Annotated in this window: 54 protein-coding genes (2 of these 54 cut by a window edge); 24 read left to right on the forward strand and 30 right to left on the reverse strand. The window is 71.2% G+C overall.

Annotation, left to right across the window (positions count from 1 at the left end; genetic code table 11):
* The 4 genes from VFX14_06670 to VFX14_06685 all read right to left on the reverse strand — a co-directional run.
* Positions 1-434: the 5' portion of a CoA transferase gene (locus VFX14_06670; GenBank protein ID HEU5189354.1), read on the reverse strand. Its footprint begins 760 nt before the window's first position; only the first 434 of its 1,194 coding nucleotides appear in the window; its start codon is at positions 432-434; the stop codon falls past the left edge of the window.
* A gap of 43 nt (positions 435-477) precedes the next feature.
* A complete protein-coding gene (locus VFX14_06675; GenBank protein HEU5189355.1) occupies positions 478-948 on the reverse strand; it encodes a DUF6496 domain-containing protein in 471 nt (156 codons plus the stop codon).
* Between the two features lie 76 nt (positions 949-1,024).
* On the reverse strand, positions 1,025-2,086 hold the full coding sequence (locus VFX14_06680) for an LLM class flavin-dependent oxidoreductase (GenBank protein ID HEU5189356.1): 1,062 nt from the start codon (positions 2,084-2,086) through the stop codon (positions 1,025-1,027).
* Positions 2,068-3,717: an ABC transporter substrate-binding protein gene (locus VFX14_06685; protein HEU5189357.1), complete on the reverse strand. Its 1,650-nt coding sequence runs from the start codon at positions 3,715-3,717 to the stop codon at positions 2,068-2,070. Before VFX14_06685 ends, VFX14_06680 begins: the two co-directional genes overlap by 19 nt.
* 125 nt (positions 3,718-3,842) lie before the next feature.
* On the opposite strand from VFX14_06685, the gene VFX14_06690 reads away from it, so the two are divergent.
* The 4 genes from VFX14_06690 (at position 3,843) to VFX14_06705 (ending at position 7,586) form a co-directional block, all read left to right on the forward strand.
* A complete protein-coding gene (locus VFX14_06690; GenBank protein HEU5189358.1) occupies positions 3,843-5,384 on the forward strand; it encodes a glycosyl hydrolase family 28 protein in 1,542 nt (513 codons plus the stop codon).
* Between the two features lie 79 nt (positions 5,385-5,463).
* The gene (locus VFX14_06695) at positions 5,464-6,360 is read left to right on the forward strand and encodes a S1C family serine protease (protein HEU5189359.1); all 897 of its coding nucleotides are present in this window, start codon (positions 5,464-5,466) and stop codon (positions 6,358-6,360) included.
* Between the two features lie 15 nt (positions 6,361-6,375).
* Entirely contained in the window at positions 6,376-6,975 is a 600-nt protein-coding gene (locus VFX14_06700) for a trypsin-like peptidase domain-containing protein (GenBank protein ID HEU5189360.1), read from the forward strand.
* Complete coding sequence (locus VFX14_06705) at positions 6,960-7,586, forward strand: response regulator transcription factor (protein HEU5189361.1); 627 nt, start codon at positions 6,960-6,962, stop codon at positions 7,584-7,586. The genes VFX14_06700 and VFX14_06705 overlap by 16 nt, the downstream gene beginning before the upstream one ends.
* Here VFX14_06705 and VFX14_06710 read toward each other — a convergent pair.
* Together VFX14_06710 and VFX14_06715 are read right to left on the reverse strand one after the other, a co-directional pair.
* Positions 7,576-8,304: a DUF2071 domain-containing protein gene (locus VFX14_06710; GenBank protein ID HEU5189362.1), complete on the reverse strand. Its 729-nt coding sequence runs from the start codon at positions 8,302-8,304 to the stop codon at positions 7,576-7,578. The two genes, VFX14_06705 and VFX14_06710, sit on opposite strands and share 11 nt — an antisense overlap.
* A complete protein-coding gene (locus VFX14_06715; protein HEU5189363.1) occupies positions 8,301-8,681 on the reverse strand; it encodes a VOC family protein in 381 nt (126 codons plus the stop codon). Before VFX14_06715 ends, VFX14_06710 begins: the two co-directional genes overlap by 4 nt.
* 259 nt (positions 8,682-8,940) lie before the next feature.
* Here VFX14_06715 and VFX14_06720 point away from each other — a divergent pair, with 259 nt between their 5' ends.
* Both VFX14_06720 and VFX14_06725 read left to right on the forward strand, forming a co-directional pair.
* Complete coding sequence (locus VFX14_06720; protein ID HEU5189364.1) at positions 8,941-9,906, forward strand: sugar phosphate nucleotidyltransferase; 966 nt, start codon at positions 8,941-8,943, stop codon at positions 9,904-9,906.
* Between the two features lie 70 nt (positions 9,907-9,976).
* The gene (locus tag VFX14_06725) at positions 9,977-10,873 is read left to right on the forward strand and encodes a pyridoxamine 5'-phosphate oxidase family protein (protein HEU5189365.1); all 897 of its coding nucleotides are present in this window, start codon (positions 9,977-9,979) and stop codon (positions 10,871-10,873) included.
* Between the two features lie 18 nt (positions 10,874-10,891).
* Here the strand turns inward: VFX14_06725 and VFX14_06730 are convergent, their stop codons facing one another.
* Positions 10,892-11,389 carry a proteasome activator gene (locus VFX14_06730; protein ID HEU5189366.1) on the reverse strand — a complete coding sequence of 166 codons (498 nt, stop codon included), beginning with the start codon at positions 11,387-11,389 and terminating at the stop codon, positions 10,892-10,894.
* 539 nt (positions 11,390-11,928) lie between these two features.
* On the opposite strand from VFX14_06730, the gene VFX14_06735 reads away from it, so the two are divergent.
* The 6 genes from VFX14_06735 to VFX14_06760 are packed head-to-tail and all read left to right on the forward strand — an operon-like array spanning position 11,929 to position 19,152.
* The gene (locus tag VFX14_06735) at positions 11,929-12,432 is read left to right on the forward strand and encodes a cupin domain-containing protein (protein HEU5189367.1); all 504 of its coding nucleotides are present in this window, start codon (positions 11,929-11,931) and stop codon (positions 12,430-12,432) included.
* A gap of 19 nt (positions 12,433-12,451) precedes the next feature.
* Positions 12,452-14,752 carry a xanthine dehydrogenase family protein molybdopterin-binding subunit gene (locus VFX14_06740; GenBank protein ID HEU5189368.1) on the forward strand — a complete coding sequence of 767 codons (2,301 nt, stop codon included), beginning with the start codon at positions 12,452-12,454 and terminating at the stop codon, positions 14,750-14,752.
* Between the two features lie 13 nt (positions 14,753-14,765).
* Positions 14,766-16,370, forward strand: a complete 1,605-nt coding sequence (gene ggt / locus VFX14_06745) for a gamma-glutamyltransferase (GenBank protein HEU5189369.1) — start codon at positions 14,766-14,768, stop codon at positions 16,368-16,370.
* A gap of 6 nt (positions 16,371-16,376) precedes the next feature.
* Entirely contained in the window at positions 16,377-17,252 is an 876-nt protein-coding gene (locus VFX14_06750) for an SMP-30/gluconolactonase/LRE family protein (GenBank protein HEU5189370.1), read from the forward strand.
* 9 nt (positions 17,253-17,261) lie between these two features.
* Positions 17,262-17,720, forward strand: coding sequence for a cytochrome c nitrite reductase small subunit (nrfH, locus tag VFX14_06755; GenBank protein ID HEU5189371.1), 459 nt, complete (start codon positions 17,262-17,264; stop codon positions 17,718-17,720).
* A gap of 25 nt (positions 17,721-17,745) precedes the next feature.
* Positions 17,746-19,152 carry an ammonia-forming cytochrome c nitrite reductase subunit c552 gene (locus VFX14_06760; GenBank protein ID HEU5189372.1) on the forward strand — a complete coding sequence of 469 codons (1,407 nt, stop codon included), beginning with the start codon at positions 17,746-17,748 and terminating at the stop codon, positions 19,150-19,152.
* Between the two features lie 27 nt (positions 19,153-19,179).
* Here the strand turns inward: VFX14_06760 and VFX14_06765 are convergent, their stop codons facing one another.
* Positions 19,180-21,207, reverse strand: a complete 2,028-nt coding sequence (locus VFX14_06765; protein HEU5189373.1) for an alkaline phosphatase family protein — start codon at positions 21,205-21,207, stop codon at positions 19,180-19,182.
* A 136-nt stretch (positions 21,208-21,343) separates the two neighbouring features.
* Between VFX14_06765 and VFX14_06770 the strand changes: the two genes are divergently transcribed.
* Positions 21,344-22,267, forward strand: coding sequence for a LysR family transcriptional regulator (locus tag VFX14_06770; GenBank protein HEU5189374.1), 924 nt, complete (start codon positions 21,344-21,346; stop codon positions 22,265-22,267).
* A 13-nt stretch (positions 22,268-22,280) separates the two neighbouring features.
* Here the strand turns inward: VFX14_06770 and VFX14_06775 are convergent, their stop codons facing one another.
* The 5 genes from VFX14_06775 to VFX14_06795 all read right to left on the reverse strand — a co-directional run bounded on the left by VFX14_06775 (position 22,281) and on the right by VFX14_06795 (position 28,319).
* Positions 22,281-23,531: a HAMP domain-containing sensor histidine kinase gene (locus tag VFX14_06775; GenBank protein ID HEU5189375.1), complete on the reverse strand. Its 1,251-nt coding sequence runs from the start codon at positions 23,529-23,531 to the stop codon at positions 22,281-22,283.
* Complete coding sequence (locus VFX14_06780; protein HEU5189376.1) at positions 23,531-24,217, reverse strand: response regulator transcription factor; 687 nt, start codon at positions 24,215-24,217, stop codon at positions 23,531-23,533. The genes VFX14_06775 and VFX14_06780 overlap by 1 nt, the downstream gene beginning before the upstream one ends.
* 10 nt (positions 24,218-24,227) lie before the next feature.
* Positions 24,228-24,773 carry a Spy/CpxP family protein refolding chaperone gene (locus VFX14_06785; protein ID HEU5189377.1) on the reverse strand — a complete coding sequence of 182 codons (546 nt, stop codon included), beginning with the start codon at positions 24,771-24,773 and terminating at the stop codon, positions 24,228-24,230.
* A gap of 100 nt (positions 24,774-24,873) precedes the next feature.
* Positions 24,874-27,252 carry a xanthine dehydrogenase family protein molybdopterin-binding subunit gene (locus VFX14_06790; protein ID HEU5189378.1) on the reverse strand — a complete coding sequence of 793 codons (2,379 nt, stop codon included), beginning with the start codon at positions 27,250-27,252 and terminating at the stop codon, positions 24,874-24,876.
* Positions 27,253-27,266: 14 nt separating this feature from the next.
* Positions 27,267-28,319, reverse strand: coding sequence for an AraC family transcriptional regulator (locus VFX14_06795; GenBank protein HEU5189379.1), 1,053 nt, complete (start codon positions 28,317-28,319; stop codon positions 27,267-27,269).
* A gap of 150 nt (positions 28,320-28,469) precedes the next feature.
* On the opposite strand from VFX14_06795, the gene VFX14_06800 reads away from it, so the two are divergent.
* Positions 28,470-29,282: a methyltransferase domain-containing protein gene (locus VFX14_06800; GenBank protein ID HEU5189380.1), complete on the forward strand. Its 813-nt coding sequence runs from the start codon at positions 28,470-28,472 to the stop codon at positions 29,280-29,282.
* 18 nt (positions 29,283-29,300) lie between these two features.
* Here VFX14_06800 and VFX14_06805 read toward each other — a convergent pair whose 3' ends face one another.
* Both VFX14_06805 and VFX14_06810 read right to left on the reverse strand, forming a co-directional pair.
* Positions 29,301-30,437, reverse strand: a complete 1,137-nt coding sequence (locus VFX14_06805) for a cobalamin-independent methionine synthase II family protein (protein HEU5189381.1) — start codon at positions 30,435-30,437, stop codon at positions 29,301-29,303.
* Positions 30,434-31,210: an aldolase/citrate lyase family protein gene (locus VFX14_06810; protein ID HEU5189382.1), complete on the reverse strand. Its 777-nt coding sequence runs from the start codon at positions 31,208-31,210 to the stop codon at positions 30,434-30,436. Before VFX14_06810 ends, VFX14_06805 begins: the two co-directional genes overlap by 4 nt.
* An 88-nt stretch (positions 31,211-31,298) precedes the next feature.
* On the opposite strand from VFX14_06810, the gene VFX14_06815 reads away from it, so the two are divergent.
* On the forward strand, positions 31,299-32,138 hold the full coding sequence (locus VFX14_06815) for an LLM class F420-dependent oxidoreductase (GenBank protein HEU5189383.1): 840 nt from the start codon (positions 31,299-31,301) through the stop codon (positions 32,136-32,138).
* A 52-nt stretch (positions 32,139-32,190) separates the two neighbouring features.
* Positions 32,191-32,976, forward strand: coding sequence for a hypothetical protein (locus VFX14_06820; GenBank protein HEU5189384.1), 786 nt, complete (start codon positions 32,191-32,193; stop codon positions 32,974-32,976).
* Positions 32,977-32,980: 4 nt separating this feature from the next.
* On the opposite strand, the gene VFX14_06825 is transcribed toward VFX14_06820, so the two are convergent.
* Genes VFX14_06825 through VFX14_06835 form a run of 3 tightly spaced genes read right to left on the reverse strand, consistent with a single transcriptional unit; the run spans position 32,981 to position 35,033 of the window.
* Positions 32,981-33,826, reverse strand: coding sequence for a lytic transglycosylase domain-containing protein (locus VFX14_06825; protein HEU5189385.1), 846 nt, complete (start codon positions 33,824-33,826; stop codon positions 32,981-32,983).
* 37 nt (positions 33,827-33,863) lie between these two features.
* On the reverse strand, positions 33,864-34,517 hold the full coding sequence (locus tag VFX14_06830; protein HEU5189386.1) for a peroxiredoxin-like family protein: 654 nt from the start codon (positions 34,515-34,517) through the stop codon (positions 33,864-33,866).
* A gap of 12 nt (positions 34,518-34,529) precedes the next feature.
* Positions 34,530-35,033: a VOC family protein gene (locus tag VFX14_06835; protein HEU5189387.1), complete on the reverse strand. Its 504-nt coding sequence runs from the start codon at positions 35,031-35,033 to the stop codon at positions 34,530-34,532.
* Positions 35,034-35,081: 48 nt separating this feature from the next.
* On the opposite strand from VFX14_06835, the gene VFX14_06840 reads away from it, so the two are divergent.
* Positions 35,082-36,290, forward strand: coding sequence for a CoA transferase (locus tag VFX14_06840; protein HEU5189388.1), 1,209 nt, complete (start codon positions 35,082-35,084; stop codon positions 36,288-36,290).
* Between the two features lie 24 nt (positions 36,291-36,314).
* Here VFX14_06840 and VFX14_06845 read toward each other — a convergent pair whose 3' ends face one another.
* From VFX14_06845 to VFX14_06860, 4 genes are read right to left on the reverse strand one after another with little or no spacing between them, the layout of a single operon-like run.
* Positions 36,315-38,018: an amidohydrolase gene (locus VFX14_06845; GenBank protein HEU5189389.1), complete on the reverse strand. Its 1,704-nt coding sequence runs from the start codon at positions 38,016-38,018 to the stop codon at positions 36,315-36,317.
* Positions 38,015-40,261, reverse strand: a complete 2,247-nt coding sequence (locus VFX14_06850) for a molybdopterin cofactor-binding domain-containing protein (protein HEU5189390.1) — start codon at positions 40,259-40,261, stop codon at positions 38,015-38,017. The genes VFX14_06845 and VFX14_06850 overlap by 4 nt, the downstream gene beginning before the upstream one ends.
* 1 nt (position 40,262) lies before the next feature.
* Entirely contained in the window at positions 40,263-40,736 is a 474-nt protein-coding gene (locus VFX14_06855) for a (2Fe-2S)-binding protein (protein ID HEU5189391.1), read from the reverse strand.
* A gap of 49 nt (positions 40,737-40,785) precedes the next feature.
* Positions 40,786-41,397: a VOC family protein gene (locus VFX14_06860; GenBank protein ID HEU5189392.1), complete on the reverse strand. Its 612-nt coding sequence runs from the start codon at positions 41,395-41,397 to the stop codon at positions 40,786-40,788.
* Positions 41,398-41,506: 109 nt separating this feature from the next.
* On the opposite strand from VFX14_06860, the gene VFX14_06865 reads away from it, so the two are divergent.
* The 3 genes from VFX14_06865 to VFX14_06875 all read left to right on the forward strand — a co-directional run bounded on the left by VFX14_06865 (position 41,507) and on the right by VFX14_06875 (position 43,461).
* On the forward strand, positions 41,507-42,265 hold the full coding sequence (locus VFX14_06865; protein HEU5189393.1) for a transporter: 759 nt from the start codon (positions 41,507-41,509) through the stop codon (positions 42,263-42,265).
* A 606-nt stretch (positions 42,266-42,871) separates the two neighbouring features.
* Positions 42,872-43,237, forward strand: coding sequence for an RNA-binding protein (locus tag VFX14_06870; GenBank protein ID HEU5189394.1), 366 nt, complete (start codon positions 42,872-42,874; stop codon positions 43,235-43,237).
* A gap of 8 nt (positions 43,238-43,245) precedes the next feature.
* The gene (locus VFX14_06875) at positions 43,246-43,461 is read left to right on the forward strand and encodes a hypothetical protein (GenBank protein ID HEU5189395.1); all 216 of its coding nucleotides are present in this window, start codon (positions 43,246-43,248) and stop codon (positions 43,459-43,461) included.
* Positions 43,462-43,482: 21 nt separating this feature from the next.
* On the opposite strand, the gene VFX14_06880 is transcribed toward VFX14_06875, so the two are convergent.
* From VFX14_06880 to VFX14_06895, 4 genes are read right to left on the reverse strand one after another with little or no spacing between them, the layout of a single operon-like run.
* The gene (locus VFX14_06880; protein HEU5189396.1) at positions 43,483-44,787 is read right to left on the reverse strand and encodes a 2-oxo acid dehydrogenase subunit E2; all 1,305 of its coding nucleotides are present in this window, start codon (positions 44,785-44,787) and stop codon (positions 43,483-43,485) included.
* Entirely contained in the window at positions 44,787-45,767 is a 981-nt protein-coding gene (locus VFX14_06885; GenBank protein HEU5189397.1) for an alpha-ketoacid dehydrogenase subunit beta, read from the reverse strand. The genes VFX14_06880 and VFX14_06885 overlap by 1 nt, the downstream gene beginning before the upstream one ends.
* Before the next feature lie 2 nt (positions 45,768-45,769).
* Positions 45,770-47,275 carry a 4-hydroxyphenylacetate 3-hydroxylase N-terminal domain-containing protein gene (locus VFX14_06890; protein HEU5189398.1) on the reverse strand — a complete coding sequence of 502 codons (1,506 nt, stop codon included), beginning with the start codon at positions 47,273-47,275 and terminating at the stop codon, positions 45,770-45,772.
* A 13-nt stretch (positions 47,276-47,288) separates the two neighbouring features.
* Positions 47,289-47,705, reverse strand: a complete 417-nt coding sequence (locus tag VFX14_06895; protein HEU5189399.1) for a nuclear transport factor 2 family protein — start codon at positions 47,703-47,705, stop codon at positions 47,289-47,291.
* 102 nt (positions 47,706-47,807) lie between these two features.
* On the opposite strand from VFX14_06895, the gene VFX14_06900 reads away from it, so the two are divergent.
* The gene (locus tag VFX14_06900; protein HEU5189400.1) at positions 47,808-49,412 is read left to right on the forward strand and encodes a DHA2 family efflux MFS transporter permease subunit; all 1,605 of its coding nucleotides are present in this window, start codon (positions 47,808-47,810) and stop codon (positions 49,410-49,412) included.
* Positions 49,413-49,425: 13 nt separating this feature from the next.
* Positions 49,426-50,217, forward strand: coding sequence for an SDR family oxidoreductase (locus VFX14_06905; protein HEU5189401.1), 792 nt, complete (start codon positions 49,426-49,428; stop codon positions 50,215-50,217).
* Between the two features lie 30 nt (positions 50,218-50,247).
* Here the strand turns inward: VFX14_06905 and VFX14_06910 are convergent, their stop codons facing one another.
* Positions 50,248-51,294 carry an LLM class flavin-dependent oxidoreductase gene (locus VFX14_06910; GenBank protein HEU5189402.1) on the reverse strand — a complete coding sequence of 349 codons (1,047 nt, stop codon included), beginning with the start codon at positions 51,292-51,294 and terminating at the stop codon, positions 50,248-50,250.
* Between the two features lie 46 nt (positions 51,295-51,340).
* Between VFX14_06910 and VFX14_06915 the strand changes: the two genes are divergently transcribed.
* Entirely contained in the window at positions 51,341-52,540 is a 1,200-nt protein-coding gene (locus tag VFX14_06915; protein HEU5189403.1) for a formyl-CoA transferase, read from the forward strand.
* A 26-nt stretch (positions 52,541-52,566) separates the two neighbouring features.
* On the opposite strand, the gene VFX14_06920 is transcribed toward VFX14_06915, so the two are convergent.
* Together VFX14_06920 and VFX14_06925 are read right to left on the reverse strand one after the other, a co-directional pair.
* Entirely contained in the window at positions 52,567-53,346 is a 780-nt protein-coding gene (locus VFX14_06920) for an N-acyl homoserine lactonase family protein (protein HEU5189404.1), read from the reverse strand.
* The gene (locus VFX14_06925; GenBank protein HEU5189405.1) at positions 53,339-54,322 is read right to left on the reverse strand and encodes a thiamine pyrophosphate-dependent dehydrogenase E1 component subunit alpha; all 984 of its coding nucleotides are present in this window, start codon (positions 54,320-54,322) and stop codon (positions 53,339-53,341) included. Before VFX14_06925 ends, VFX14_06920 begins: the two co-directional genes overlap by 8 nt.
* An 86-nt stretch (positions 54,323-54,408) precedes the next feature.
* On the opposite strand from VFX14_06925, the gene VFX14_06930 reads away from it, so the two are divergent.
* Positions 54,409-55,320 carry a transporter gene (locus tag VFX14_06930; GenBank protein HEU5189406.1) on the forward strand — a complete coding sequence of 304 codons (912 nt, stop codon included), beginning with the start codon at positions 54,409-54,411 and terminating at the stop codon, positions 55,318-55,320.
* A 24-nt stretch (positions 55,321-55,344) separates the two neighbouring features.
* On the opposite strand, the gene VFX14_06935 is transcribed toward VFX14_06930, so the two are convergent.
* Positions 55,345-55,722, reverse strand: the 3' end of a protein-coding gene (locus VFX14_06935) for an amidohydrolase family protein (GenBank protein HEU5189407.1). It continues 462 nt past the right edge of the window; only the last 378 of its 840 coding nucleotides appear in the window; the start codon falls outside the window, past its right edge — the gene reads right to left on this strand; its stop codon occupies positions 55,345-55,347.

The raw sequence follows: 55,722 nt of genomic DNA on the forward strand, positions 1-55,722 counted from the left end.
GCCGCCTGGATGATGTCGTCGTACACCGGCTTCTCGCCGTAGGGGCCCGCGGCACGGAAGCCGTAGGTCGCGCAGTAAACGATGCCGGGGTTGACCGCCCGCACCCGCTCGTACTCGACCTTCAGCCGCGCCGCCGCCTGCGGCCGGAAGTTGTGGACGAAGACGTCGGCGCCCTTGACGAGCCGCATCAGCGCGGCGTGCCCGGCGCTCTTCTTGAGATCCAGCACCACGCTGCGCTTGTTGCGATTGCACGCCAGGTAAAAAGCCGCCATGTCCGGGTTGCGTGTCGGCCCGAGCTTGCGGGTGGTGTCGCCCTCCGGCGGCTCGACCTTGACGACGTCGGCGCCTAGGTCGCCCAGCATCTGGGTGGCGAGGGGGCCGAGCACCACGGTAGTAGCGTCGACGATGCGCACGCCCTGGAGCGGGCCGGGCATGCGCCCGACGCTACGTCGGCGCGGCGCACGCTGTCAAGGCTGACTAGGCCGTCTTGCGCTTCCGCTTGCGCGTGGCTGCGCCGCGTCGCGCCGCGGCCTTCGGGGAGCGATCGGTGCCGCGCCGCTCCCGCGCCGAGCGCTTGGCCTGCTTCGCGAGCGCGGGGCGGGAGGCGGCGCTGCGGCCCTCCCGCTGGAGGGCGCGTGACGTGGCGCGGCTACGCTTCCGGGACGGCTTCCGCCTCCCACCGTCCTCCTGGCCGGCCTCGTACGCGTGCTCGGCGGCCTCGCGCGTCTTCTCGGACGTCTCGCCTTCCTCCGGGGGCTCCAGGGGCACGCCCGCCCGGCGCGCCTTCGAGAGACCGATGGCGATCGCCTGCTTGGTGGACCGGGCGCCGTGCTTGCCCTCGCGGATGTGGTGCATCTCCTCCTTGACGAACTCCCCTGCGGCGGTCGATGGCTTCTTGCCCTCGCGCAGGTCTTCCTCCGCTCGCTCCACGGTCTTCTTGTCAGGCATGGTGGCACCTCCTGTTCTCTCGGAACGCAAGAGGTGTGCCGAGTGGGACGATCCCGATGCGAGGGAACGATGCGGGCTAGACGCCCGGCTTCCGGAACTCGGGCGCCACCTTCTGCATGAAGAGGCGGAGGCTTCCCTCCGCGACCTCGGCGGTCATAGGGCCCAGGCGGAACACGAGGATGAGCCCGCCGACGCCGATGGCGTCGATCTCCGCGACGGCCTCCGCGACGGTGGCCGGCGAGCCGCAGAGCAGCGCGTGCCGCGGGTCGCTGCGGGCGGCCGGTGTCAGCTCCGGCCTGAGGAGCACGCCCTGCTCCTCGTAGATGCGCCGGCGCATGGCCTGCCGGAACGCGGCCTGGGCCTCGAAGGCGGGGAGGGCTAGGCGCTCCGCCTCGGCATCCGTCTCCGCCACGAAGACGTTACGCCACACCCAGGTGTCGGCCAGGTTCCTGGCGACGGCCGCCTCGTCGAACCCGCCTTCGCGCATCGTCCGGCGGTAGAGCTCGACGCGGTGGCGCGTGACGTCGTTGCTCTGCACGTTCATGAGGAACGGCCGCCCGGCGCGCGCCATCTCCAGCGTCGCCTCCTCGCTGGCGCAGGCGCGGATGATCGGTGGGTGGGGCTTGGTGTAGGGGCGGGGGCGGAGCCGGGGGAGCTGGAGCTGCCAGAACCGGCCGCGATGCTCGTAGGGCTCCGTGGTCCAGGCTTTGAGCATGATCTCCTCGGCTTCGAGCAGGCGCGCGTGCGCCTCCGCGGGGTCGATGCCGTAGCCCTGATAGTCGTAGATGTTGTACGCAGTGCCGCGCCCGAGCCCCACGAGCAGCCGCCCGCGGCTGATGTTGTCGATCAGGGCCATCTGCTCGGCCATGCGGATCGGGTGGTGGAGCGACATCTGCGCCACCGCGAAGCCGATGCGGATGCGCTCGGTGCTGGCGGCCAGCGCGGCGGCGAAGGTGACGGGATCGACGTAGGCGCAGATGCCGTCGAAGTGATGCTCGGCCAGCCAGAGCATCTCCATGCCGAGCTCGTCGCAGAGACGGCCCTCGCGGAGGGTCTCGTCGATGATCCGGCCGTCCTGATCTGGATCCGTGGACGCGGGGAAGAGGAAGTTGCTGAACTTCACGCGCGGTCCAGCCACGCGGCCATCAGCCGGCCGCCGTAGTCGTTGCCGAGGTTCGGGCCGAAGTTGCGCACATAAGACTCCCAGGCCGCCACCACGCGACCGGACGGGCCATAGAGATAGTAGACCTGCTCCGCGAGATGGCGCTGGATGTCCCACAGGATGTCCCGCCGCCGCCGCGCGTCGAGCGTGCGCCGCTGGAGACGGATCATCTCGGTGAGCTTGGGGTCGTCGACGCCGGACGAGTTGGTGCGCTGACCGGGCAGGTGCATCCCGGCCAGGTAGACATCGGGATAGAGCTGGCCGCCGCGCTGGCCCAGCATGAGCCGCTCGTAGCGGCCCAGCATGGCGCTCGACACGAAAGCGCCGGTCTCCTTGATCTTGAGCTCGGCGTCGATGCCCGCGCCCTTCCAGCTCCGGAGATAGATCTGCACGGCGTCGAGCCACTCGGGGCCGAAGGAGGCCGTCTCGAACGGCACCTTGAGCCCGCCGCCGTAGCCAGCCTCGGCAAGCAGACGCGCGGCGGCCGCGGCGTCGTGGCGATAGAGCCGCTGGCCCTCGGGCGTGAGCTGGTCGATCGGGATGGCCCAGTCCACCAGAGCCGGCGGCACCGCCGGCGTCGCGACGCCCTGGCCCTGAGCGAGCGGGCTCGCATCGAGGATGTCCTTGAGGCTCGTGGCGAGCGCGAGCGCGCGGCGCACGCGCACGTCGTTGAGGGGCGGCTGATCCAGCTTCATGGCCGCGAAGGAGCTCACCATCCACGTGAACTCCGCCGTCTGGAGCCCCGGCTTGCGCTTTCGGACGGCGTCCAGGTCGACGCGACGGACCGTCATGCCGAGGAGCGGCGCGAAGTCGAGCTGCCCGCCAAGCCAGTGGGCGAGCCGCGCCGCGCCGTCGCCCACCATCGAAGCCTCGACGCCGTCCGCGTAGGGCAGCCCCGACACGAAGTAGTCCGGATTACGCACGTACGAGAGGCGCACGTTGGGGTCGTAGCGCTCGAGCATCCACGGCCCGGTTCCGATGCAGGCTTCCGGACGCCGGACGTCGCCGAACTGCTCCACCGCCTCGCGGGGCAGGATCCACGTGGTGGTCGAGGCCACCGAGTCGAGGAACCACGCGAACGGCGCCTTGAGCGTGATGCGCACGGTGTAGCGATCGAGGGCCTCGACCCGGTCGATCTCCTCGAGCACGGCGCGGTTCGGATTGTGGACGGGACCGAGGAAGCGCTCGAAGGAGTACTTGACGTCGTCCGCGGTCAGCTCGCGGCCGTTCACCGGCGGCTTCGGGTGCCAGCGCACACCGCGACGGAGCTTGAACACGTACGTCGTGTCGCTGGTCTGACTCCAGGACTCCGCGAGATCGCCTTCAGGGATGAAGGTGCCGGGGACGACACCGGGGCCCGCCTTGTGCTTGAGGAGGCGGCTGTGCGTGAAGGACAGGGCGATCAGCGTGGCCCAGGACACGGTAAGATGCGGGTCGAAATGGGGCGGATCGCCCAGGCTGACCCGGAAAATTCCGCCGCGTTGCGGGACCTGGGACTCTGCGCTCCTGGACACCGCGAGCACGGCCGCGGCGCCGGCGGCACTGGCACGCAGCAGCTCACGTCGGGTGAGTCCCTGGTTCACCATGGCGCTCCCTTCCGGCTCCACGAGCCCGCCCGATCCTGCCAGAGCGACGCAACTGGGTCAAACCCGCCGTGGCACGGCGCTTGCTCCTTTCGACCATGATGACCGAATCGAGGCGGCGTTTCCTGGCACGCGCCGGAGCCTTCGCCGTGCCCGCGCTCGTCGTGCGCTCGCGCACGTCTTGGGCCGCGCCGTCGCTCAGCGTGCGCGATCTCGGCGCGCGGGGCGACGGCCGCACGGCGGACACGCGCCCCATCCAGGCCGCGATCGACCAGGCGGCCCGCGTCGGGGGCACCGTCGTGATCCCCGCCGGCCGGTATCGGGCCGGGACGCTCCGGCTGCGCAGCCGGGTGACCGTTCGACTCGAGCGCGATGCCGTCCTCCTCGCGAGTCCCGACGACAAGGACTTCGACCCGCCGGAAGAGCACGCCTACGAGACCTTCGCGGATCGGGAGACGCGCGACTTCTCGTTCGCGCTCCTGCAGGGACGAGGGCTCGAGGAGATCGCCATCGTCGGGCCCGGCCGCATCGACGGCAACCGCCGCTCGCGCGAAGGCCCGAAGCCCATCGCGCTGCGGGAGTGCCGCGGGATCCGGATCCACGGCGTCACCGTGGCCAATGCCGGCAACTACGCCCTCAGCCTGCTCGGCTGCGACGACGTGGACATCCGGGCCGTGACCATCGAGAACGGCCACGCCGACGGGATCGATCCCGATTGCTGCCGGAACGTGCGCATCGCCGACTGCACCGTGGAGTCGCGCGATGATGCGATCGTGCTCAAGACGAGCCTCGCCCTCGGCGCGCCGCGCGCCACCGAGGGGGTGACGGTTCAGGGCTGCCGGCTCGTGACGCATCACAACGCGCTCAAGCTCGGCACGGAGTCGAGCGGCGATTTTCGGCGGATCGTCTTCCGCGACTGCGTGGTCGAGGGCCGCCGTTACCCACTGAAGGGCGAGCTCAGCTCCGGAATCTCGCTGCAGGCGGTGGACGGGGGCACGATCGAGCACGTGAGCGTGTCGAACATCCGCATGAAGAACATCCGCACGCCGTTCTTCGTGCGGCGCGCGCGCCGCGGCCGGGGCCAGGAGATCGCGACGCCGGGAGCGCTTCGCGACGTCACGATCGCAAACGTCACCGCCACCGGCGTCGCCGGCACCGGCGCTCTCCTGGGCATTCCCGGCCATCCCGTGACCCGCGTCACGCTGCGCAACATCCACGTCTCCGCGCGCGGGGGTGAGAAGGCCGACGCCGTGACGCTGAACATTCCCGAGATGGAGCGGATGTACCCGGACGCGTACCTCTTCGGCGAGCTGCCCGGCTATGCGCTCTACGGGCGGCATGTCGAGGGCCTCGTGGTCGAGGGGCTGGACGCCACCGTGGAGCTGCGGGACGCGCGGCCCGCGGTGGTGGCCGACGATGTCCGCGGGGCGGAGCTCCATGGGATCCGGGTCCTGCCGCCCGTCGATGGTGGCCCGACGGTGTGGCTCCACGCGGTCCGGGACAGCACGCTCTCGGAGCTGCGGCGCCGCGGCTCGGGGCCCATGCAGATCCGCGTGAGCGGGCGCGACACCGCGCGGCTCACGCTGGTCGAGGGGGGGACGAGCCCCGCCGAGCGGTACACCGTCGCCCTCGACCCCGACGTGCCGCCGACCGTCGTCGCCATGACGTCGGGGCGCGACCGGCGGCTCTAGCGACCCCTAGCCATTCGGGCGATTCCCCCGCGTCCCCGCGGGGTGCATCGTGGGTCCACCAACGAAAGGGAGGATCCCGATGCAAACGCTCGTCTCGCTTTCCAACGACCTCGCCTCGGCCGTGGAGCGCGCCGCGCGCGCGGTCGTCACCGTACACGCCCGCCCCCGCCTGCCGTCAACGGGCATCGTGTGGCGCTCCGGGCTCGTGGTCACCGCCGAGCACACCGTGCGCCTCGAGTCCGACCTGCGCGTCACGTGGACGGACGGGCAGAGCGCGCCCGCCACGCTGGTGGCGCGCGATCCCGGCACCGACCTTGCGGTCCTGCGCGTCGCGGAGTCCGGGCGTCCCGCCGCCGAGCTGGGCGACAGCGGCGCCCTCCGCGCGGGACATCTGGCGCTGGCGGTGGGCTACGGGCCACGCGCGAGCTGGGGCGTCATCAGTGCCACCGGCGGGGCATGGCGGACCTGGCGAGGCGGCGACGTGGACCGGCTGCTGCGCGTCGACCTCGTGCTCTACCCCGGATTCTCGGGCGGGCCGCTCGTGGACGCCAGCGGCGCGGTGGTCGGTCTCGTGACCTCCGGCCTCTCCCGCCAGCTCGAGCTGGCCGTGCCCGCGACGACGGTGAGCCGTGTCGTGGATGAGCTGGTGTCACGCGGCCGGGTGAGCCGGGGCTATCTGGGCGTGGGGCTTCAGCCCGTGGCGCTCACCGAGGCGTTCAAGCGACTGGCGCCCGGCGCGGGCCTCGGGCTCATGGTCGTGAGCCTCGAGCCCGAGGGGCCAGCCGCGCGTGCCGGGCTCCTCCTCGGCGACGTGCTCACCGCGCTCGAGGGCACGCCGCTCCACGATCCCGGTGACGTCACCGCGGCCATCGTGGGCCGGCCGGTGGGCAGCAACGTGCGGGTCTCGCTGATTCGCGCGGGGTCCCCGCTCGACGTGAGCGTGACCGTCGGCGAGCGGCCTTCGCGGAAACGCTAGGCCGGAACCGCTACGATGGACGCGACGGAGACGCCGCAGGCGCTGGCGAGCGATCTCGCCGCGGTCGCCCGGGGCCTGCGGCAGAGCACGGTGGAGCTACGAGCCATGGAGCGTGCGATCGGGTCCGGCATCATCTGGGGCGGGGAGGGCCTGATCGTGACCTGCGCCCACGTCCTGCGGGGGGGCGGCCGCGCGAGCGGGGCGCCCATGGTGCGCCTCGCGGACGGCCGCCTCCTGCGCGCGGCGGTGCTGGCCTGCGACCGGCGGGTCGACCTGGCAGTCGTGCGCGTGGACGCCCACGATCTCCCGGCTGCGTCGATCGGGGATTCGGACCGCCTGCGCGCGGGCGAGCTGGTGCTCGCCGTCGGTCATCCGTGGGGGCTGATCGGCGCCGTCGTCACCGGCGTGGTGTACGCGGCATCGGGGCCGGAGGCGCCGACGGGCTCGCCATGGATCCGGGCCGATCTCCGGCTCGCGCCCGGCCACTCCGGCGGCCCCATGGCCGATGCGCGAGGCCGGGTGGTGGGCGTCAACACGATGATCGCGGGCGGCCTTGCCCTCGCGGTGCCGAGCCGCGTCGCGGGAGCGCTCGTGGAGCGGTGCCGCGCCCGGTGATCACCGTCGCGGTGCTCGCCGAGAGCACCAGGACTCGCACGCGGCTCGAGGCCCTCGTCGCCGCGCGCCCGGGGTGGCGGCTGATCGCGCCGCCCTCGGCGGACGTGCCCCTCGAGGCCGACGTGCTCGTGTTGGATCCTGGCGCGCGCGCCGTCGAGGCGGCGCTGCGGCCGCTGGCCCGCCATGCGCGCCTCCCCGCGATCCTCGTCCTGGGCGGCGCGGCGCCGCCGGTGGCCCTGCCGCGTCTCCTGCGCGCGGGGCTGCGCGGCCTGCTCCCGCGCGACGCCGCCGAGCCGGAAATCGCCGCGGCGATCGACGCGCTGGCGGCGGGATTGGTGGTGCTGCATCCCGCGGCCACGCGGGCCGCCGGCGCGCGGCCCGCGCTGCGAGCCGCGCCGGAGGAGGCACGGCCGGAGCCCCTGACCCCGCGCGAGCTGGAGGTGCTGACGATGCTGGCCGAGGGTCTCGGCAATCGCGCCATCGCGCGAAGCCTGGGGATCTCGGTGCACACCGTGAAGTTCCACGTCGCGGCGGTGCTCGACAAGCTGGGCGCGCGCAGCCGCGCGGAAGCCGTGGCGGTCGGCCTCCGCCGCGGCCTCCTCATGGTCTGACGCGCGCGGGCGCAAAGATCTCCACGTCGACGCCCGGCGACGCGTGGCAGATCGGCGGGCCGTCGGGCACGGGCAAGCCGGCCGCCGCAAGCAGCGTCTCGCCCAGGGCATCGACGCGCACCTCGTGAAGCGGGTAGGGATGGTGGCGCACACGCGCACGGTGAAGGCCGCCGAGCCGCGGCGCGTAGAGCGCGTAGCGCTCGACCAGAAAGTGATCCCGCGTGCCGGGCGCCGCGGGCCCCCGGGCCGCACCTACCGTCCACGTCGCCGCAAGCCGGGCCCCGCCTCCCCATCGGCGCGTGGCGTACTCGAATCCACCCCCCTCCGGGCGCATGCTCATGCGGGCGGGGAAGTACGGTAGGCCGTATGCGAGTCGTGCGGCGGCCACCGCGAGGAGCGAGGAGGCTTCCAGCGACCAGAAGAAAATGCCCGGTTCCCCGTCGGGGCCGAGCACGTAGGTCCGGAGATTGGTCTCGAGGAAGGCCAGGGCCAGCGCACGCGGCGCGCCCACGGGAAGCGAGTCCTCGATGCGGAAGGGGATCGCGGTGACCCACGCCTGCCCCTCGTGCAGGTGGAGCTCGAGGCCTGCGGGCACCCGCGGGCGCACCGCGTCGGACGGCATGGGCCAGTGCAGGAACAGGAGGTCACGCCACCGCTGATGCCCGACGGGCCTGGCGACGGGCGCGGCGCCGGCCAGGTCGCAGTCGGTCCCCGTCAACGGCCGGTCTCTGGGACGGTCATGACCTCCAGCAGGTGGCCGTTGGGATCCTCGAAGTAGAACCCCCGGCCACCTCGGCGGCGGTTCAGGCGCCCGTTGGCCGGCGCGTCGGGCTCGCTGCCGAACGAGAGCCCTCGGGCCTTCACGCGAGCCAGGACCCCGTCGAACTCGTCATCGCTCAGATGAAACGCGTAGTGCAGGCCCGGGAAGGCCTCGTCCTCGTCGGCGAAGTCGAAGGTGAGGGAGTCGTTGACCCGCACCTGCGCGAAATAGCCGCTCCCCGGCTCGACGGTGAGCCCGAGGATCTCGGCGAAGAACCGAGCCGAGGCCTTCTTGTCCTTTGAGGGCACGATCGTGTGGTCCAGACGAATGGTCATAGCTGCCTCCCAGCCTCACTATGCGCCGCCCACGCGGGCTCCGCATCTCACACGTACTCTTGTCCGTGCCGGGTCGCGGCGCGCCCGAGGGGGGCCGAACTACCTGGTAAGTTTTCCAGGGGGCTCCATGACACGGTCGCCGCGGTCTCCCCTTGCTCGTCTTTTTCGCCAGTTGGCGGAGCGCGGTCACGTCTACCCCGCTGGCATGGGCGTTGCCTTCTGGGGCGCGTCGGTCAATCGGCCGCCAAGGAGAGCGCAGATGCGCCAGACGATGTCCCAGACGAGGCACACGGCGAGCGATCGGACATGGGCGGTTGTGCTGGCCGGGGGCGAGGGCGTCCGGCTTCGGCCGTTGATCCGTCAGATCTACGACAAGGACCTTCCCAAGCAGTACGCCGTGCTCACCGGCGGCCGCACCCTCCTGGAAGAGACGCTGCAGCGCATCCGGCCCCTCGTCCCCCCGGAGCGGACCATCGTGGTCACGATGGCAAGCCACCTGCGCTACTTCGGCCGCGAGCTCCGGCAGGCCGAAGGGGGACCGCATGTGCTGGCCCAGCCGCAGGATCGCGGGACCGCTGCCGGCATCCTGCTGGCCGCGCACTGGATCCAGGCCCGGGACCACGGGGCGCCCATGATCCTCTTCCCCGCCGATCACTTCGTGCGGGACGAGGCGACTTTTCTCCGCTACACGGGCATCATGGGCAGCTTCGTCGAGAAGCATCCCGAGTGGCTCGTGGCGATGGGGATCGGCCCCACGGGCGCCGAGCCCGACTTCGGCTGGATTCAGCCGGGGGAGCGCCTGCCTGCCGCAGGCTATGCGCCCATATTTCGCGCCCGGCGCTTCGTGGAGAAGCCGTCGCCGGAAATGGCGGCGGGGCTCTGGGCGGCCGGAGGCCTCTGGAGCACGTTCATCGTGGCCGGGAGCACGTGGGCCTTCATCGACGCGGGGCGGGAATGCATCCCACGGCTGGACGAGCGCCTGTCGCGTGCCGTCGCCTTCGTGGGTGCGGAGCATGAGCACTGGGCGCTGGGACAGGCCTTCGCGCTGGCTCCGGCAGCGAACTTTTCCCGCTCGGTCCTCCAGATGACCACCAAGCCCCTCGCGGTGGCCGAAGTGCCGGATATCGGCTGGCACGATCTCGGAACACCCGCCCGGGTGCTGCGCATGATGCGGCAGCTTGGGATGACGCCCAGCTGGGCGGAGGCGTTGAACCCCGCCAGCTAGCTCATCCCGGGTCGCCCCTGTCGGCCGCGCCCCCGGAATCCGCGGTCGCCAGGGGTGCATCCCAAGTGACGTGGCGACCTTTCACGACGGCGAGCGGGCGGTGCAGCGCCGCGTCGGGGTGGCCGCCGACGCCCGGAGCCTCGGGCGAGGCATCAGCGCCGCGATTCCACCGGGTGCCACCTCCTTCCTGGCCGCTCAGCGCCTCGCGGCCCTGGCCGGTGTCGACGAGCGAGGGCGCGTCTGGGCTTCGCTCGTGATGGGGGATCCCGGCTTCATCACCGTGCCCGACCCGGGCACCCTCCGCATCGCGGCGCGCCTGGCGGCGGGCGATCCACTCCGCGACGCCATCGCCCAGGGCGCGCCCATCGGCGTGGTCGTGCTCGATCCCGAGCGGCGGCGGCGCATCCGGCTCAACGGCCGCTCGGCCGGGCCGCTCCCCGACGCGATCGAGCTGCGCGTCGAGGAGGTCTTCGGTAATTGCCCGAAGTACATCCAGGCCCGCGCGCCCGAGACGCGGGCCTCCGATCGCACCGGCTTGGCCCGGCGCGGGACGGAGCTCTCGCCGGCCCAGCAGGCATGGATCGCGCGCGCCGACACGTTCTTCATCGCGAGCGTGCATGGCGAGCGCGGCGCGGATGCGTCGCATCGCGGCGGTCAGCCGGGCTTCGTCCAAGCCGATGGCCCACGGCGGCTGCGCCTCCCCGACTACCCCGGCAACAACATGTTCCAGACCCTCGGCAATCTCACGGCGGATCCGCGCGTGGGGCTGGTGTTCGCGGACTTCGAGACCGGGGCGACGCTGCAGATTACCGGGCGCGCCCGCATCCGCTGGGAGCGCCCCGGCTTCGCCGACCTGCCCGGGGCCGAGCGCGCGGTCGAGGTCGATGTGGACGAGGTGGTCGAGATCGACGGGGGCGGCGGGCTCGGCTGGCGGCTTCTCGAGTACTCGCCCTTCAATCCGCGCTGACGGCCATCGCGCCGGCAGCTACAGATACTGCCCCGGCTCGATCACGCGCCGGCCGTCGTCGCCGCCGCCATGCAGTGCCAGGCCACGGCGCCGCATCTCCTCGACTTGGGCTTGCGCCTGCATGTGCTGCGCCCACATCGCGGCCTGGATGCCCTGGAACAGCCCCTCGAGCCAGCCGACCAGCTGCGCCTGCGCCAGGCGGATCTCCGATGCGCTCGGCGTGCCCTCGAGGGGGATCGTGAGCGTGTCGAGCTCCTGCTGGAGCTCGTCCGAGAGCCCCTCGCGGAGCGCCGAGAGCGCGCGGTCGTAGACCTCGCGCAGCCGCTTGCGGCCGGCTTCGTCCGGCGTGGAGGCGCGGACGTCGCCGAGCAGCTCGCGCACCATCGCCGCGATGCGCAGGAGCTTGCCGGGACGCTGGATCTCGGGGGACGGCGGCACGAACAGCACCGGCTTGTTGGACTGGTTGTCGGGGTCCTGCGCCGACATCGCGTTCGGGTCTGGACTGTGCTCGGCCATCACATCCCTCCTCGCTGGGCAAGTGTCAGCATGGGCTGTGCCATGGTGCCGCCTCGCGCGCGCGTGGCACCTCCATTGCAGTTTACGCCAACAGCCGCCGCACGACGGCGGCGCGCCGGATCCCTCGAGTCGGGGGACCGGCATTACCTATAAGGAGGAGCAGATGGCCAGACGCAAGATGGGTCGCAGGAGCAAGAGTACCGGGCGGCGCAAGGCGCGGGGCACGACGAGCCGCCGACGGACGACCAAGCGCGCGAGCATGAGCACGCGCCGCGTCAAGACGAAGCGCGCCGGGCGCGGCGCGCGCGCGGGCCGCGCCCGGCGCAGAACGTCCAGCCGGACCATGAGCCGCGCGTCGGGGGGCCGCAGTTCCGGCCGGCGTGGCGGGGCTCGCGAAATGGACATGGCCGAAATGGAGTAGGCTCGCGTAGCCGCGGGCGAAGCCGCGAGACGCAGGGGCCGCGGCTTCGCCCCGCTCGCCTGATCTCGCGGGTGACGGCCTTGCCAGCCCGGCCGCCCCCATCTAGACTTGACAGGCCATGGACGACGCGCTCGAGCGCTTGCTCCGCCAGCAGGTCGCCCGCTTCACGGATCGGCGCGGTGACTGGGACGCCTTTGCCGACGCGCGCGTCGAAGGGTTCCGTCGCGCCCAGCATCGCTTCATCGGAAGCGGGGCCTCGGGCAAGGCCGACGCCTCGGTCGTTCCGGCCCAGCACTTCACGCTCAGCGTGATGTTCGTGCCCCCCGGGCAGGGCAATGCCGCGCATACGCACGAGGTGGAGGAAGTGTTCTTCATCCTCGAGGGCAAGGTCCTGGTGTTCATCGAGGACGGCGCGGGCGGACGCGCGGAGACCGTGCTGGGTCCGTGGGATTGCATCTCCTGCCCGGCGAATGTCATCCACGGCTTCCAGAACGTGGGGCTCGAGCCCGCCTATCTCCAGGTGATGCTGGGCAAGGCCAAGCCCGACCTCATGACCTACGCCGATGCCTCGCTCCAGTCTCGCCGCGACGAGCATCTGCAGTCCGCGCGGCCCCCCGCCTAGCCGGCGTCGTCCGCTCCCCGTGCTCGTCGGCTCGTCCCCGAAGCGCAAGGAAGACGCCCGCCTCGTCACCGGTCGCGGCCGCTATGTCGACGATCTCTCGATGCCCGGGCTGCTCCATCTCGCCCTGGCGCGCAGCCCGCACGCGCACGCGCGCATCGTGAGCATCGACCGCGCCCCCGCGCTCGCGGTGAACGGTGTCGTGGCCGTGCTCACGCGCGAGGACATGCCGGAGCTGGCCGCCTCGATCCCGCCTCTCGTGCCGGAGCCGCGCGGCCGCGCCTACGTGAATCCGGCGCTCGCGGCCGGCCGGGTACGCCACGTGGGCGAGGCGGTGGCCATCGTGGTGGCGGTGGATCCCTATGTGGCTGCCGACGCCGTCGAGCGGCTGCCGATCGAGTACGAGGCGCTGCCGGCGGCGGTGACGGTGGATGCGGCCGCCGCGCCGGGTGCGCCCCGTGTCACCGAGGAGTGGCCCGACAACGTGGCCAGCGTGAGCGCGGGCGCGACCGGCGATCCGGCGCGGGGCTTCGCCGAGGCCGACGTGGTCGTGAGCGCGCGCCTCGCGTATCCGCGTGTGGCGGGGATGCCGCTGGAGACGCGCGGGGTACTCGCGGCGGTCGACCCGATCGCCGGGGACCTCACCGTGTGGACCTCGACGCAGGTGCCGTTCGCCGTGCGTGCCGCCATCGCGCCAGTGGTCGGCCTGCCCGAGGAGCGGATCCGCGTGCTCGCGCCCGATATCGGCGGGGGATTCGGCGTGAAGGGGCATGTGTACGCCGAGGACATGCTGGTCCCCGCGGTGGCGCGCCGGCTGGGGCGCCCCGTCAAGTGGGTGGAGACCCGGCACGAGCATTTCCTGTCCGCCGCCGCCGATCGCGATCAAGCGCACGAGGCGCGGCTCGGCGTGACCCGTGACGGCCGCATCGTGGCCCTGGAGACCGCGTTCACGCGCGACCACGGCGTCGCGCCCGTGCTCGGCGAGGCCATCACGCTGAACACGATCAACCATCTGCCCGGGCCGTATCGGGTCCCGCACTATCGCGGGAGCGGCCGCAACGTCCTCACTCACAAGACCTTCGCAGCGGCCTACCGCGGCGCGGGGCGGCCCGAGGCGGCGTTCGTGCTCGACCGCCTGCTCGATCGCGCCGCACGCGCCCTCGCCATGGACCCCGCCGAGCTCCGGCGGCGCAACCTGATCTGTCCGGAGGACATGCCGTGCCCGACCGGGCTCACCTACCGTGACGGCGCGCCGATCATCTACGACCCGGCGGACTATCCGGCGGCCTTCGAGCGCCTCCTCACGACCCTGGACTACGCGGGCTGGCGGGCCAAGCAGCCGGCGCGGCGCGGGAGCACGCGCCCCATCGGCATCGGGCTCAGCGCGTACGTCGAGGGCACCGGGCTCGGTCCCTTCGAGGGCGCGGACGTGAGGGTCGATCCCGAGGGCACGATCTTCGTGGATCTCGGGGTGTGCGCCCAGGGGCAAGGGCACGAGACCACGCTGGCCCAGATCTGCGCCGACGCGCTGGGCGCGCCGCTCGAATCCGTGGTGGTGCGCGGCGGCGACACGCGGCTCGTGGGCTTCGGCATGGGGACGATCGCCAGCCGCGTGGCCGCGGTCGCCGGCCCCGCGGTGGCGCGCTCGGCAGGAGAGGTCGCCGCGCGCGCGCGACTCGTCGCGGGCGAGATGCTCGAGTGCGCACCGGAAGACGTGGTCCTGGCCGAGGGTCGCGTGCACGTCAAGGGCCTGCCGGGGCGCAGCCTCTCGCTCGGCCAGGTGGCGCGGGCGGCGGTGCGCAGCCCCGCCTTGGCGGGGACGGGGACGCCGGGGCTCGGCGCGTGCGCCTTCTTCTATCCGGGCACGGTGACGTGGGCGTTCGGCGTGCAGGGCGCCGTCGTCGAGGTGGACGTCGAGGACGGGCGCGTGCAGCTCCTCGCCTATGCGGCGCTACACGATTGCGGACGGCCCATCAATCCCGCGATCGTGGAGGGCCAGCTCCACGGCGGGCTCGCCCAGGGGATCGGCACGGCGCTGGGCGAGGCCCTGCTCTACGACGAGTCCGGGCAGCTTCTCACCGGGACCTTCATGGACTATCCCCTGCCGCGCGCCGACGAGCTGCCCGCGTTCGACGTGACCCACATGGACTTTCCCTCGAGCGTCAATCCGCTGGGGATCAAGGGCGTCGGCGAGAGCGGCGTGATCGCGCCCGCCGCCGCCATCGCCAACGCGGTGGAGGATGCTCTCGCCGACCGCGGGGTCCGGATCGATCGGGTTCCCCTCACGCCGGCGCGAGTCCACGAGCTCCTCCGCAATCCTTGATAGAATCCGACCCATGCGGAGCGGGATGATCTGCGCGGCGCAGCCGGAGTCGACCGAGGCGGGCGCCCTCATCATGCGCGCGGGCGGCAATGCCGTCGACGGCGCTATCGCCTGCGCGCTGACCGCCGGCGTGGTGGATCCCATGATGACCGGCATCGCGGGCTTCGGGAGCTGCCAGATCTACATGCCCGCCCGCGGCGTGCACGAGTGCATCGACTTCCACGGCACGACGCCGGCGGCGGCCCGGCCGGACATGTGGACGCATCTCCTGGAGGAGGAGACGCGCGACGGCTTCGGCTTCGTGCTGAAGGGTCACGTCAACGAGCTGGGCTATCAGTCCATCACCGTGCCCGGCTCCCTGAAGGCGTTCTACGAGGCGCAGACCACGTACGGCGCGCTGCCCTGGGCCCAGGTCGTGCAGCCCGCGATCGACTGGGCCGAGCGGGGCTGGCTGGTGAAGAATCACGTGGGCTATTGGTGGGCTCTCGAGGAGCAACTCGGGCGTGTGGCCAATCCCGAGCGGCTGCGCTTCACCGCGAGCGGGCGCGCGCTTTACTGCCGGCCCGACGGTACCCCCAAGCGCGTGGGCGACATCGTGCGCAATCCCGATCTCGCCGGGACCCTCCGGACGATCGCCAAGGGCGGCGCCGACGTGTTCTACACGGGCGAGCTGGCCGAGCGCATCGCCGCCGACATGCGCGCCCACGGCGGGCTCCTCTCGTACGAGGACCTCGCCGCGTACCGGACCGCGCGCCGCCCTCCGCTCCGGGGAACCTACCGGCAGTGGCGCCTCGCCACCAACCATCCGCCGGGCGGCGGGCTCATGCTGCTCGAGATGCTCAACGTCCTGGAGCAGTTCGATCTCCGCGCGCTCGGACACAACACCGCCGCCTATCTCCGGGTCGTCACCGAGGTGATGAAGCGTGCGGTGGCGGACAAGGAGGCGCATGTCGGCGACCCCGCGTTCGTGGATGTGCCGGTGGAGCGCCTCCTCGGGAAGACGTACGCGCGGGAGGTCGCTGCGGACATCCGAGCGGGCAAGCGCGTGCGCATCGAGCGGGTGGGGCTCGAGCCGAAGGACACCACGCACGTGGCCGCCATCGACCGCGACGGCAACGCGGTCACCATGACCCATACCCTCGGCATGCCCTCGGGCGTGATCACCGATGGGCTCGGCTTCATGTACAACGGCGCCATGAGCGTATTCGATCCGCGTCCCGGCCGCGCGGGCTCGATCGCCCCCGGCAAGAGCCGGTTCTCCGCCCTGTGTCCCACGACCGTGTTCGAAGGCGACCGTTTGCGCGCGGCCATCGGCGCGCCGGGCGGCGCCCAGATCGCCATCGGCGTCATGCAGGCGCTGGTGAACCTGCTCGACTTCGGGATGTCGATGTCGGACGCGGTGGCGGCGCCGCGCTTCAGCGCGACCAGCCACATCATCGACGTGACCATGCGCATTCCCACCCACGTCACCGATGAGCTCGAGCGTGACGGCTACACCGTGTGGCGCAACCCCAACACCTTCGACGTCGCCTCGGTGCACGGCATCGAGGTGCGCCCCGATGGCTCGCTCCACGGTGGGGCCGATCCCGGCCACGACGGGATGGCCATGGCGGTGTAGGGTCCGATGAGCGGGGACGGACTCGAGCGCTTGCTGGAGCCGGGCGAGCCGCAGCGTCTCGCCACCGGCTTCGTCTTCACCGAGGGGCCGCTGTGGCATCCCGACGGCTTCTACTACTTCGTGGACGTGCGGGCGAGCAAGCTCCTCCGGATCACGCCGGGCAAGGCCCCCGAGCTCCTGCGCGAGCAGACCGGCGGCGGCAACGGGACCACGTTCGACCTTCAGGGCCGCCTCGTGCTCTGCGAAGGCGACAATCGCCGGGTGACGCGGGCCGAGGCGGGCGGCGCGATGGAGGTGCTGGTCGACCGCTTCGAGGGCAAGCGGCTGAACCGGCCGAACGACGTGGTCTGCAAGTCGGACGGGAGCCTCTATTTCACCGATCCTGGCCTGCGCGTGCCGCTCCCCGAGCGCGAGCTGACCTATGCGGGCGTGTACCGGATCGCGCCGAGCGGCGCCACCACGCTGGTGGCGGACTGCGAGTATCCCAACGGGCTGGCCTTCTCGCCGGACGAGCGGACACTCTACGTCGCCAACACGCGGTGGACGGCCTACATCCACGCCTTCGAGCTCAGCGCGGCGGGCGAGGTAGTCCGCCGGCGCATCTTCGCCGACATGTCCTCTGACGAGACGGACGGCGTGCCCGACGGCATGAAGGTCGACGTCGACGGGCGGGTCTACTGCACGGGTCCCGGCGGCACCTGGGTGTTCGCGCCCGACGGCACGCGGCTCGGGATCATCCGCACTCCCGAGGTGCCGGCCAACCTGGCCTTCGGTGGCCCCGATCTGCGCACGCTCTTCTTCACCGCGCGCAGCTCGGTGTACTCGCTCCGGGTGAAGACGCCCGGCCAGCCGCACCCCTGGTATCGCGCGCGCGGCCGGTAGACGATCGCCTTGAGCCGGCGCGCCCTCGTCCTGCTCTTTGCCTGTCTCTTGGGCATCCCTGTCGGGGTCGGCGCCTTCACGTTCGTCTACGCCAAGGGCTTCTCGTACCTCTCCACCGACCCCAAGGCGTGCGTGAACTGCCACATCATGAACACGCAGTACGACGCCTGGATGAAGAGCGGCCACCGCCACGTGGCCGGGTGCGTGGACTGCCATCTACCCCACGACGGCCTCGCGAAGTGGGTCGCGAAGTCCGAGCACGGCTTCCGTCACTCGATGGCCTTCACGCTCCAGAACTTCAAGGAGCCGATCGAGATCACGCCGAAGGACCGGCTGATCGTGCAGGCCAACTGCGTGCGCTGCCACGACGCGTTCGTCCACGCCGTGTTCCTGAGCCCGGGACCGGCCGGCGAGGAGCTCCGCTGCATGCATTGTCACGCCGGGGCGGGGCATTTCGGGGCGCGCTGACGACGCGCGCCAAGGAGCCACTGACATGACGGATCCCGTCGAGAACCGGCCACGGCGCCGCGGCCCTGGGGTGGGCCTGATCCTGCTGGGCTTCGCCGCCATCGCCGGCGTCACCGTGCTCCTGCTGGCGCTCCTCACCAACATCTTCGAGCGGAAGCAGGAGGCGCGGCAGCCCTTCGTGAAGCTGATCGAGGTCACGGAGGACATCGACGATCCGAAGGTGTGGGGTCAGAACTGGCCCTTCCAGTACGACAGCTACCTGCGCACGGCGGAGTCGACCACCACGAAGTACGGAGGCCGGGGCGTCGGGGCGGGCGATGCGGGGCTCGCCCAGCAGAAGCTCGATCGGGACCCGTGGCTCAAGCGCATCTTCGCGGGCTACGCCTTCGCCCTCGACTATCGCGACCGGCGCGGCCACTTCTACGCCCTCTTCGACCAGGAGCAGACCAAGCGCGTGACCGAGCGCAAGCAGCCGGGGGCGTGCATTCAGTGCCACGCCTCGAACCTTCGACTCTTCCGGTTCGTCGGCAAGGGGGACGTCGAGAAGGGCTTCGAGCAGGTGTCCGGCATGGCCTATCAGGACGCGCGGAACATGGTCGACGACAAGGGGCAAGCGCTGATCCAGCACTCGATCGCGTGCACCGATTGCCACGAGCCGAAGACAATGGCCCTCCGGGTGACGCGGCCCGGCTTCATCAACGGCATCAAGGCGCTCAAGGCGAAGCAGGGCATCGCCGATTACGATCCCAACCGCGATGCGTCCCGGCAGGAGATGCGCGCCTACGTCTGCGGGCAGTGCCACGTCGAGTACTACTTCAAGGGGCCAAACAAGGTCGTGACCTATCCCTGGGCGAACGGCCTGCGCGTGGAGGAGATCGAGGCCTACTACGACAAGGAGGGCTTCACGGACTGGGTGCACGCAGAGACCGGCACCAAGGTGCTGAAGGCGCAGCACCCGGAGTTCGAGGTGTGGAACCAGGGCATCCACGCGCGCGCCGGCGTGGCCTGCGCGGACTGCCACATGCCCTATCAGCGCGTGGGCGCGCTCAAGGTGAGCGATCACTGGGTGCGGAGCCCGCTGCTCAACATCAATCGCGCGTGCCAGCCCTGCCACGCGGTGCCCGAGGCCGAGCTCCAGGGCCGCGTGCTCGCCATCCAGGATCGGCATCACGACCTGATGCAGCGGGCGGCGAAGGCCACCACCGACATGCTGGACGCGATCGTGGCCGCGAAGAAGGCCGGCGCGGACGAGGCGGCACTGAAGGCCGCCGAGGACTTCCACAAGAAGGCGCAGTGGCGGCTCGACTTCGTGGCGGCGGAGAACTCCATGGGCTTCCACGCGCCGCAGGAGCTGGCGCGCGTCCTCGCCGAGGCCACCGACTACGCGCGTCAGGGGCAGCGGGCGGCGGACCTCGCCGCGCCCAGGAAGTAGGCCCAATGGCAGTTGCGTCCGTCCAGGTCAGCGCGCGATCTCCTCGAAGGTTTCCTTTTCTTCCATGAGCTCCGACCCGTCCCGGTAGAAATACGTGGTGCCCTCGATCCGCCGCGGTGGCTCATCCGGATGGACGCCGTACGCGAGATAGCCCACGCCCGAGCCAGTCGCATGGAGTCGCCGGAGGTCGTGCTCGAGCGTGATTGCCGTGCTGTGTCCCGCGTAGGGGTTGGCCATCCAGCGGCTTGGATTCGCCTTCACGAACGCCTCGACCTGCTCGAACGTGTAGGCGTTGAAGAACAGGCGCTCGTCCGGCCGGTATGAGAGGTACATCGGCCACTTCTCGCGGGGGCCGTAGTACTCGCCGGCCGTCAACGAGCGGAGATATGCCGCGACGTCCTGGTTCGTGATACCGAGCTCTTTCATCTTCGCCTGGTCGAACCAGAGGTTGATGAAGCCACCCCCGAGGGCGATCTTGCCGCCAAACTTTTTGTCAATCATCTCGAGCAGCGTGCGCAGCGAGAGCCGGTGACCACCCGTCACCTCGGGCATCGGCATCATTCCGTGGTCCGCCGTGATCGCGACGACGTAGTTGCCCTCGCCGACTCGGGCATTGAGCTTCCGGATGAGCTTGCCGACGCAGGCATCCTGCGCTCGGAGGGCCTCGCGGGCCTCGAGACTCTCGAGGCCCCACCGGTGGGCCGCGTAGTCAGTCGGTTTCATGCTCATGTAGATCAGGGCGGTCACGTCGGGTCGATCGATGGGCTCGCGATCCATCATCATGAGCATGTTGTCGCACTCGAATTCAACGTAGGCGGGTGTGAAACGAACGTTCGAGCTGTCGTCAATCCTATGCTCCATCCATATCCCGCTACCCTTGGTCAGTTCCTTGACGTAGGGCATCGGGCTCCGGCCGCGGAGGTACGCTGGGAAGCTGTAGAGGTCGACGTTCGTCATCAGCCGATGCTCCCCATCGCCACCCGGGAACTCTTCCTTCCATGCCGGCTTCTTCGGCTGCGCATAGAGCACGACGATGTGGTTCTTGTTGGCTGGGTGGTGCGCCGCGCCGTGGCCGACCATGCCCATCGCGGCGCGGTCCTGGAAGCTCGTCCCGATGACGACCGGCCGGTGACCTGCGCTGACGCCGTACTCGTCGGCGAGCGTGGGCGCCATGATGAACTCTGGCGAGTAATCGGGGAATGACTGGGTGACCTGCTTCGTTGCTGGGTCGTAGATCTCGTTCCCCACGATGCGCGTCGTGAGGGGATAGCCCCCAGTCCCGATGGCGACGTGGGACACGGCCGTCGCCGTTTCGAGCTGCGTCACCTTCGCGTCCGTGTACTCGACCCCCCGCGTCGCGAGGCTCTTGATGACGGGCCAGGCATCGGGCCATGCGTTGTAGAGGGATCGTCCGCCGCCGTCCATCACGACGGTGAGGATGACCGTGGGCCTCTTCGAGGTTGGAACAAGCGCCTCCGTCATCACGCGTCCCATGGACCCCTTCGGGGCATGGGTGCCGATCAGCCGAGCGTAGGTCGGAGCGACGTTCTGCAGGGTTGTTTTCTCGTGCCGGACACCTTCCTTGACGAATCCCGGGCCATACAGAACGAACTTGATGTCGGTGTCGTAGTCCCAAGACGACGCATGCGTCGTCCACGAGTGCTTCAACACGACGACTTGGTTCGCATCGTCCGCGCGCACGCCGGGCAGGGCTCGAAGAGGCATATGACTGAATTCATCACTGAAGAACGCGCGATCGACGACGATCGAATGGCGCGCCGGGACCATCACCACGTGGCCGGACTGCTCCGCCGCCCAGCTCTGGACAGCATAGGCAAAATGCCACGCGTCGTCCTGCATCCGAGACGCAGAGGGTGACCAGCTTGGGCTGATCGTGCCGGCGGTCCGCGGCGCGGGAGGACCGGAGGCGGTCTGTGCGCAGGCGCTCAGTGCGAGCGGGGCGACGAATGAGATGAGGACTGCGAGCAGGACGCGGATGCGCGGTACATGCCAGGTGTCCCGGTTCGAGGCTGCAAATCTGCCGGCCGAGTCCATGTCGACCCTCCCGTAGCGCTGCGATGTGCGCTTCCATTGGCTCGTTGTCGACGATGCCCCGTGTCGGCGCGAGAGTAGGTCGCCGGCCGGGAAGATCCGAAATACATACGAAGCGGGGCAGCTATAATCTCTGGTTATGGAGCTCGAGGCGCGCCTGCGGGCCTTCGCCGCGTTCGCTCGCCGCCGTTCATTCTCCGCGGCGGCGGCGGAGCTACGGATCAGTCAGCCCGCGGTGTCCAAGCATATAGCGGATGTGGAGCGGGAGGCGGGAGTGCGACTGGTCGTACGGGGGACACGGGGTGGGGCGCTTACGCCAGCCGGGGAATTCCTGGCGAGTCCTGTGCTCCGAGCCCAAGCGCTGCTTGCGCAGGCATCCCGAGGTATCGGCGAATTCCGCGAGCCAGTCACCGGTGCGCTGACCGTCGTCGCGTCGGGCGTCCCGGCGACGTACCTCTTGCCTGAGACCGTTGTCGCGTTCCAGCGTGCGCATCCGGGGGTGCGCGTCAGTATCGTGTCTGGAAACTCGGCACGAACGATGGACGCGTTACGTTCGCACCGCGCCGAGCTCGGCGTGGTCGGCGGGTTCGCCGCCGCGCCGGAGATCGAAGCGGAGCCGCTCGTCGAGGAGGAGATCGTGGTGGTGGGGCCCCCCGGGCAAGACGGCCGCTGGATACCCCGGCGCGAGGCAGAAGGGGCCACCTGGATCGCGCTCTCCGAGGGCTCGGCGACCCGGGCGACGGTCGAGGCGGCGTGGGCCGACCTCGGTATCACGGCCAGTCATCGCCTCGAGCTACCGAGCTGGGAGGCCGTGAAGCTGGCGGTGGCCCGCGGCGATGGCCTGGCCGGCCTAAGCGAGTTCACGGTGGCCGGTGAGATCCGGGCCGGCACCCTTGGTGTCCTTCGGCTGCGCGGGTGGAAGGTGCGGCGGATGATCTCGATCGTTCGGCATCGGGACGCTGTGCTCACACCATCGGCGCGCGAATTCGTGGCCATGTTGCATGCGCGATGGCACCGTCGACCGCAGCGGCGACGTCGCACTAGGTCATCGGGAGGACGATGACGGGGGAGGCGAGCTAGCCCGGGCCACGAACCGGCAGGGTCACCACGAAGCCCGTCCGGGCTCCCACGCGGCCGAGATAACGTGCCTCGCCCCCGTGCCGGCGCGCGATCTGGCGCACCAGGGCCAGCCCCAGTCCCGTGCCCGCGCCGGTGTCGCCGCCGAGGCGCCGGAAGGGACGGAACACGTCCTCGCGCTCGGCGTCGGGGACCCCCGGCCCGTGGTCCAGCACCGTCAGCTCGGCGTGGGCGTCCGCGGCGCGGACGCGCGCCTCGACCGGGGGCGCCCCGTGGCGCTGGGCATTGTCCACGAGGTTGCGGATCAGGCGGCGAAACAGCCGGGGATCGCCGCGCACGACGACCGGCTGTCCCTCCACGGCGACGTCCTCGTAGCGGGCGCACTCCTCGCTGACCAGCGCGAGGAGATCCACGTCCTCATCGGCCTCACGCTCCGTCACGGCGTCGAGGCGGCTGGCGAGGAGGAGGTCGTCGATCAGGGCGTCCAGCTCGGCGATGTCGCGGGCGAGATCGCGGCGGCGGTCCGCATCGGCGCCGGGCCCGAGCAGCTCCACCGCCATACGGATGCGCGTGAGCGGCGTGCGCAGCTCGTGGGAGGCATGCGCCAGCAGCGTCTTGTGGGCGCCCACCAGCGCTTCGATGCGGCCAGCGGCGCGATTGAAGCTCTCGGCCAGCCGCGCCACCTCGTCGCGTCCCTCCACCCGCACGCGCGCGGCGAGATTCCCGGCGCCGAGCGACTCGACGCCCGTCTGCAGCCGCTCGAGCCGGGCGGTGAGGCGCCGCGCGACCGGATAGGCGGCGATGCCCACGGCGAGCGCGAGCAGCCCGAGGGTGAGGAGGAACGGCGCCCCGTGGGGCCGGTGCGGGGCATGCATGCGCGCCACCAGCCACCGGCCGTCGCGCAGGTGCACGGCGCCGGTTGGCGGTCCCCACGCGCGCAGCCAGCCGCCGCGCTCGCGATCCGGGTCGGGCACGGGCAGGGGCTGGCCGACGGCGGCGAGCGGGCGGCGATCGGCGGCGAAGAGGGCGACGTCGGCGCGGAGATTGGCGGCCAGCCGCTCAAGCGCCGCCTGCTGCTCGGCGGCGGGGGCGTCGGCGCGCGGCAGCACGTTCTCCGCGAGCACGGCCGCGGTGTCGAAGCCGGCGCCGCTTCCATCCCCGAGCAGGCGCCAGACGACGGCCGCCGCGACGGCAAAGACGATCAGGCTCGCCAGAACTGCGAGGTAAATACGGAGGTAAAGTCGGCGCATCAATCCTGCTGGCGCGCGAACACGTACCCGGCGCCCCGCACCGTGAGGAGGCGGCGCGGCCGCCTGGGATCGTCCTCGATGGCGGCGCGGATGCGCGAAACGTGGACGTCGATCGAGCGGTCGAAGGCCTCGAGCGCCTCGCCCCGGACGAGGTCCATGAGGGCGTCCCGTGACAGGACCCGGCCCGCCCGTTCGGCCAGCGCCTGCAGCAGCGCGAACTGATGCGCGGTGAGCACGCGTTCCGCCCCGGCCACGCGCACGCTCCGGGCCTCCCGATCGATCTCGAGCCGGCCGAAGCGCAGGACGCGCGAGGCGGCGGCCGCCGGGCCCCGGCGGAGGATGGCGCGGAGCCGCGCCAGCAGCTCGCGCGGCTCGAAGGGCTTGGGCAGATAGTCATCGGCGCCCATCTCGAGCCCCACGACGCGATCCATGGGCTCGCCCCGCGCGGTGAGCATGAGCACCGGGGTCTGCGAGAACGCGCGAAGCTCCCGGCACACGTCGAGCCCGTCCATGTCGGGCAGGGTGAGGTCGAGGACCACAGCCTCGTGAGGCTCGCGCCCGAGCCGGATGAGCCCCTCGCGACCGCTCCCGGCCACGCTCATGGAGAAGCCCGCCTCGCCGAGATACCTGGAGAGCATCTCGGCGAGGCGGCGATCGTCCTCGATCAGGAGGATCCGCGGCCCCACATGCCCAAGTCTACCCGCGGGGGTCGTGGCGACGGGCCATGTGCTCCCCGAGCGCCTTGCGCTGCTCGGGGGTCAGCACGTCGGCCACGTCAGCAAGGGCGCTGGCAAGACGTTTCGATGCCTGCTCGGCGAGCGCCAGCTGATTGGCGCGCAGCGACTCGATGGCGGCCCGGTCGATGGTGGGCTGCGTGAGCAGCGCGACCGCCTGATCGCGGGCGGCGTGGAGCCGGTCGTGGAGCGGCAGGAGGTCGCGGGCGGCCGCCTTCACGATGGGCGCCAGCGCCTGCTTCTGGGCCTCGGTGGCGTCGATCTCCACGTAGAAATGCTTGAGCATCCGGTCGAGATGCGCGTCCAGGTGCGCCGGATCCATGGCCCCGTGCATGAAGCCGCCGCGATGCCAGGCGCCGAAGCCGCCGACATGGGCATAGGCCTTGAGCCCGACCACGGCGCCGAGGGCAGCGACGGCGGTCGCGATGGCGGCCCACCGGAACAAGCGCCGGCGCGAGGGCGCAGGCGAGGACTGGGGAGGCTGGGGAGTCGTGGTGCTGTCCGTCATGGCTGTCTCCTTTTCCGGGATTGATCCCGTGGAGAAGAGCCTGGCCCCCGCGCGTGAACGGGGAATGTGCGGAACGTAAAGTTTTGTGAAGCCGCGCGCCTCAGCGGCGCGCCGCCTGGATGGCCCGCCACACGCGCTCGGGCGTGGCCGGCATCTCCAGGTGCTCCACCCCGAGCTCGGCGAGGGCGTCCACGATGGCGTTCACCACCGCGGCCAGCGCGGGCGTCGTGCCGCCCTCGCCGCCGCCCCGCAGCCCCAGCGGGTTCGAGGTGGAGGGCACCTCGCTGATCTCGGTGGCGAGCGGCGGGAGCTGATCCGCGCGGGGCAGCGCGTACTCCATGAAGGTCGCCGCCCGCTGCTGGCCCGCCTCGTCGTAGTCGCAGAGCTCCCACAGCGCCTGCCCCACGCCCGCCGCGATGCCCCCGTGGGTCTGCCCGTGCAGGATGAGGGGATTCACGGCGCGGCCCACGTCGTCCACCGTGGTGTAGCGCACGATCTCGACCACGCCGGTCTCCGCGTCCACCTCGACCTCGCACACCGCCGAGCCGTAGGGGAACGAGGGCACCGGCATTGTCTCGTCGCTGGCGCCTGCGAGGGGACCGCGCAGCGCGGGCGGCGCATCCGTGCGTAAGGCCGCCGTGGCGATCGCGGCGAGCTCGACGGTGCGTGAGGTGCCCCGCACGGCGAAGCGGCCGGCCGCGAAGACGATGTCGGCAGGCGCCGCCTCGAGGAGCCATGCGGCGAGGACGGCGCCGCGCGCCACCAGCGCGTCGGCGGCTCGAGCCATCACCACGGCGCCGAGGCGCATGGAGCGGCCCGAGTGCGAGCCGCCGCCCACGGGCGCGCGCTCGGTGTCGCCGGTGACGAGGTGCACGCGCGGGAGTGAGACGCCCAGCCACTCCGCCACGAGCTGAGCGAAGCTCGTCTCGTGACCTTGGCCGGCGGACAGCGTGCCAAGGACGACCTCGACCGCGCCATCGGGGCGCGCCGTGATCTCCGCCCGCTCGCGCGGGGCGCCGGTGTTCAGCTCGATGTAGTTGGCGAGGCCGATGCCGCGCTGGCGCCCGCGGCGGCGCGCCTCGGCCCGCCGCGCCTCGAAGCCGGCCCAGTCCGCGAGCGCAACCACGCGGTCCTGCGCCGCCCCGTAGTCGCCGCTGTCGTACACGAGGCCCAGCGGGTTCGTGTGCGGCATGGCCTCGCGCGGGATCAGGTTCCGGCGGCGGAGCGTCACGCGATCGAAGCCATGGCGCCGCGCCGCGAGGTCGATGAGGCGCTCGATCACGAACATCACCTCCGGCCGTCCCGCGCTCCGGTAGGGGGTGGTGGGGGCGGTGTTGGTGAGGACGGCGCGCCCGTCCATGAGCGCCGTCGAGATCCGGTACACGCTCGGGAGCACGCCGATGCCCTTGGCGAGAGGGATGAACGACACGGCGTGCGCGCCGACATTGCTGGTATTGGCGCCGCGCAGCGCGAGGAAGGCGCCGTCGCGGTCGAGGGCCAGCGAGACCTCGGCATGCAGATCGCGGCTCTGATAGTCGGTGAGCAGGGCCTCCGTCCGATCGCAGGTCCACTTGACCGGGCGGCGCAGGCGCCGCGCCGCCCAGGCGACGAGGCTGAACTCCGGATAGGAGCTGTTGCGGGTGCCGTAGTTGCCGCCTACGTCGCCCGCGATCACGCGCACGGCATCTTCCGCCACGCCGAGGGTGCCGGCGAGATCGGCGCGGCAGCGCTGGACGCCGCCCGAGCCCGCGTGAAGCGTGTACCGTCCGGTCGCTTCGTCGTAGGACGCCAGCGCGGTGCGCGGCTCCATGGGCACGCCCGTGACGCGGTTGATGCGCGTGGTCAGGGTCACCACGTGCGCGGCCCGGGCGAACGCGGCGTCGGTGGCCGCCCGGTCGCCGACCCGCGAGTCCACGCAGACGTTGCCGGGACACTCGGGATAGAGGGCGGGCGCGTCCGCCGCGACGGCGGCGGCGGCCGTGGTCACCGCGGCGAGCGGCGCCCAGTCGACCCGCACGCGGTCCGCCCCGTCGCGCGCCGCCGCCGCTGTCTCGGCGACGACCATCGCCACCGGCTCGCCGACAAAGCGAGCCCGGTCGGCGGGGAGGGGCAGATGCGGGGCCACGAAGAACTCCGAGCCGTCACGGCTTCGTAGCGGCACCTCGTGCGGATTCGTCGGGACAGGACGATGCGGGATGGGCCGGAGCCCGTCGGCGGCCGCGTCGGCCCCGGTGAGCACCGCGAGCACGCCGAGGACGCCGAGCGCGGCGGCCGCGTCGATGGCACCGATCCGCGCATGCGGGTGCGGCGAGCGTACGAAGGCGGCGTGGGCCTGGCCGGGCAGATTCACGTCGTCGCCGAAGCGACCGGCGCCGGTGAGAAGGCGGGGGTCTTCCTTCCGCCGCACAGGCTTGCCGATGCCGTCGGGCGCGGCGTGCGTCCGTGACGCGAGGAACGAGGGTGGCGCGACGCCGTCCATGCGATCCGGGCGCCTCAGCGCCGGCGAAGCCGTGGTAGCGCGGCGGCGCCCACGCCCTGTCGCCGCCGCCACTCGGCCGGCGGCATACCAGTGGCCCGCCGGAACGCGCGGCTGAACGCCGCCTCCGAGTCATAGCCGACATCGAGCGCCACCGCCGCGACCTTGGCGTCGCCGTCGGCGAGCCGCCGCGCCGCCAGCTGCATGCGCCAGCTCGTGAGGTACTGCATGGGTGGGCGGCCGACGAACTGCGTGAAGCGCTCGGCGAGCGCGGACCGGGAGATGCCCACCTCGCGGGCCAGCTCGTGCAGGCTCCACGGGCGCGACGGGACCTCGTGCAGACGCGCGAGGGCGCGGCCAACGACCGGATCGCGCAGGCCCGCCAGCCATCCCGCGTGCCGGCCCGCCGTCGAAGCCAGATGCCGGCGCAGCAGCTCCACGAACATCAGCTCGCTGAGACGCAGGCGCATGCAGTCGCCGCCCGCGCGGGTCTGCCGCGACTCCGCGATCGTGAGGTCCAGCAGGCGCGCCAGCGCGTTGTCGGCGCCGGCGTCGGCGCGGCGCACGTGCAGCAGCCGGGGCAGCGTCGCGAGCAGCGGGTTGTAGGGCCGCACGTCGCAGGCGAGGAAGCCGCAGACGAGGTGGAGCATGTCCCGCCCCCCTCCATCCTCGACGACGCGAAAGGGAAGCTGACCGCGCGCCATCGCCCGCATGAATTCGACCACCTCGACGGCCGACGGCCCGCGGCCGCGATCCCGCTCGATCGACATCACGTACGGATCACCGCGCGGGAACACGAGCACGTCGCCCGCCTCCAGGCGCGTCGGCGCGCCATCGGGCAAGAGGCGGCCCCAGCAGGCGCCGTCGGTGATCACATGATAGGAGATCACACGCTGCGCCCCCGGCAGCACCGCGGGGGCGAGCACGGCGCCGTCGGGCATCGCGATCTCCCACGGCGCGCGCGCCTCGACGAGGAAGTACACCGCGCCGGTGAGGCGCACGGTACGGAGCACGTCGGAGAGCACGTCCACCGCGGGCGCCTCCGCGCCCTCGGACGCGTGAGCAAGCACCGCGGACGCTCGGGCAAGTAGGCCCCGCGTCCCCGCCCGCGCCGCGGACGGGGCGGCAAGTGATCCGGACGCGGAGTCATGGCGACGCGGCACGCCCCGATTCTACACTGCGCGCCAGCCGTGATCGTTCGACACAGGGGAGGAGACGCCATGGAGACCGTGACGAGGGGACTGGTGAGCGCGAGCGCGGCGGAGGTCTACGAGGAGCTCTACTTGCCCGCCATCTTCCAGGAGTGGGCGCCGCGCATGGCGGAGGCGGCGCGCGTCGCGCCCGGCGACCGCGTGCTCGACGTCGCGTGCGGCACCGGCGTGCTCGCGCGCGCGCTCGTGGGGCGCGTCGGGCCGGCCGGCGCGGTGGTGGGCCTCGACGTCAACGACGGCATGCTCGCCGTCGCCCGGCGGAAAGGACTTGAGATCGAGTGGCGTGCGGGAGCCGCGGAAGCCCTGCCGTTCCCCGATGCCACGTTCGACGCCGTGGTCAGCCAGTTCGGGTTGATGTTCTTCCAGGACCGCGCGGGCGCCATCGCGGAGATGTTGCGCGTGCTGCGCCCGGGCGGCCGCCTGGCGGTGGCGGTGTGGGACACGCTCGAGCGGACACCCGGCTATGCGGCCTTCACCGGCCTACTGGACCGGCTGTTCGGCCCCGGCACCGCGGAGGCGCTCCGGTCACCGTTCGTGCTGGGCGACACGGCGCGCCTCCGCGCCCTCTTCCGCGAGGGCGGCGCGGGCGACGTGGAGATCGCCACGCACGAGGGCGCCGCGCGCTTCCCTTCGCTCGAGACCTGGGTGCACGCCGACGTCAAGGGCTGGACCGCCGCCGATCTGATCGACGACGCGGGCTACGCGCGGCTCCTCGACGCGGCCCGGCGGGAGCTGCGTCCGTTCGTGCGCGAGGACGGGAGAGTGCGGCTCACGCTGCCCGCCCACATCGTCACGACGACACGGGCCGGGGGCGCCGAGTGATGAGGAGTCGAGGGTGGCTCAGCCCCAGAGCTGGCGCGATGCCAGCCGCGCGCCTTCCGCCATCGCCTTGAGCTTCTCCCAGACGATCTCGGGCTCGACGATGGGCGTCGAGCGCGCGAAGGTGCCGAAGCCGCAGTCCGAGCCGGCGATCACGCGCTCGCGTCCCACCACCTCGGCATAGCGGACGATTCTCTGGGCGACCAGCTCCGGGTGCTCGATGAAGTTGGTGGTGGAGTCGAGCACTCCGGGGATGAGGACCTTGTCGTCGGGGAGCTTCACGTCCTTGAACACCGCCCACTCGTGCTCGTGGCGGGGGTTGGCGCCCTCCAGCGAGATCGCGTGGGGCCGCGCCTTGAGGACGACGGGCAGGATCTCGCGGAGCGGGATGTCCCGATGATGCGGGCCTTCATAGTTTCCCCAGCACAGGTGGATGCGCATGCGCTCCGGCGGGATGTCGCGCACCGCGTGGTTCAGCGCCTCCACGTTGGCGGCGGCGATCTTGACGAAGTCCGCGTTCGACAGCTCGTGGAACGCCAGGTGCCGGCTCATGGCGAGATCCGGGCAGTCGATCTGGAGCGTCACCCCGGCGCGGGCGATCGCGTCGTACTCCTCCTTCATGACGTCGACCAAGCGCGCGAGATACGCCTCCCGGGTCGGGTAGTGCTCGTTGCGCAGAAAGTGGGCGATCACGCCCGGTGAGGCCGCGGTCATGAAGCCCTCCGTGGCGCCGGAGCCGGCGAGGGCGGCCTGGAGGTTGGCGATGTCCCGGCCCACCGCGGCGCGATCCTTCCACTCGATCGGCCCGGTGCAGGAGGGGCGCGAGACGGTGGAGCGGGGCTCGCGCTTGGCCGCTTCGGGGAAATCGGCCCAGTCGGGGCGGGCGCGCACGAGGCTGGTCCCATCGAAGCCGGTGAGCCGGTGCCGCACATAGGTGGAGTAGCCGACCTTGCCCTGCTCGCCGTCGCTCACGAGGTCCACGCCGGCCCCGACCTGCTTGCGCACGATCTCGCCCACCGCCGCGCGCACGCGCGTCTGGAAGGCGGCCGTCTCGGGGGCAGCGCCCGTGTCGAGCGCCTCGAGGGTGGCGGTGAGGTCGGCGGGCCGGGGTAGGCTTCCCGTGTGCGTGGTGAGAATGCGGTCGACGCTATGCTTCATCGCGCGCTCCGGACGGCCGCCACCATGGCCGCGTAGCCTCCGCGGAGGACGGCCGCGTCGGAGGCGTAATTGATGATGGTGGCCCCGAGGGCGATCATCTCGCGCACTCCCTCCACACTGTCGGTGAGCATGGCCACCGCCTTGCCGTGCTTGCGCGCCGCCGCGGCCAGGCGCTGCCGGTATTCCAGGAGCGTGGGCTTCTGCGCCGGCGTGCCGAGCACGCCGAGGTTCTGGGCGAGGTCGGTGGGGCCGATGGTGAGGGCATCGATGCCCGGCACGGACGCGATCTCGTCCAGATAGTCGAACGAGCGCTTGGTCTCGAGCATGGCGGTGACGTGCACGCGCGCGTTGGCGCTCGCCATGTGCTCGGCCGGCGGCACCGTCTCGTACATGGTGTGCGGGCCGAACCCGTACATGCCGCGCTCGCCCAGCGGGGCGTAGCGCACACAGGCCGCGACCTGTGCCGCCTGCTCCGGTGTCTCCACCTGCGGCACGTGGAGGTTCCACACGCCGGCGTCCAGCAGCCGGGTGATCCACTCACGATTGCCGTCCGGCGGGCGGACCACCAGGGGAAAGTTCAGCGCGCGGGCCAGCGTCGCCATGTCGGCGACGGTCTCCATCGAGAAGGGGGAATGCTCCATGTCCAATCGGGCAAAATCGAGCCCTGATGCGCGCAGCAGCGTGAGGACGGCCGGTGTCCGCACCATCGTGATCCAGGTCCCGATCTGTACCTCGCCCCGCTCGCTTCGCATCCGGTAGGCGTTGTCGCTCATGGGCGGATGTTGCCCTCAGGCGGGGATGCCGTCAAGCGCGGCGGCCGAACTTGGCGTATGCTGGCGCCCCCGACCCAAGGAGGCTCCCATGGACTACGGCGTCGTCATGTTCCCGACCGAGTACTCGATCGCCCCCGACGAGCTGGGCCGCGCGCTTGAGGAGCGCGGCTTCGAGTCGGTGTGGTTCCCCGAGCACACCCATATCCCGGCGAGCCGCCGGAGCCCGTGGCCGGGCGGGGGCGAGCTACCGCGCGAGTACTGGTCCGCCTACGACCCCTTCGTGGCGTTGATGGCGGCGGCGGGCGCGACCAAGCGGCTCAAGCTCGGCACGGGAATCTGTCTCGTCATCGAGCGCGACCCCATCACTACCGCCAAGGAAGTCGCGACGCTCGATCGGCTCTCCGGTGGGCGCGTTTTGTTCGGGATCGGGGGCGGATGGAACGAGGAAGAGATGCTCAATCACGGCACGGAGTGGAAGTCGCGGTGGCGCCTTCTGCGGGAGCGGGTGCTGGCGATGAAGGCGATCTGGACCCAGCGCGAGGCGAGCTACCACGGCGACTTCGTCCGCTTCGACCGGATCTGGCAGGACCCGAAGCCGCTGCAGAAGCCGCACCCGCCCATCATCATCGGCGGCGATGGGGCGACGACGTTCGATCGGGTGATCGAGTTCGGCGATGGGTGGATGCCGATCCTCCGACCGCACGTGAATCCCGTGGCGCGCATTCCCGAGCTGCGCGAGCGGCTCAAGCAGGCGGGGCGCGATCCGAAGTCCGTCCCGATCTCCATTTTCTTCGCGCCGCCCAAGCGCGAGGTGCTGGAGGCTCTCGCCTCGGCGGGGGTGGAGCGCGCGATCTTCGGGCTGCCCTGCGAGGGGCGCGACGGCATCCTGCCCAGGCTCGATGTCTACGCCAAGGCGATGTTGAAGTAAGCTCGTCTCTGGGCGGCGGGCCGCCACGCGCGTCCGGCCCGCCGCTCATTCCATGCGCGTCATTCTCGGCGTCGTGCTCGTCGTCGCGGGCCTTTCGACGATCCGCTCGGTCTGGGGCGGCGAGGCGAGCGCGTCCCCCGAGCCGCCGCTGCTCGCGCTCGGGGCGCTCTTGATCGGGCTCGGGGTGGGCGTGGCCCTCCGCTCGCGCGCCGCGCATCTGTTGGCCCAGGTCGCGGCGGGGCTCGGGATTCTCGCATTCATATGGCATGCGATCGCGCTCTACGCGGGGCCGGGTGCGCCGCGCGATGCCGACGATGCGCTGCTCGCGCACGGCCGCCTGCTCGGCTACGCGCTCGGCGCGGCCGGCCTGGCGCTCGGGTGGTATCTCCTGCGCCGCGCCCGTCCCGCCGCCGGCTTCGGCGGGGTGGACCTGGTGCCCGCGGCCGGGCTCGTGGCCGCGCTCGTGCTCGGCGTCGTCTGGTGGGTGGGGGACGACGCGCGCCTCCGGCCGTGCCGCCAGGGCAATGACGAGGCGTGTGTCGCACTGGCGGCGACGCTGCTCGCCGCGTCGGAGCGCGCGCCCACCACGCCGCCCACCCGCGCCGAGGAGCGCGCCGCGCGGGCGCTTCACGACCACTACTGCCGAACCGTCGAGGCCGGGCCGTGCGCGATGCAGCGCTTCGCGCTCGGGGCCGTGGAGGCGCGTGCCGGACGGCTCGACACGGCGAAGGAAGCCTTCACGAAGGCCTGCGAGCTCGAGCGGACGTGGTGTTCGCGCGCCGCCCAGGCGATGGTGGGCTGGACGCCGCTCGAGCGCGCGCGCCTCGAGCGCCAGTAGCGTTCTAGGCGCTGGCCAGGCGGACGAACTGCTTGCGGAGCGCGTTGATCGACGCGAGATATTGCCGCGCGTCGTGGTCGCCGCAGTGCTGGCCGGGAGCCAGGCGGAACCCGCGGCGCGCATAGCCATCGCCCGCTCCCGCGCCGCAGAGGTGGATCAGCGCGGCGAGGTCCTGCTTCTGCCTGAGCGTCGCCCCGGCGATCCGCCGCCGCTCCAGCGTGCGCTGCACGGCCCGATCCAGATGGGCGGCGGTGAGCTCCACCGCGTGGCTCGGGAGCACGCGGACGTAGAGGCTGTTGAACCAGCACGCGCGGACGTCGTACCACGCCCCGTCCTCGATCACGCGGTGATCGTGGATGCAGAGCCGGCGCGCCTCCTGGAATGTCCCGTCGGTGATCTGGAACATGCCCACCGCACTGGAGGCCGGCTGATAGATGGCCAGCGGGTTCAGCGTCAATTGCCAGCGCCAGTAAGTGCGCGCCACGGGATTGCCGGCGCCTTCCGCCTGCGCGAGCGCGGCGAGAAGGTCGGGCGTCATCACCTCGGTGGAATGCTCGCGGAAGAACCCGCGGTACTGGCGCCACGTCTCCCCCGGCGCTTTGGAGAGCACGCCGCTCACCGGGAAGAAGAGCTCTGTCGGCTTGCGCCACACCTGATATGCCCAGTTCACCATCCACCACACGGCCAGGATGACGGCGGTGGCCACCAGCAGGCGGATCAGCAGTGGCGCGACCAAGAACAGCGTGAGGGCGCGGCGCCAGGGACGGGCCCGCCGGCGGACGCGCGAGCGCGCGGGCCGCGCATGGGCGCGACGGGGAATCGGCCTGCCGACGGCGACCGAGAAGGCCATGACCCCTCCAGTCTAGCAGGCGGCCCCGCCCGGGTGGCTAGGCGGCGGCGAGCTTCTCGAGGACCGCGACGGCGGTGGCCGGCTCCGGGCGGTGCGTGTAGTCGGGATCGGCGTCGACAGCTCGAATGATGCCGTCTCGGTCGATCACGAAGCGGGCGGGGACGGGAAGGCGCCAGCTGCCGTCGCCATTACCCTTCGCGAGATCGATGCCGAATTTCTGATAGATCTCGCGGAGATCGTCGGGAAGACTGAAGGCGATTCCGTAGGCCTCCGCGACGCGGTTGCCGAAGTCCCGCAGCATCGTGAACGGCATCTGGGCGGCTTCCTCGGCTTCACGGGGCGTCCGCGCCATCTGGGGCGAGACGACGACGAGGGTGGCGCCGGCGGCGGCGATCTCGGGGAGAGCCTGGCGCAGAGCTTCCAGCTCCGCGTTGCAGTACGGTCACCAGCGCCCACGGTAGAAGGACAGGACAACAGGGCCGCGGGCAAGCAGCGCCGAGAGGCGCACGTCCTTCCCCGAGTGGTCGGGCAGGGTGAAGTCGGGCGCCCGCTGCCCCACCTTCGCGACGCGGTCCATGATGCCGGAGTCGCGGAGATCGGCCACGCTCCGCTCCATCACGGCGCGGGCCTCGGGCGGGATGCGGGTCTTGGCTGCCTCGCGGATCGCGTCGAGCCGCTCGCTCAGTGCCATGCCGGCTCCTCCTCAGTCGCGCCGGGGCAGGGTCTGGCCCTTCACCGGGTTGGCGACCGCGTCCTCCAGGCTCTTGGCGGGCAGCCATTCGCTGGCGGGGCGCACCGCGCCCTCGGTGCCCACCTGGTCGATGTTCCAGTAGATCTCGAGATTGTTGCCGTCGGGATCCTGGAACTCGATGGCGATCTGGCAGCCGGCCCGGCGGCGGCCCTCGAAGTGGATCGGCACTTGGTGGTCGCGCAGCCACGCCCGGGCGCGGAACACCTCGTCGAGCGACCCGACCTCGAAGGCGAAGTGGTTCAGGCTGCTCCGCTCGGCCTTGGCGGCGCCCCCGACGAGCGCCACCCCGTGATGATCGGGATTCACCCGGAGGAACACCATGCCACCCGGCACCATGCTGTCGGGATACTGATCGCTCACCTGCAGACCGAGCACGCGCGTGTAGAAGTCCACGGCGCGGTCGAGGTCGATGACATTTAGCACGACATGGCCGATCTTGCGGAGCTGGAACTGCATGGCCGCTAGTATACTGCCGTTCGACGCGGACAAGGGGGGCCCGGGCCTATGGCCGAACGCGCGCTGACCGGCATGCGGATCCTCGACCTCACGCAGTTCGAGGCCGGCACTACCTGCACCCAGTTCCTGGGCTGGCTCGGGGCCGACGTGATCAAGATCGAGCCGCCGGGCGGCGAGCAGTCGCGGCGCAATCGCCCCGAGGTCCCGGGTCTCGACGCGATGTTCTTCCTCGTGTTCAACGCCAACAAGCGCAGCGTCACCATCGACCTCAAGCAGCCCGAGGGCAAGCAGCTCTTCCTTCAGATGGTCGAGCGCGCCGACGTCGTCGTGGAGAACTTCGCCCCCGGGCTCATGGAGCGCCTGGGCCTCGACTGGGAGCGGCTGCGCGCGACGAACCCGCGCATCATCATGGCGCGCATCAAGGGCTTCGGGCTCTCCGGCCCGTACCACGAGTACAAGAGCTTCGACATGATCGCCCAGGCCACCGGCGGCGTGATGAGCGTGACCGGCTTCGCCGATCGTGAGCCCGTCCGCTGCGGCGCCGCCATCGGCGACACCGGCACCGGCGTGCACGCGGCGGGCGCCATCATGGCCGCCTACATCCAACGCCAGCGCACGGGGCAGGGGCAGCTCGTGGAGGTCGCCATGCAGGAAGTGGTGGCCAACTTCGTGCGAGGCCGCTACGTGGACCACTACCGCGACGGCAAGCCCAGCATGCGCAAGGACAACGAGATCACGGGCGGCGTGCCCGGCGGCGCCTATCCGTGCGCGCCCGGCGGCCCCAACGACTACGCCTTCATCTACGTGCAGCCCATGAACCAGGACATGTGGCGCGACTTCGCCGCCGCCATCGGCCGCGAGGATCTGCTCGCCGACCCGCGCTACGCCGACGCCAAGTCGCGGTGGCAGCAGCGCGAGGCGCTCAACGCCGCGGTGCGCGAGTGGACGCGCGCGCGGACCAAGCAGGAGGTGATGGCGACGCTCGGCAAGGCGGGCGTGCCGTGCGGCGCGACGCTCGACACCGGGGAGATCCTGGACGACGCGCATCTGAACGCCCGCGGGCAGGTGCACACGATCGAGCATCCGACCCGGGGGACGATTCGGCTGCCCGGCTGCCCCGTGCGTCTCTCCGCCTCGGAGGCGCCCACCACGCCGCCGCCGCTGGCCGGCCAGCACACCGCCGAGGTGCTGGCGGAAGTGCTCGAGCTCTCGGCGGACGATGTCGCCCGGCTACGGACGCGAGGCGTGCTCGGCTAGCGGCGGCGCCGGCGGGGGCCGCGCTCAGGCGCGGCCGTGCACCACGCGCCCGCCCACCATGGTGAGGCGCACGCGTATGTCCGGCAGCGCCTCCAGCGGCGCCGTGAGCGGATCCTGGTCGAGCACGGCCAGGTCCGCGCGGCGTCCCGGCGCGAGGATGCCCGCCACGCGTTCCGACTGGGTGACCCAGGCGCCGCCCACCGTGAGGGTCCAGAGCGCGTCCTGACGCGTGAGGCGCTCGCGCGGTCCGATGACGGCGCCCGAGGCCATGTCCCTTCGCCCCACGACGGCGGCGAAGGCCATCCAGGGGTCGGGCGGCTTGTTGTCGGTGGCGAGCCCGAACGGGATGCGGCGGCGCCGGAGGCTCCGGTGGGGCAGCAGGGTGGCGCCACCGTCCCCCAGTCTCGCCGCTTCCTCCGCGGCGGAGCGCCAGAGATAGCTGATGGGATTGGTGGTGGCGACCGCGCCCAGCCGCTTGATGCGCGCGAGCTGCTCGTCCGTCGCGTCGTTGAGGTGCACGAGCACCCAGCGCAGCGGGCGGAGGGGATGCTGACGCGCGATCATCTCCCAGGCGTCGAGCACGCCGGGCAGGCAGCGGGTGACCAGCGTGTTGACGCGCACGCCCAGCCGCGCCGCCAGTAGCGCCTGCAGCGTGTAGGCCTCGTGCGAGTTCGCGCTCTCCACAAATCCGGCCCACGCGGTATAGGGCTGGGCCTCGTGGAGGATACGCGCGACCTCGGGATCGCCCCCGTAGTGGAGGCAGATGCCGGCCACGCGCAGCATGTCGTCGCCGAGGCCGCGCCCGCCCACCCACGCCGCGACCTCGCGCAGCGCGGTCGCCGCCTCCACCGTGCCGTCCCATGTGGGGCTCAGGGCCAGCGTGGCGCGCAGCCGGAGCCGCCCCTGCTCGTGCGCCTCGCGATAGGCGGCGAGCACCTCCGGCGCGATGCCGTGGCCCTCGTACACGGCGGTGACGCCGCGGGCGGCGTAGATGCGCTGCGAGTCGTCGAGCGCGTCCAGCCGATCCTCGTGGGTGAAGCGCGGCGCCTCGGACATCAGCGTGTGCTCGATCACCTGGATGGCGTTCTTCTCAATGAAGAGCCCGGTGGGCTCGCCCGCCGCGTCGCGGACGATCTCGATGCCGGACGGCGCCTCCGTGTCACGGGTGACCCCGGCAGCTCGCAGCGCCGCCGAGTTGGCGATCGAGTACACCGGGGGCTTGTTCCAGTAGCCCCAGATCCCGCGCAGATACACGGGGTGCTCGGGCGCGGCGGCGTCCAGGTCCTCGCGGGTGGGCCAGCGGCCCTCGGCGAGGCAGCCGGGCGCGTCGCGGTAGAAGGGCGGGGTACCGACGGGCATCGTGACGATCCACTCACCGGGCTTGCGCCCGGCGGCGAGACGGCGCAGCAGCCGCTGGAGGTCGGCGATGGAGCGGCAGCGCGCGAGCGAGGGGAAGATGCGCTTAAGGCCCTCGCGATCCAGGTGCGCGTGGGCGTCCACGAGGCCGGGGATCAGCGTAGCGCCGCGGAGGTCCACGACCTTGGTCCGCCGGTCGCGCCAGCCGCGGAGGTCGCCCCGCCTCCCCACGCCGAGCACGTGCCCGCCGCGCACGGCCAGGGCCTCCGCCGAGGGCCGCGCCCGATCGAGGGTGAGGATGCGCCCGTTGACGAAGACCCAGTCGGCGGCGCCGCTCGCCATTCCGAAGGCTGGAGGCGCGGGCGCGATCAAGCGCCGGCGAGCGCCGCCTTCACGTGCTCGGTTCGGAAGGGGACCGTGCGCAGGCGCACGCCGGTGGCGTCGAAGATCGCGTTGCCGAGCGCGGCCGGCACCGGCGTCGAGGCCGCCTCACCCACGCCCAGCGGCGGCTGGTCGAGGCGCTGGATCAGGTCGAACTCGAGCGTCGGCACCTCGGGGAAGCGGAGGATCGGGTACGACGCCCAGTCCACCGAGGTGACGCGCTGCCGGTCGAAGGTGACCTCCTCGTGCAGCGTGCGCGACAGCGTCTGGATGATGTTGCCCTCGAGCTGCGCCTGCACGCATCCGGGATTGATCATGAGCCCGCAGTCCTGCGCGCAGACGGCGCGGGTGACCCGCACCGCGCCGCTGGCGCGCTCCACCGCCACTTCCATCCCGATCGCCACGATGGTCTCCTCGTGCTTGTAGTGCACGAACGCGATGCCGCGCCCGGTGAGGACCTGCGCCGTCCGATCGATGGGCCGCGGCGAGGGCCGCGGCTGCCAGCCCATCTTGGCGGCGCAGCGACGCAGCACCTCGGCGGCGCGCGCGTTGGTCAGCCGCCGGAGCCGGAAGTCGACGGCGTCCTGCCGCGCGAGCGCGGCGACCTCGTCGGTGAACGATTCCACCGCGAAGGTGTTGGCGACCTTGCCGGGCGCGCGGAAGGCCGAGGTGCGCAGCGGCGCGTCGGCCAGCCAGTGCACCACCGCGTTGAGGCTGCCGACGGTGTAGGGCGGGTCGATGTTCTGGTAGATCAGGCCCGTGGATCGTCCCGGCGTCTGCGGAATGCCCGCCGCGTCGAGCGACAGGAAGGGCACGTGCGGCAGATTGGCGGTGGCCACGGGGAGCCAGGCCTGGGTCTCCCAGGCGGTGATCTGCCCGTCCGCGTCTACCGCGGCGCGGAGCTGGAGGAGCTGGGCCGGGCCCTTCGGGTCCAGGGCGTGCTCCTCCTCGCGCGTCCACTGCACGCGCACCGGCCGGCTGACCGCACGCGAGAGGAGGGCGGCCTCCATCGCCGCGTCGTCCGCGCCGTTGGGCCCGTACGAGCCCGCGCCGTCGAGATAGATCACCCGCACGCGGTTCCGCTCGAGGCCAAGAACGCGCGCGCAGGTGGCGGCGAGGTTGTGGGTGCCCTGGGACGAGCTCCAGATCGTGGCGCCATCAGCGCGCACGTCGGCGACACCGCACGAGGGCCCCATCGAGCCGTGGGTCTGGAAGGGCCAGCGATACTCGCCCGCCAGCGTGCGCGTGCCCGCCGGAGGCGCGTCGAGGGCGGAGAGATCGCCACGCCTGGCGACCTCCTGGTCGCGCACCACGCGCCCCGTCTTCATCGAGTCGTAGAGGGCGGACTGCTCGCCGAGCCCCGACGGGCTCGTGCCGCTGGCGGGCGACCACGTCGCCTTGAGGGCGCGGGCGCCCCGGACCGCATCCCACTCGCGCTCGGCCAGCACGGCGAGAAAGCTCTGGATGCGCGCCACGCGCGCGCCGGGCACGCCGGCGAGGGAGCTCTCGTCCACCGCCGCGAGGGCGGCGCCGGCCGCGGGCGGCCGGATCACGCGCGCGTGCAGCATGCCGGGCAGCGTCAGATCCTGAAGGTAGTGATGGGTGCCCGTGGCCTTCTCGGGGACGTCGGGCCGCGGCAGCGAGGCCCCGATGTAGCGGAAGCGGTCCGAGGTCCGATAGGGCGCCTTGGGATCGAGCTTGAGGTTGAAGGTCTTGCCGCCGATCAGGTCGGCGAAGCCCACGCTGGCGCCGCCGTTTCGTACGCTCACGGCGCCGTCGGCGGTGTCGAGATCCGCCTCCGGGCGCGCGAGCCGCGAGGCGGCCAGCGCGATCAACGCCTGGCGCGCCGTCGCCGCCGCCTGGCGGAGCTGCATGCCGCCGCGCGCGACGCCGTAGCTGCCGCCGGTGGCGCCCTGATTGGGCGTGAGCGCGCTGTCGCCCTCGATCATCGCGATGCGGTCGGGTGACACGCCCAGCTCGTCGCCCGTGATCTGGCGCATGGCGATGCGATGGCCGGTGCCGAGGTCCACCTTGCCCACGAAGATCGTGACGGAGCCGTCTCCGTGGACGGCGAGGTAGGAATCCACCGCATCGGGCGCCAGCGACTTACCGAGGAAACGATCGGCGTTGGGCACCGTCTGGGCCGCGGGGCGAGGCGACCACGGAAAGCCCACGACGAGGGCGCCGCCCGCGGCGAGGCCCGCGCCCAGGAAGCGTCGGCGTGAGAGGGCCATGTCAGCGCCCTCCCGGGTTGCCGGCGGCGCGGAGCACGGCGCGGATCACGCGGTCGTGGCTCCCGCACCGGCAGAGATTGCCGGCGAGGGCGTCGCACACCTGCTCGCGCGTGGGGCGCGGCGTGGTGGCCAGCAGCGCCTTCGCGCTCATGATGATGCCGGCCGTGCAGTAGCCGCACTGCGCCGCCTGCTCGGCGATGAAGGCGGCCTGGAGCGCATCGGGCTTGGCGGGCGTGCCCAGGCCCTCGATCGTCGTCACCTCCATCCCGGCCACCGCGCGCGCCGGCGTCACGCACGAGCGCACGGCCTTGCCGTCCACCAGCACCGTGCAGGCGCCGCACTGGGCGAGCCCGCAGCCGAAGTGCGTGCCGGTCAGGGCGAGGTCGTTGCGCAGGACGTAGAGCAGGGGCACGTCGGGATCGGGCGACTCGACCTCACGCGTGCGGCCGTTGACACGGAGCGAGAGCTTCGCCATCAGAGGGTCCTCTCAGACGAGCGAGACGTGGCGCGGCGGACGGAAGCGATCAGGCCTTGAACACCGGATTGTCGGTGCGGTCGATGAGCGCGTCGGGCCCCTCGGTCGGCAGCACCTCGGCAAAGTTCTGCGCGCCGTCGATGTCGCCTTCCCAGACCTCCCGCGGCAGCTCGTAGAGCACCTCGATGCCGTGCCCGTCGGGATCGGCGATGTAGACGCTGTGGGTCATGCCGTGATTGATGCGCCGGAGGAACTTCACGCCCTTGGCCTGGAGCCACGCCACCTGCTTGACCCAGGACTCGCGATCGGGCCAGGCGATGGCCACGTGGTTCAAGCCGGGGCGGCCCGGCATGAGGCTCCACTCGGGCGGCTCGCTTCCGTCCTGGCTCGCCGGCGGCAGCTCGGCGAGGGCGAGGTCGTGATGGGTCAGCCCGCCCTGGGCGTCCACGCCGCTGTAGAAGCGCATCTTGGGCCGCACGCGTCCGGGCGTCTGCTTGAGCTCGGCCACGCACCTGAAGCCGATGATCTCCGTCCAGAACTTGTGCGAGACCTCCATGTTCCGCACGTTCAGCACCAGGTGATTGATGGCCCGCGGCGCCTGGGCGTGGGCGGGGGGCGTGACGGGCGAGCCGTTGGTGCCGTTCGTGTCAGTGCTGGCCATGGGAGCCTCCTCGGGTGACTTGGCAGGCATTGTATCGCAAGGGCGCGCGGTGAGACGATGCCGTAACGATCCTGCGATAGGCTGCACCCGTCGACCCACATCGGCCACGATGAGAACGAAGGGACTGCTCAGGGCTACGGCGCTGGCCGCCGCCACGGTGCTCTTTGCACCTCACGCCTGGGCGGAGGGGCCTTCCCCCTCGTTCTTCGACCCCGTGGTCACGACGAGCCCGGGCATATCTCGCGAGGTCAACGTCCTGCTCGATCACACGCGCGACTCGGATCGCAGGCTGACCTTCCTGTCCGCGCGACTGCAGTATCCCGTCGCCTCGTGGCTCCAGTTCAGCCTCGAGATGCCGGGGTTCCTCGACCCCAGCGAAGGCTCGCCTCGCGTCGGCGCCGGCGACCTGTCGGTCGGGGCACAGGCCAACGTGTGGACGCCGCGCCAGTGGCCCGCCCAGGTCGATGTGGGTCTTGAGGTCGCGCTCCCGACAGGGGACCGCGACGTGCTCGCCGGCTCCACGACGGTCCATGTCTTCATTGCCGGTGGTCTGAACGCCGGCCCCATCGACCTGGTGGCGAACATCTCCTATGCGTGGGGACTCACGGGCTCCGCCCAGGACAGTCAGCTCTTCCAGGCCAGCCTGGCCGCCGGCTACCGTCACCGGTGGCTCGCGCCGTTCGTCGAGCTGGTGATAACCCAGCCCGTCGAGGGATTTGATCAGCGGCGACCGCAGGTGGCGCTCGTGCCCGGCATCGAGCTCTACTTCCCAGCCAACCTGAGCCTCTCGGTCGGTGTCCAGCTCCCGGTCGGGTCCCCGCGCTTCTTCGACCAGCGGGTGGTGGCCTTCTTCAAGTGGCCCTTCTGAGCCGTGAGGGAAACGTCGCGAGCGGGCTCAGCTGAGCAGTGCCAGCGGCTCCTCGAGGTCGGCCAGCGCGCCCAAGAACTGGGCGCCGCGAGCCCGTCCAGCGCCCGGTGATCGCAGGAGAGGGTGAGGACCACGGTGGGCTGGACGGCCGGCTGCCCTTTCGGGGGGATCACGCGGTCCGCGATGCGGCCGACGGCGAGGATCGCGGCCTGGGCGGCTTCACGATTGCGTTGAAGGCGTCGACGCCGTACATCCCGAGATTGATGATGGTGAAGCCGCCGGCCTGGATGTGGGCGGGGCGCAGCTTGCCGGTCTGGGGGCGGGCGACGAGGTCCTCGCGGCGCGCCGCGATGTCCTTGAGCGTGAGGGTCTCGGCGCGGTGGAGCAGGGGGACGAGCAGGCGATGGGAGCCTCCTCGGGTGACGTGAGGCGATTGTGGCGCAAGAAAACAATCGAACGAGAGTCGGATAAATGTGTCACCCTGTGAGTGTGGCCCGGCGTATTGGATTGACTGGGTCCCCTGCCGTTCCAGATCGCGACTCCGGTGCCGTCTTCCGCGCACCAGAGAGTGCCGACTCCCGCGGGAGATTTCCTGGAGGTGCCCTCATGGCGCACAAGCTCTTCATCGGCGGGCTCGCCTTCACGACGTCGAATGACCGGCTCCGCGAGGTGTTCGCGGCGGTAGGGGGCGTCGAGTCGGCTTCGGTGGTGGTCGATCGGGATACCGGGCGGTCGCGCGGCTTCGGCTTTGTCGAGATGGAGTCGGCGGAGGCCGCCGCCGAGGCGGTCAAGAAGCTCAACGGGCAGACGGTGGATGGACGGGTTCTGAAGGTCGAGCTCGCGAACGCGCCGGGTAGCGGCGGCGGGCGGAGCGGCGGTGGCTATCGCAGCGGCGGCGGCTATCGCAGCGGCGGCGGGGGCGAGGGCGGAAACCGTGGCGGCAAGGGCGGCGGTGGCGGGAGGCGCTGGTAGGACGGCCTATGCAGGTCGTCGCGTTGTCGACTCCCGGGAACCCCGCCTGGCGCTGGCGCATCGTCAGTTACTCGGGGGAACAGATCGAAGAATCGTACGAGGAGTTCGCGACGATCGCCGCGGCCCTCGCCAAGGGAGTGAAGCGCTTGCGCGAGATGAACCTGATCGACCGCAGCGTGCCGATGCCGCCCCATCGCTCGGTCTTCCGTCCTCGGGGGCGCTGACGGCGCGACCCGGCCAGCGGGTCAGGTGAGAAGCGCCAGCGGCTCCTCGACCAGCTCCGCGAGGGCTCCGAGGAACTGGGCGCCGCGGGCGCCGTCCAGCGCGCGGTGGTCGCAAGAGAGGGTCAGCACCATGGTGGGCTGGACGGCCGGCTGACCGTTCACGGCGATCACGCGGTCCGCGATGCGCCCGACGGCGAGAATCGCCGCCTGCGGCGGGTTCACGATGGCGTTGAAGGCGTCGACGCCGTACATGCCGAGATTGCTGATGGTGAAGCCGCCGCCCCCTATGTCGGCGGGGCGCAGCTTACCAGCCTGGGCGCGCGTGACGAGGTCCTCGCGCCGCGCGGCGATGTCCTTGAGCGTCAGGGTATCGGCGCGGTGGAGCACGGGGACGACCAGGCCGTCCTCGATGGCCACGGCGAGCCCGATGTTGATCTCCGAGTTGCGAAGAATGCCGCCGTCTTTCCAGGAGGCGTTCGCCGCGGGATGCTGGGCCAGGGTCGCGGCGACGAGCCGCACCAGCAGATCGGTATAGGTGATACGGGCGCCGCTCTGCTTGGTCGCCCGCTCGCGCCAGGCGACGAGCCGGCTCACGTTGACCTCGCGGACGAGATAGAAGTGAGGGGCGCTGGTCCACGAGGCGGTCATGCGGTCGGCCATGATGCGCCAGATATGGCTGACGCCCTCGCCACGGGCCGCCTCGGGTCGTGCGGTGGTGGAGGCGGAGGCTGCCGCCGCGGGCAGGTCGGCGGCGAGGATGGCACCGCTCGGGCCGGAGCCGTGGAGCGTGCGGAGGTCGAGGCCGCGCTCTGCCGCGAGGCGGCGCGCCTTGGGCGACGCGGGGGCGAGACGCGCGGCGGCGGACGTGGTGGCGGATACAGCGGCACGGCGCTCCACGTGCGCGAGGACGTCGGCCTTCTCGATCTTGCCGGAGCTGCTCTTGATCTCGGCGAGGTCGATGCCGTGCTCGGCGGCGAGCTTGCGGGCGAGCGGAGAGGCTTTGACCCGATCGCCGTTGGCGTCCGCGGGACGTGGCCCCTCCCCCTGGCCTCTCACCGGAGGAGAGGGGGTAGAAATCGCCGCCTCGCCGGGCGCATAGATCATGGCGATCGGCTGGCCCACCGGGATGACGTCGCCCTCTTGCGCGGTCACGTCGCGGAGCACGCCGGCAGCGGGCGACTCGATCTCGACCGTGACCTTGTCGGTCTCGATCTCGACCAACGCGTCGCCCTTACGAACCGTATCGCCCGGCGCCTTGATCCAGCGCAGGACCTTGCCGGTCTCCTGCGCCAGCTCCAGCGCCGGCATGATGACCTGGGTGGGCATCAGGCCTTGCCGCAGAGCGCCTTCGCCGCGTCGAAGACAGTCTTCTCCGACGGCACCGTGAGGTCTTCCAGCACCGGGGAGAATGGGACGGGCACGTCCATCGCGCCCATGCGCTTGACCGGCGCGTCCAGGTGATAGAAGGCGCCTTCCGCGATCACGGAGGCGATCTCCGCGGTGACGCCGTAGCGCTCGTAGCCCTCGTCCACCACGAGGGCGCGGGAGGTCTTCTTGGCGGAGGCGATGAGGGCGTCCTTGTCCAGCGGGAAGGTCGTGCGCGGGTCGATCACCTCGGCGCCGATGCCGACCTCGTCCAGCATCTTGGCCGCGCCCAGCGCCACCGGCACCATGCTGCTGGTGGCCACGATCGTGATGTCCTTGCCCGCGCGCTTCACGTCGGCCACCCCGAAGGGGATGGTGTAGTCCTCGGCGGGGACGGGGCCCTTCACGCGATACATCATCTTGTCCTCGAAGATCACCACGGGGCTGTCGTCGCGGATGGCCGTCTTCATGAGGCCCTTGGCCTCGTAGGGACCCGAGGGCAGCGCCACCTTGAGGCCGGGGATGTGGCTCACCCAGGCGTGCAGCGACTGCGAGTGCTGCGCCGCGGAGCGCCGCGTGGCGCCCAGCGTGGTGCGGAACACGATGGGCACCTTGATCTTGCCGCCCGACATGTAATACGCCTTGGCCGCCTGGTTCACCATCTGGTCCATCGTGAGCGTGATGAAGTCGCCGAACATCACGTCCACCACCGGCCGCATGCCGGTCATCGCCGCGCCCACCCCGATGCCCGCATAGCCGGGCTCGGAGATCGGCGTGTCGATCACGCGGTCGGTGCCGAACTCCTGCACCAGCCCCACCAGGGTCTTGAAGGGATGGCCGGCCTCGGCCACGTCTTCGCCGATGAGGAAGACGCGCGGGTCCCGCCGCATCTCCTCGGCAATCGCTTCCTTGACGGCATCGCCATAGGTCAGCTCACGCACAGTCATGATGGGCTCCCTGAAGTCGGAGGGGGCGGAGGCGGCGGCACCACGGGACGGCGCATGGGCAACGCCGCGTTCCGGAGCTCGTCGAGGTCGATCGTGGGCATGTCGAGGCTCAGCGCCCGCAGCACGCCGTTGGCCAGCGCGGTGTAGTCGGGGAAGACGCGCCGCAGCCGCGCGCGCCAGGCGGGCATGCCGCCGTTGGCGTGGAGCTCGAAGGCCGACTCGCGCCCGTCCAGCGCGGAGGCGACGTGATCGGACGCGAGCTGCAGCAGGGCCGCGCGCTGCAGCGCGGTGTACCCGCCGCCGCCGAACGATTCCTCGAGGCCGGCGGCCACCTCGGGCGAGGCCAGGTCCTTGTCCGAGGGCGCGACGACCAGCGAGGACCCGGGCAGGATGCGCAGGATCTCGGCCATGCGTTGCCGCGACTTCTGCATGGCGATGCTGCCTGCGGCGACGTGCACCCGGCGCGGCACGCAGAGGCCGTCCGCGGTGAGATCCGGCTCGAGCTCCGCCGCCGTCTGGCAGGTCCGCACCGTCTGCACGTCGATCACCAGGTCCATCAGGTACTCCACCGTCGGTTCATGCTCCTTGAGGCCCATGGCATGGGTGCAGGCCAGCGCCAGGCCCAGCGTGAACTCCGCCTTGGCGAGCCAGCAGTAGAGCTGGTGCCAGAAGCACCAGATCGCGATGGGATCAGGGGAGACGTCGGTGAAGAAGATACGCTCCCACGGCACGTGAACGTTCTCCAGCCAGAGCTGGCCGTCCAGCTCGTCGAAGCGGCTGCTGAGCGGGGCAAGGAACGGGTTCGCGTGGCGGGCGGCCGCCTTGCGGCAGAGCACGGTGACGCCGGGCGCGCCGACCGGCACCACGAAGGTGGCTCGATGCCCGTTCCAGTCCACCCCGGAGTGTGACCCGACGTAGACGTCCTCCGCGTAGACCGGGCTCGTATGCATGCCGACCTTGCCGCTCAGGATGAGCCCCGCGTCGGTCTCGCGGACGATGCGTAGGGCTGCCCGTTGGTCGGGGTCCTGGCGGAGCCGGTACCCGATCGTTCCCGCGCCCGCGCAGAAGGTGAGGAAGCGGCCGGTCGCGATGAGGCTCTCGCGGTAGCGGGTGGCGTCGTCGAGCTGCTGGGCGGACACGTCGCGCTCTAGGACCACGTCGCGGACGCCGAGGGCGATGAGATTGCCGTAGCCGGGCGTGTGCGTGATGTTCCCCGCGCTGACGAAGGCGGTCGCCGCGTAGGAGCGGCCCATCGCGCGGAGGTCGGCGGCGCTGCGTGGCGTGGCGAAGGCCCAGGCCGCGCGCTCGCCGTGGGCGTCGGGCGGGGCGAGGACCACGTCCTGCCACTCGGGATCCCGGTGACGGTCGTACCAGGCGACGTACTCCTCCACCATGGGCCGAGTGGCCGGGTGCAGGGTCACGTCCTCGACGAGCCCCTCGCCGACGATCCACACCCGTCGGCCGTCGCGCAGGGCCTCGCGGTACTCGGCGCCGCTTCTCACTAGGTGGGTGCTCTCACCGCGCGGCGTCGTACAGCGCCGCGGTGTCGTAGAACTCGTGGAATTCGACCACCCTGCCGTCGCGGAAGCGCCAGAAGTCGGCCTTGGGCGTGTCAACCACGCGGCCGGTGGCGCGGTTCTTCCACGCGGTGGAGCCGCGCATCGCCACCCAATCGCCGTCGGCGAGGAAGGCGCCGGTCTTGTAGTTGATCATCTCCCACTCGCCCAGGAGCCCGTCGAAGTAGCGCTTGAAGTCGGCCTTCGAGCGGATCTCGCTGGTGAACTCGGCGCCGGCGCCGCCGTTGGCCAGGGAGCGCACGCTGACGTCGTCCGCCATGAGGTCGAGCCAGGTCTGGACGCTGCCGCCCTTCGACTCGTGCCACTGCCGGTAGGCGTCCTTCAGCCTCGCCACGTTCTCTCCCGGACTGCTCATGGCGCCACCTCCGCCCTGTGGTTCTGGGCCCCTGCACCCGGTCATTCCCCCTCGCATTGGGGGCTCCCCGCGCATATCCTATCCCAACGGTCCGAGCCACGCATGACGCCGCCAGCCACGGACGCAACGCCGATCCCGCCCGCGCAGAAGTGGGCCATCACGCTCACCGTGATGGTGGTGGCATTCATGCAGATCCTCGACACGAGCGTGACCAACGTGGTGCTCCCGCATCTGCAGGGCTCGATGTCGGCGGGGCTCGACGAGGTCTCGTGGGTGATCACCTCCTACCTCGCCGCCAACGCCGTGGTGATCCCGGCCACCGGCTGGCTGGTGGGTCTCTTCGGCCGGAAGAAGTTCTTCCTGATCTGCACCATCCTTTTCGTCGTGAGCTCGTTCCTGTCCGGCGTCGCGCCCGACCTCACCACGCTGATCATCGCCCGCATCTTCCAGGGGCTCGGCGGGGGCCCCATCATCCCGCTCTCGCAGGCGATCCTCTGGGAGATCTTCCCGTTCCACCAGCGGGGGCTCGCCATGGCGGTGTGGGGGATGGGCTTCATCCTCGGGCCGATCCTTGGGCCCACGGTGGGCGGCTATCTCGCCGACGAGTGGTCGTGGCGCTGGATCTTCTACATCAACTTGCCGGTGGGCGTGCTGGGCTTCCTCATGGCCAGCGCCTTCCTCTTCGACCCGCCGTATCTTCGCAAGGCCGGGCGGGTGGACTGGTGGGGGCTCGGCCTGATGGTCGCGGGCTTCGGCTGCCTCCAGCTCGTGCTGGATCGCGGGGAGCGGGAGGACTGGTTCGACTCCACGCTCATCGTCACGCTGAGCGTGATCGCGGTGATCGCAGTGGTGGGCTTCCTCGTCCGCGAGCTGCGGACGGAGGATCCCATCCTCGACCTCAGCGTGTTCACCGATCGCAACTTCGCCACCGGCGCCACCCTCATTGCGGTGGTGGGCTTCGGCATGTTCTCAGGCATGCTGCTGGTCGCCGTGTTCACCCAGAAGCTCCTGGGCTATGACGCCTGGACCTCGGGGCTCGTTCTGGCCCCCGGTGGGCTCGGTAATATCTGCTCGCTGTTCGCCTCGGGGATCGTGACGCGCGTGGACCAGCGCTGGATGCTGGCCTTCGGCTCCCTGCTGAACGCGGTGAGCCTCTACATGATGACCTCGCTGACGCTCGGGATGGACTACTGGGCGCTGGCGCTCCCGCGCTTCATCCAGGGCTTCGCCATCGGGTTCATCTTCGTGCCGCTCTCCACGCTCACGCTGGCGACGATCCGGCGGGACAAGCTGGTCAACGCCACCGCGGCCTACGGCATGCTGCGGAACGTCGGCGGCAGCGTGGGGATCGCGGTGGTGACCACGCTGCTCGCCCAGCGCAGCCAGTTCCATCAGTCGAACCTGGTGAGTCACATCAACGTGTGGGATCCCGAGACCAGCACCCGGCTCGGCCAGTGGGCCCGCCACTTCTCGCGGCTGGGAGCGGACGCGTTCACCGCCGAGCGGCGGGCCATCGCCATGCTGTACAAGGAGACGGTGGACCAGGCCCAGCTCCTCGCCTATGCCGACGACTTCTGGCTGCTTGCCGTCATGTTCACGCTGATGCCCCTGGCCCTGCCGCTGATGCGCCGCATCCGTCTTCAGCCCATGCCCGCGGACACCGCGACGGCCGAGCGCGCGGCGGCGCCCGCGCCGGCGCCCGAATAGTGAGGAGGGTCGGATGAATCTCGAGCTCGAGGGCAAGGTGGCCATCGTGGGGGGCGCGAGCAAGGGGCTCGGGCGCGCCTGCGCGGAGGTGCTGGCGGAGGAGGGCGCGGCGGTCGTGATGTGCAGCCGCTCCGAGGGCGAGCTCGAGAAGGCGGCGCGTGAGATCCACGACACCACCGGGCGCGAGACGCTGGCCTTCGCCGGCGATCTCGACCGGCCAGAGACCGTCCGCGATCTCGTCGCGGCGGCGGTGGCGCGCTTCGGGCGCCTGGACGTGCTCGTGAACAACTCGGGCGGCCCGCCGCTGGCCCGTGCGCAGGGCGCCACCGAGGAGCAGTGGGCCACCGCGGTGCAGCGCTCGCTGCTGTTCTTTGCTCGGATGTGCCGAGAAGCGGTGCCGCATCTCAAGCGGGCGGGCGGCGGCCGCATCATCAATATCCTCGCCAGCACGGTGTACCAGCCCATTCCCAACCTGGCCCTGTCCGGGGCCACGCGCATGGGCGTGGTCGCCTTCGCGAAGAGCCTGGCCGACGAGGTGGGGCGCGACGGCATCCTGGTGAACAACGTGTGCCCCGGCTCCATCCTCACCGAGCGCATGCTGTCGAACGTGACGGCGCGGGCCAAGGAGCTCGGCATCCCCGTGGAGAAGGCGCTCGAGCAGCGCGCGGCCGAGACCGCGGTGGGCCGCATCGGCGACCCACGCGAGATGGCCTACCTGGTGGCCTTCTTCGCCTCCAGCCGGTCGAGCTACATCACCGGCACCACCATGCTCGTGGACGGCGGCCTCGTGCGCTCCGTGCTGTGAGCGCGGAGCCCCAGTCCGCGCTGCCCGGCGCTAGAGCTTCGGGGCGACCTGCTCGATGAACTGGCGCATCGCCCGCTCGACCTCCGCGCGGGGCAACATGGCGCCTTGGTCGAACCAGGCGATGATCTGCGACAGCCCGAACTCGTCGCGCGCCGCCTGCAGGCGATCGATCACCTCGGCGGTGTCGCCGAAAGCGGCGTGGTCCCGATAGAACTTCTCATAGGGCACGTTGGCCAGGGTCTCCGCGATGACCTTGAGGCGCGGCAGATGCTCGCCGTACGACTCGGGGATCTTCGCGAATACGTCATGGATGTTCTCGTAGTACCGGCGGACGCCGGGCCGCATGGCCTCGCGGGCCGCCGGGCCGGTGGGCCCGAGGTGCACGGGCAGCATGAGCGCCATCTGGTCCGGCCGCCAGGCATGGCCGGCGGCGGCTAGCCGCTCGCGATAGATCGTCATGCACTCGCGAAGCTGGGGCAGGGGCGTGGTGGTGGTGCCGGAGTAGATGGGCAGGCCGCCCTCGGCGACGTGGGCGAAGCTCTCCTGCGTGTGTACGGCGACGCGGATGGGCGGATGGGGCTGCTGGAGTGGCCGCGGCACCACCGCCAGCTCCTCCACCTGATAGAAGCGGCCGCGATAGCTGAAGCGCTCCTCCGTCCACGCGAGGCGGATGATCTCGAGCGCCTCGTCGAAGCGCGCGCGGTTCTCGGCGAGGGGAACGCGGAAGCCGTGGAACTGGCTGGGAATGGAGCCGCGCCCCACGCCGAACTCGAGCCGGCCGCCGGAGAGAATGTCGGCGACGGCGGCTTGCTCCGCGCACTCCAGCGGGTGCCGCAGCGGGAGCAGCGTCACCGCGGTGCCGATGCGGATCCGGCGCGTGCGGGCGGCGATGGCGGGCACCGCCATCAGCGGCTGGGCGAGCAGCGAGAAGGCGCCTCCGAAGTGGAGCTCGGCCAGCCAGGCCACGTCGAAGCCCAGCTCGTCGGCGCGCGCGATCAGGTCGATCATCTCCGCGTAGCGGTCCGCGTGGGAGCGGCCCGCCTCGGCCGCCGCCTGATGGAAGACCCCAAAGCGCATGCGGCGATTCTAGACCGAGCGGGGCGGCTGTGGTAGGGATGAGCGCATGTCCAAGGCGCTGAAAGGAATCCGGGTGGTGGACGTCACCAACAATCAGGCGGGGCCGTCGTGCGGCCAGATGCTGGCGTGGCTGGGGGCCGACGTGATCAAAGTCGAGGAGCCCGGCAAGGGCGACGTCGCGCGCTACTCGCAGCGGGACAAGGACAAGCCCGAGGCGGATGCGCTCTTCTACCTTGCCTTCAACGCCAACAAGCGGAGCCTCACGCTCAATCTCAAGCACGCGCGCGGGCAGGAGGTGTTCCGCGCGCTGCTCCGGTCCTCGGACGTGCTGCTCGAGAACTTCGGCCCCGGCGTGATCGAGCGCCTCGGCTTCGGCTACGACGCGGTCCATGCTCTGAACCCGCGGCTGGTCTACGCGAGCATCAAGGGCTTCGGCACATACGGCCCCTACCGCGACTACAAGAGTTACGAGCCGATCGCCCAGGCCATGGGCGGCGCGATGAGCGTGACCGGCTTCCCCGACGGGCCGCCCACCTACACGTGGCCGTCGATCGGCGACTCCGGGACGGGCATGCACTGCGTGATCGGCATCCTCGCCGCCCTCATGCAGCGCCACCAGACCGGCGAAGGGCAGGCGGTCGAGGTCTCGATGCAGGACGCGGTGGTGAACCTCCTACGTGTGAGCCTGCGCGACCATCAGCGCTTCGGGCGCATCATGCCGCGCACCGGCAATCAGCTGGGAGCCGTCGTGCCGGGCACGACCTATCGCTGCCACCCCGGCGGACCCAACGACTACGTGTTCATCTTCGTGCAGCAGCAGATGTGGCATCCGCTGCTGAAGGCGATCGGGCGCTCAGACCTGATCGGCGACCCGCGCTACGAGACGGGCGAGGCGCGCTGGGAGCGCCGCGCCGAGGTGGACGCCCTCGTGGAGGCGTGGACCTCGGGGCGCGACAAGCACGAGGTCATGAAGATCCTGGCCGGCGCCGGCGTGCCCTGCGGCGCCTGCCTCGACACCGGGGAAGTGCTGGCCGACCCGCATCTCCTCGAGCGCGACATGGTCGTCGAGGTGGAGCACCCGGTGCGCGGGCGCTACCTCACGGTGGGCAACCCGGTGAAGCTCTCGGCCTCGCCCACTGCCATCGGCCCGTCGCCGCTGCTGGGCCAGCACCGCGAGGAGATCCTGCGGGAGCTGGGCTATGGCGACGACGACATCCGGGCGTTGGCGAAAGACGGCGCGATCTGACGCGCGCCGCCCGCCCCGCGTGGGGCTCAGAGCACCGCGGCCGGCGCCTTCGGCATCGTCTGCCACTGCGCGGGGTCATGGCCGTAGAACATCGCGGCCCCCTCCCGATCCCGTAGCCGCCGCAGCGCTCCCAGGGATTCGCGCATGACGCCCGGATCCCAGAGGATGTTCGGGAGCACGTCGCGGTCCATGTTCTCCCGCGTGTAACAGGCATCGGAGGCACACACCAGGTGCGCGCCCTTGCCCCCGCGCACGCGCAGGGATTGATGCCCCGGCGTATGGCCGTAGGTGGGGAAGAGGATCACGCTCCCGTCGCCGAACACGTCGTGCTCGCCCTCGATGACCTGATAGTCGAGCGGATGGTCGAAGTCGATGGGGCTCGGGTTGTACTTCGGGACGAAGCCGGGCTTCCGCGCCGCCTCGAGCTCCGGCCGCTGCACGAGAAAGGTCGCCTTCGGGAAGAACTCGTTGCCGCCGCAGTGGTCGAAGTGGAGGTGCGAGTTCGCGACGTATCCGATGTCGGTGGGTTTCAATCCCAGGCGCGCGAGCTGGGGCACCACGTCGTCCCCCTCCGCGCTCTTCACGGTGAGCCGCTTCATGCGCTCGGCGCCCAGGCGGGTGAGGGGATCGAGCCGCGCCTGGCAGTGCACGCCGGTGTCGAAGAGGAGCCGGCCCTTCGGGTGGCTCACCACGAAGCTCATCACCGGCACCGTCCAGGGCTGCCCTGGGGAGAGATCGGAGACCATGCTGGCCCGGTCGAGCTCGATGGAGCCGGTGCAGAGGGCGTGGACGCGGACGTCAGGCATACACGTCCTCGTCCACCTGGCTGGGCGCGGGATACGGAGCCGCCAGCGCGTACTCCACCCCCTTGTCGATCTCGGTCTTGACGTCGCCGAGGATGCGGTCGAGCACGCCCTGGTCGACGAGGCCCTGCTTGATCAGCCGCCCCGAGAGGGTCTCGAGCGGATCGTGGGCGGACATCCACTCCTTCTCTTCCTCGCGCGTGCGGTAGTCCCGGTTGACGTCGCCCACGTGGTGGCCGTAGTACCGGTAGGTCTTGCACTCCAGGAACGCCGGCCCCTCGCCGCGGCGCGCGCGGGCGACGAGGCGGTCCATCGTCGCGTGCACCGCCTGCACGTCCTGCCCGTCCACCATCTCGGCGTGGATGCCGAAGGCGCGGGCGCGCGCGAGGATCTCGCCGGCCACCGTCTCGCCGCAGGGCGTGTACTCGCCGTAGAGGTTGTTCTCGCACACGTAGATGACGGGGAGCTTCCAGAGCGCCGCCATGTTCATGGCCTCGTAGAGGAGCCCCTGGCCCAGCGCGCCGTCGCCGAAGAAGCACACCGCCACCTGGCCGCTGCCCCGCATCTTGGCGGACAGCGCGGCGCCGGTGGCGATGCCGGCCGAGCCGCCCACAATGGCATTGGCCCCCAGATTGCCGCTCTCCGGATCGGCGATGTGCATGGAGCCGCCCTTGCCACGGCAGTACCCGGACTCCTTGCCGAGCAGCTCGGCGAACATGCGGTGCACGGCCGCGCCCTTGGCCAGGCAGTGGCCGTGGCCCCGATGCGTGCTCGTGATGAAGTCGTCACGCTTGAGCGCCTCGCACACCCCCACCGCCACCGCCTCTTCGCCCACGTAGAGGTGGGCGAGGCCGGGCATCTTGGCGCCCTTGTAGAGCTCGTTGACCTGCTCTTCGAAAGCGCGGATCTTGGCCATCTGCCGGTACATGTGCAGGTGCTGCTCGACGGTGAGGCGCGGGTCGGTGGCGGCAGTCGTCATGGAGTCCTCCGTGGGCCTGGGGTCACCCGCGAGACTGCGACAGGGAAGGACACGGAGTCAAGGCCGGTCATGCCATGATGCCAGCCGTGCGGACCGCACGCTTCGCGCTCGCCGTCGTCGCCGGCGTCCTCGCGCTCCTCGGCCCGTCACCGACGGCCCAGGCCCAGGAGATCGAGCCGCGGGCATATTCGAATATCCCCGTGGGCCTCAACTTCATGGCGCTGGGCTACGTGCATTCCCAGGGGGACCTGTCCTTCGATACGTCCGCGCCGATCGAGGACGCGCACCTGCGCATCGATGGCACGTTCCTCGCCTACGTCCGATCCTTCGGCGTCTTCGGCCGCTCGGCGAGCGTGGCCGTCGCCTTCCCGTATGCGTGGCTGTCGGGTGAGGCCACCTTCCGCGGCGAGCGGGTGGAGCGCAAGATCGACGGGCTTGCCGACCCCAAGATGCGGCTCACCGTGAACCTCTACGGGGCGCCCGCCCTGTCGGTCGAGGAGTTCCCGGAATACAAGCAGAACCTCATCGTGGGCGTGAGCGTGGCAGTCAGCGCCCCGCTGGGGCAGTACGACAGCCGCCAGCTTCTCAACGTGGGCACCAATCGCTGGGCGGTCAAGCCGGAGGTCGGCCTGTCCAAGGCCTGGGGCCCGCTGATCCTGGAGGCGGCCGCCGGCGTCACGTTCTACACGCCGAACGACGACTTCCTCCGGGGCCGCAAGCTCGAGCGGGCCCCCGTCTACTCCCTTCAGGCGCATCTCATCTACAACCTGCCTCACGGGATCTGGGCCGCGCTGGACACGGTCGGCTATCGCGGGGGCCGGATCACGCTGGACGGGGTTGAAGGTGAGGCCCTGCAGGAGAACCTCCGCGTGGGGCTGACGTTCTCGTTCCCCGTGACCCGCCACAGCTCCATCAAGATCACCGGCAGCACCGGCGCCTACGCGCGCTTCGGCGGCAATTTCAACACCGGCGGAATCGCGTGGCAGGTGGGCTGGTGAGGCGGCCCGGCGTCGCGCGCGCCGTCAGAGCCGCGGGTGCTTCCAGCCCAGCCACTCGCACACCGCGCGGCCCATCACCAGCTCCTGGTCGCGGCCCCTGAGCCACGGAAGCTCCTCGGTGAAGAGCGTCACGCACTGCCGCCACGAGCACGGCATGCGCGTGATGTCCGTGCCCCAGAAGAGGCGCGCCGGACCGAAGGCGTCGTGGATGCGGCGCAGGTGATCATGGATGTTTCGGTACGGATACGGCTGGCTCGAGTAGCTGGGGGCGCCGGTGGCCTTCACCGCGACGTTGGGATACTTCGCCAGCGCGAGCATCTCCGGCAGGCTTTCCCACCCCGCGTCGTCCTTCGTGCCCGACGCCCGTCCCAGGTGATCAATAATCAACTTGAGACGGGGGTG

The organism is Candidatus Methylomirabilota bacterium (genome assembly GCA_035764725.1).
In the GTDB taxonomy this organism is placed as follows: domain Bacteria; phylum Methylomirabilota; class Methylomirabilia; order Rokubacteriales; family CSP1-6; genus DASRWT01.

What these genes read in the sequence shown, in the direction of transcription:
- VFX14_06810 (HEU5189382.1), bottom strand. Translation starts at nt 31,210, where the DNA reads ATGAGCGACAACGCCTACCGGATGCGAAGCGAGCGGGGCGAGGTACAG.
- VFX14_06720 (HEU5189364.1), top strand. Translation starts at nt 8,941, where the DNA reads ATGCGCCAGACGATGTCCCAGACGAGGCACACGGCGAGCGATCGGACA.
- VFX14_06895 (HEU5189399.1), bottom strand. Translation starts at nt 47,705, where the DNA reads ATGAGCAGTCCGGGAGAGAACGTGGCGAGGCTGAAGGACGCCTACCGG.
- VFX14_06850 (HEU5189390.1), bottom strand. Translation starts at nt 40,261, where the DNA reads ATGGCCCTCTCACGCCGACGCTTCCTGGGCGCGGGCCTCGCCGCGGGC.
- VFX14_06700 (HEU5189360.1), top strand. Translation starts at nt 6,376, where the DNA reads ATGGACGCGACGGAGACGCCGCAGGCGCTGGCGAGCGATCTCGCCGCG.
- VFX14_06835 (HEU5189387.1), bottom strand. Translation starts at nt 35,033, where the DNA reads ATGCAGTTCCAGCTCCGCAAGATCGGCCATGTCGTGCTAAATGTCATC.
- VFX14_06715 (HEU5189363.1), bottom strand. Translation starts at nt 8,681, where the DNA reads ATGACCATTCGTCTGGACCACACGATCGTGCCCTCAAAGGACAAGAAG.
- VFX14_06880 (HEU5189396.1), bottom strand. Translation starts at nt 44,787, where the DNA reads ATGCCCACCCAGGTCATCATGCCGGCGCTGGAGCTGGCGCAGGAGACC.
- VFX14_06695 (HEU5189359.1), top strand. Translation starts at nt 5,464, where the DNA reads ATGCAAACGCTCGTCTCGCTTTCCAACGACCTCGCCTCGGCCGTGGAG.
- VFX14_06925 (HEU5189405.1), bottom strand. Translation starts at nt 54,322, where the DNA reads ATGACGACTGCCGCCACCGACCCGCGCCTCACCGTCGAGCAGCACCTG.
- VFX14_06860 (HEU5189392.1), bottom strand. Translation starts at nt 41,397, where the DNA reads ATGGCCAGCACTGACACGAACGGCACCAACGGCTCGCCCGTCACGCCC.
- VFX14_06840 (HEU5189388.1), top strand. Translation starts at nt 35,082, where the DNA reads ATGGCCGAACGCGCGCTGACCGGCATGCGGATCCTCGACCTCACGCAG.
- VFX14_06820 (HEU5189384.1), top strand. Translation starts at nt 32,191, where the DNA reads ATGCGCGTCATTCTCGGCGTCGTGCTCGTCGTCGCGGGCCTTTCGACG.
- VFX14_06775 (HEU5189375.1), bottom strand. Translation starts at nt 23,531, where the DNA reads ATGCGCCGACTTTACCTCCGTATTTACCTCGCAGTTCTGGCGAGCCTG.
- VFX14_06750 (HEU5189370.1), top strand. Translation starts at nt 16,377, where the DNA reads ATGAGCGGGGACGGACTCGAGCGCTTGCTGGAGCCGGGCGAGCCGCAG.
- VFX14_06920 (HEU5189404.1), bottom strand. Translation starts at nt 53,346, where the DNA reads ATGCCTGACGTCCGCGTCCACGCCCTCTGCACCGGCTCCATCGAGCTC.
- VFX14_06770 (HEU5189374.1), top strand. Translation starts at nt 21,344, where the DNA reads ATGGAGCTCGAGGCGCGCCTGCGGGCCTTCGCCGCGTTCGCTCGCCGC.
- VFX14_06760 (HEU5189372.1), top strand. Translation starts at nt 17,746, where the DNA reads ATGACGGATCCCGTCGAGAACCGGCCACGGCGCCGCGGCCCTGGGGTG.
- VFX14_06805 (HEU5189381.1), bottom strand. Translation starts at nt 30,437, where the DNA reads ATGAAGCATAGCGTCGACCGCATTCTCACCACGCACACGGGAAGCCTA.
- VFX14_06910 (HEU5189402.1), bottom strand. Translation starts at nt 51,294, where the DNA reads ATGCGCTTTGGGGTCTTCCATCAGGCGGCGGCCGAGGCGGGCCGCTCC.
- VFX14_06765 (HEU5189373.1), bottom strand. Translation starts at nt 21,207, where the DNA reads ATGGACTCGGCCGGCAGATTTGCAGCCTCGAACCGGGACACCTGGCAT.
- VFX14_06825 (HEU5189385.1), bottom strand. Translation starts at nt 33,826, where the DNA reads ATGGCCTTCTCGGTCGCCGTCGGCAGGCCGATTCCCCGTCGCGCCCAT.
- VFX14_06875 (HEU5189395.1), top strand. Translation starts at nt 43,246, where the DNA reads ATGCAGGTCGTCGCGTTGTCGACTCCCGGGAACCCCGCCTGGCGCTGG.
- VFX14_06865 (HEU5189393.1), top strand. Translation starts at nt 41,507, where the DNA reads ATGAGAACGAAGGGACTGCTCAGGGCTACGGCGCTGGCCGCCGCCACG.
- VFX14_06675 (HEU5189355.1), bottom strand. Translation starts at nt 948, where the DNA reads ATGCCTGACAAGAAGACCGTGGAGCGAGCGGAGGAAGACCTGCGCGAG.
- ggt (HEU5189369.1), top strand. Translation starts at nt 14,766, where the DNA reads ATGCGGAGCGGGATGATCTGCGCGGCGCAGCCGGAGTCGACCGAGGCG.
- VFX14_06855 (HEU5189391.1), bottom strand. Translation starts at nt 40,736, where the DNA reads ATGGCGAAGCTCTCGCTCCGTGTCAACGGCCGCACGCGTGAGGTCGAG.
- VFX14_06870 (HEU5189394.1), top strand. Translation starts at nt 42,872, where the DNA reads ATGGCGCACAAGCTCTTCATCGGCGGGCTCGCCTTCACGACGTCGAAT.
- VFX14_06730 (HEU5189366.1), bottom strand. Translation starts at nt 11,389, where the DNA reads ATGGCCGAGCACAGTCCAGACCCGAACGCGATGTCGGCGCAGGACCCC.
- VFX14_06785 (HEU5189377.1), bottom strand. Translation starts at nt 24,773, where the DNA reads ATGACGGACAGCACCACGACTCCCCAGCCTCCCCAGTCCTCGCCTGCG.
- VFX14_06790 (HEU5189378.1), bottom strand. Translation starts at nt 27,252, where the DNA reads ATGGACGGCGTCGCGCCACCCTCGTTCCTCGCGTCACGGACGCACGCC.
- VFX14_06905 (HEU5189401.1), top strand. Translation starts at nt 49,426, where the DNA reads ATGAATCTCGAGCTCGAGGGCAAGGTGGCCATCGTGGGGGGCGCGAGC.
- VFX14_06735 (HEU5189367.1), top strand. Translation starts at nt 11,929, where the DNA reads ATGGACGACGCGCTCGAGCGCTTGCTCCGCCAGCAGGTCGCCCGCTTC.
- VFX14_06900 (HEU5189400.1), top strand. Translation starts at nt 47,808, where the DNA reads ATGACGCCGCCAGCCACGGACGCAACGCCGATCCCGCCCGCGCAGAAG.
- VFX14_06915 (HEU5189403.1), top strand. Translation starts at nt 51,341, where the DNA reads ATGTCCAAGGCGCTGAAAGGAATCCGGGTGGTGGACGTCACCAACAAT.
- VFX14_06815 (HEU5189383.1), top strand. Translation starts at nt 31,299, where the DNA reads ATGGACTACGGCGTCGTCATGTTCCCGACCGAGTACTCGATCGCCCCC.
- VFX14_06800 (HEU5189380.1), top strand. Translation starts at nt 28,470, where the DNA reads ATGGAGACCGTGACGAGGGGACTGGTGAGCGCGAGCGCGGCGGAGGTC.